At 66.4% G+C, this 50,040-nt stretch carries 39 protein-coding genes; 22 read left to right on the forward strand and 17 right to left on the reverse strand.

Annotated features, from left to right (window positions below; all coding sequences use genetic code 11):
• Window positions 1-438: 438 nt before the first annotated feature.
• On the reverse strand, window positions 439-843 hold the full coding sequence (locus ACVKN3_RS18980; protein ID WP_285403494.1) for a DUF721 domain-containing protein: 405 nt from the start codon (window positions 841-843) through the stop codon (window positions 439-441).
• 84 nt (window positions 844-927) lie between these two features.
• On the opposite strand from ACVKN3_RS18980, the gene ACVKN3_RS18985 reads away from it, so the two are divergent.
• Entirely contained in the window at window positions 928-1,860 is a 933-nt protein-coding gene (locus ACVKN3_RS18985) for a M23 family metallopeptidase (RefSeq protein WP_354515578.1), read from the forward strand.
• A 133-nt stretch (window positions 1,861-1,993) separates the two neighbouring features.
• Window positions 1,994-4,717 carry a preprotein translocase subunit SecA gene (gene secA, locus ACVKN3_RS18990; RefSeq protein WP_354515576.1) on the forward strand — a complete coding sequence of 908 codons (2,724 nt, stop codon included), beginning with the start codon at window positions 1,994-1,996 and terminating at the stop codon, window positions 4,715-4,717.
• 73 nt (window positions 4,718-4,790) lie between these two features.
• Here the strand turns inward: secA and ACVKN3_RS18995 are convergent, their stop codons facing one another.
• The 7 genes from ACVKN3_RS18995 to ACVKN3_RS19025 all read right to left on the reverse strand — a co-directional run bounded on the left by ACVKN3_RS18995 (window position 4,791) and on the right by ACVKN3_RS19025 (window position 12,608).
• A complete protein-coding gene (locus ACVKN3_RS18995; RefSeq protein WP_285403500.1) occupies window positions 4,791-5,642 on the reverse strand; it encodes a symmetrical bis(5'-nucleosyl)-tetraphosphatase in 852 nt (283 codons plus the stop codon).
• Between the two features lie 63 nt (window positions 5,643-5,705).
• The gene (gene apaG, locus ACVKN3_RS19000; protein ID WP_036137640.1) at window positions 5,706-6,089 is read right to left on the reverse strand and encodes a Co2+/Mg2+ efflux protein ApaG; all 384 of its coding nucleotides are present in this window, start codon (window positions 6,087-6,089) and stop codon (window positions 5,706-5,708) included.
• A gap of 52 nt (window positions 6,090-6,141) precedes the next feature.
• A complete protein-coding gene (gene rsmA / locus ACVKN3_RS19005) occupies window positions 6,142-6,921 on the reverse strand; it encodes a 16S rRNA (adenine(1518)-N(6)/adenine(1519)-N(6))-dimethyltransferase RsmA (protein WP_285403504.1) in 780 nt (259 codons plus the stop codon).
• Window positions 6,918-7,913, reverse strand: a complete 996-nt coding sequence (pdxA, locus tag ACVKN3_RS19010) for a 4-hydroxythreonine-4-phosphate dehydrogenase PdxA (protein WP_354515573.1) — start codon at window positions 7,911-7,913, stop codon at window positions 6,918-6,920. The genes rsmA and pdxA overlap by 4 nt, the downstream gene beginning before the upstream one ends.
• A gap of 7 nt (window positions 7,914-7,920) precedes the next feature.
• Window positions 7,921-9,297 (reverse strand): peptidylprolyl isomerase, encoded by a 1,377-nt coding sequence (locus ACVKN3_RS19015; protein ID WP_354515571.1) that lies wholly within the window; start codon window positions 9,295-9,297, stop codon window positions 7,921-7,923.
• A 30-nt stretch (window positions 9,298-9,327) separates the two neighbouring features.
• Entirely contained in the window at window positions 9,328-11,898 is a 2,571-nt protein-coding gene (locus tag ACVKN3_RS19020; protein WP_354515569.1) for an LPS-assembly protein LptD, read from the reverse strand.
• Between the two features lie 149 nt (window positions 11,899-12,047).
• Window positions 12,048-12,608 (reverse strand): cob(I)yrinic acid a,c-diamide adenosyltransferase, encoded by a 561-nt coding sequence (locus ACVKN3_RS19025; RefSeq protein WP_354515567.1) that lies wholly within the window; start codon window positions 12,606-12,608, stop codon window positions 12,048-12,050.
• Window positions 12,609-12,692: 84 nt separating this feature from the next.
• Here ACVKN3_RS19025 and ubiH point away from each other — a divergent pair, with 84 nt between their 5' ends.
• The 3 genes from ubiH (at window position 12,693) to ACVKN3_RS19040 (ending at window position 15,974) form a co-directional block, all read left to right on the forward strand.
• Window positions 12,693-13,904, forward strand: coding sequence for a 2-octaprenyl-6-methoxyphenyl hydroxylase (gene ubiH, locus ACVKN3_RS19030; protein WP_354515566.1), 1,212 nt, complete (start codon window positions 12,693-12,695; stop codon window positions 13,902-13,904).
• On the forward strand, window positions 13,901-15,112 hold the full coding sequence (locus tag ACVKN3_RS19035; RefSeq protein ID WP_354515564.1) for a UbiH/UbiF/VisC/COQ6 family ubiquinone biosynthesis hydroxylase: 1,212 nt from the start codon (window positions 13,901-13,903) through the stop codon (window positions 15,110-15,112). The genes ubiH and ACVKN3_RS19035 overlap by 4 nt, the downstream gene beginning before the upstream one ends.
• 64 nt (window positions 15,113-15,176) lie before the next feature.
• Window positions 15,177-15,974, forward strand: coding sequence for a dienelactone hydrolase family protein (locus ACVKN3_RS19040; protein ID WP_354515562.1), 798 nt, complete (start codon window positions 15,177-15,179; stop codon window positions 15,972-15,974).
• Between the two features lie 18 nt (window positions 15,975-15,992).
• Here ACVKN3_RS19040 and ACVKN3_RS19045 read toward each other — a convergent pair whose 3' ends face one another.
• Window positions 15,993-16,991, reverse strand: coding sequence for a polyprenyl synthetase family protein (locus tag ACVKN3_RS19045; protein WP_285403526.1), 999 nt, complete (start codon window positions 16,989-16,991; stop codon window positions 15,993-15,995).
• A gap of 130 nt (window positions 16,992-17,121) precedes the next feature.
• On the opposite strand from ACVKN3_RS19045, the gene ACVKN3_RS19050 reads away from it, so the two are divergent.
• The 6 genes from ACVKN3_RS19050 to ssb all read left to right on the forward strand — a co-directional run bounded on the left by ACVKN3_RS19050 (window position 17,122) and on the right by ssb (window position 23,484).
• On the forward strand, window positions 17,122-18,324 hold the full coding sequence (locus tag ACVKN3_RS19050; RefSeq protein WP_354515560.1) for an MFS transporter: 1,203 nt from the start codon (window positions 17,122-17,124) through the stop codon (window positions 18,322-18,324).
• A gap of 141 nt (window positions 18,325-18,465) precedes the next feature.
• Window positions 18,466-19,020 carry a fimbrial protein gene (locus ACVKN3_RS19055; RefSeq protein ID WP_354515558.1) on the forward strand — a complete coding sequence of 185 codons (555 nt, stop codon included), beginning with the start codon at window positions 18,466-18,468 and terminating at the stop codon, window positions 19,018-19,020.
• Window positions 19,021-19,049: 29 nt separating this feature from the next.
• Window positions 19,050-19,778, forward strand: a complete 729-nt coding sequence (locus tag ACVKN3_RS19060) for a fimbrial biogenesis chaperone (protein WP_354515556.1) — start codon at window positions 19,050-19,052, stop codon at window positions 19,776-19,778.
• A 16-nt stretch (window positions 19,779-19,794) separates the two neighbouring features.
• Window positions 19,795-22,236 carry a fimbria/pilus outer membrane usher protein gene (locus ACVKN3_RS19065; RefSeq protein ID WP_354515554.1) on the forward strand — a complete coding sequence of 814 codons (2,442 nt, stop codon included), beginning with the start codon at window positions 19,795-19,797 and terminating at the stop codon, window positions 22,234-22,236.
• Window positions 22,233-22,760 (forward strand): fimbrial protein, encoded by a 528-nt coding sequence (locus ACVKN3_RS19070; RefSeq protein WP_354515552.1) that lies wholly within the window; start codon window positions 22,233-22,235, stop codon window positions 22,758-22,760. Before ACVKN3_RS19065 ends, ACVKN3_RS19070 begins: the two co-directional genes overlap by 4 nt.
• Window positions 22,761-22,872: 112 nt before the next feature.
• Window positions 22,873-23,484 (forward strand): single-stranded DNA-binding protein, encoded by a 612-nt coding sequence (gene ssb / locus ACVKN3_RS19075; RefSeq protein ID WP_285403532.1) that lies wholly within the window; start codon window positions 22,873-22,875, stop codon window positions 23,482-23,484.
• Between the two features lie 114 nt (window positions 23,485-23,598).
• Here ssb and ACVKN3_RS19080 read toward each other — a convergent pair whose 3' ends face one another.
• On the reverse strand, window positions 23,599-24,729 hold the full coding sequence (locus tag ACVKN3_RS19080; protein WP_354515550.1) for an aminotransferase class I/II-fold pyridoxal phosphate-dependent enzyme: 1,131 nt from the start codon (window positions 24,727-24,729) through the stop codon (window positions 23,599-23,601).
• A 120-nt stretch (window positions 24,730-24,849) separates the two neighbouring features.
• On the opposite strand from ACVKN3_RS19080, the gene ACVKN3_RS19085 reads away from it, so the two are divergent.
• A complete protein-coding gene (locus ACVKN3_RS19085) occupies window positions 24,850-25,728 on the forward strand; it encodes an EamA family transporter (RefSeq protein WP_354515548.1) in 879 nt (292 codons plus the stop codon).
• A gap of 86 nt (window positions 25,729-25,814) precedes the next feature.
• Here the strand turns inward: ACVKN3_RS19085 and ACVKN3_RS19090 are convergent, their stop codons facing one another.
• Window positions 25,815-28,805, reverse strand: a complete 2,991-nt coding sequence (locus ACVKN3_RS19090; RefSeq protein WP_354515546.1) for an autotransporter family protein — start codon at window positions 28,803-28,805, stop codon at window positions 25,815-25,817.
• Window positions 28,806-29,116: 311 nt separating this feature from the next.
• Here ACVKN3_RS19090 and ACVKN3_RS19095 point away from each other — a divergent pair, with 311 nt between their 5' ends.
• From ACVKN3_RS19095 to ku, 3 genes are all read left to right on the forward strand, one after another.
• Window positions 29,117-29,335, forward strand: a complete 219-nt coding sequence (locus tag ACVKN3_RS19095) for a hypothetical protein (protein ID WP_354515544.1) — start codon at window positions 29,117-29,119, stop codon at window positions 29,333-29,335.
• A gap of 164 nt (window positions 29,336-29,499) precedes the next feature.
• On the forward strand, window positions 29,500-31,410 hold the full coding sequence (locus tag ACVKN3_RS19100; protein WP_285403537.1) for a CocE/NonD family hydrolase: 1,911 nt from the start codon (window positions 29,500-29,502) through the stop codon (window positions 31,408-31,410).
• A gap of 68 nt (window positions 31,411-31,478) precedes the next feature.
• On the forward strand, window positions 31,479-32,501 hold the full coding sequence (gene ku, locus ACVKN3_RS19105; protein ID WP_354515542.1) for a non-homologous end joining protein Ku: 1,023 nt from the start codon (window positions 31,479-31,481) through the stop codon (window positions 32,499-32,501).
• Between the two features lie 189 nt (window positions 32,502-32,690).
• Here the strand turns inward: ku and ACVKN3_RS19110 are convergent, their stop codons facing one another.
• The 4 genes from ACVKN3_RS19110 to ACVKN3_RS19125 all read right to left on the reverse strand — a co-directional run bounded on the left by ACVKN3_RS19110 (window position 32,691) and on the right by ACVKN3_RS19125 (window position 37,359).
• Window positions 32,691-33,914 carry an AGE family epimerase/isomerase gene (locus tag ACVKN3_RS19110; RefSeq protein ID WP_354515539.1) on the reverse strand — a complete coding sequence of 408 codons (1,224 nt, stop codon included), beginning with the start codon at window positions 33,912-33,914 and terminating at the stop codon, window positions 32,691-32,693.
• Complete coding sequence (locus tag ACVKN3_RS19115; RefSeq protein ID WP_036137583.1) at window positions 33,911-34,891, reverse strand: carbohydrate kinase family protein; 981 nt, start codon at window positions 34,889-34,891, stop codon at window positions 33,911-33,913. Before ACVKN3_RS19115 ends, ACVKN3_RS19110 begins: the two co-directional genes overlap by 4 nt.
• 72 nt (window positions 34,892-34,963) lie before the next feature.
• Window positions 34,964-36,199: an L-fucose:H+ symporter permease gene (fucP, locus tag ACVKN3_RS19120; RefSeq protein ID WP_354515752.1), complete on the reverse strand. Its 1,236-nt coding sequence runs from the start codon at window positions 36,197-36,199 to the stop codon at window positions 34,964-34,966.
• A gap of 110 nt (window positions 36,200-36,309) precedes the next feature.
• A complete protein-coding gene (locus ACVKN3_RS19125; protein ID WP_354515537.1) occupies window positions 36,310-37,359 on the reverse strand; it encodes a LacI family DNA-binding transcriptional regulator in 1,050 nt (349 codons plus the stop codon).
• A gap of 170 nt (window positions 37,360-37,529) precedes the next feature.
• Here ACVKN3_RS19125 and ACVKN3_RS19130 point away from each other — a divergent pair, with 170 nt between their 5' ends.
• From ACVKN3_RS19130 to ACVKN3_RS19150, 5 genes are all read left to right on the forward strand, one after another.
• Window positions 37,530-39,878: a GH92 family glycosyl hydrolase gene (locus ACVKN3_RS19130; RefSeq protein WP_354515536.1), complete on the forward strand. Its 2,349-nt coding sequence runs from the start codon at window positions 37,530-37,532 to the stop codon at window positions 39,876-39,878.
• Between the two features lie 234 nt (window positions 39,879-40,112).
• Entirely contained in the window at window positions 40,113-41,909 is a 1,797-nt protein-coding gene (locus ACVKN3_RS19135; RefSeq protein ID WP_354515534.1) for a sensor histidine kinase, read from the forward strand.
• Window positions 41,906-42,358 (forward strand): response regulator, encoded by a 453-nt coding sequence (locus ACVKN3_RS19140; RefSeq protein ID WP_354515532.1) that lies wholly within the window; start codon window positions 41,906-41,908, stop codon window positions 42,356-42,358. The genes ACVKN3_RS19135 and ACVKN3_RS19140 overlap by 4 nt, the downstream gene beginning before the upstream one ends.
• A 21-nt stretch (window positions 42,359-42,379) precedes the next feature.
• On the forward strand, window positions 42,380-43,942 hold the full coding sequence (locus ACVKN3_RS19145) for an ATP-binding response regulator (RefSeq protein ID WP_354515530.1): 1,563 nt from the start codon (window positions 42,380-42,382) through the stop codon (window positions 43,940-43,942).
• Window positions 43,943-44,032: 90 nt separating this feature from the next.
• On the forward strand, window positions 44,033-44,482 hold the full coding sequence (locus tag ACVKN3_RS19150) for a hypothetical protein (protein WP_354515528.1): 450 nt from the start codon (window positions 44,033-44,035) through the stop codon (window positions 44,480-44,482).
• On the opposite strand, the gene ACVKN3_RS19155 is transcribed toward ACVKN3_RS19150, so the two are convergent.
• Both ACVKN3_RS19155 and ACVKN3_RS19160 read right to left on the reverse strand, forming a co-directional pair.
• Complete coding sequence (locus ACVKN3_RS19155; RefSeq protein ID WP_285403546.1) at window positions 44,433-45,836, reverse strand: sigma-54-dependent transcriptional regulator; 1,404 nt, start codon at window positions 45,834-45,836, stop codon at window positions 44,433-44,435. The genes ACVKN3_RS19150 and ACVKN3_RS19155 overlap by 50 nt on opposite strands.
• A gap of 67 nt (window positions 45,837-45,903) precedes the next feature.
• Entirely contained in the window at window positions 45,904-47,547 is a 1,644-nt protein-coding gene (locus ACVKN3_RS19160; RefSeq protein WP_285403547.1) for a sensor histidine kinase, read from the reverse strand.
• Between the two features lie 272 nt (window positions 47,548-47,819).
• Here ACVKN3_RS19160 and sucC point away from each other — a divergent pair, with 272 nt between their 5' ends.
• Window positions 47,820-48,980 (forward strand): ADP-forming succinate--CoA ligase subunit beta, encoded by a 1,161-nt coding sequence (gene sucC, locus ACVKN3_RS19165; RefSeq protein WP_354515525.1) that lies wholly within the window; start codon window positions 47,820-47,822, stop codon window positions 48,978-48,980.
• Window positions 48,981-48,993: 13 nt separating this feature from the next.
• On the forward strand, window positions 48,994-49,866 hold the full coding sequence (sucD, locus tag ACVKN3_RS19170; protein ID WP_285403549.1) for a succinate--CoA ligase subunit alpha: 873 nt from the start codon (window positions 48,994-48,996) through the stop codon (window positions 49,864-49,866).
• Window positions 49,867-50,040: the final 174 nt, after the last annotated feature.

Below are 50,040 nucleotides of genomic sequence, written 5' to 3' on the forward strand. Positions count from 1 at the left end.
ACGGAAAAGGCCCGAAGGGGGCCGGCCAGGACGGCCGGCCGTTTCCGCTGAGCCATGGATGGCGAATCGGAAACCCCCGTTCGGAGCCCGACCCGGGCCCGAAGGGCAATAGATATACGGCCGCGCCAGCGGCCCTTCCCTAGCGGGTCGCCGCAGGCGTGGCCCCGAGGGTGGCACCCGCCGGCTCTCATTCCCAGGCCCCACAGCCCCAGGCCCAGCACGATGCCAGAGGCGCGCCAGTTTTGTACCTACAAGAACCGACCGCTATCTACAATAAGTCACCACCGCGACTTGGCCCTATGGTTCCGATAGCCTTAGGAGGATGTGAATCAGGCGTGCACCTCAGGTGCTCCGTTTGTGAATGCATGCTATAAAGTTCGCCACTTCCCGGGTGCGGTACGACTTACGCATTCGCAATGGTGAACGGTAAGTGCTTGATTAATCTTCGTTGTCTGCCTGGAGAGCCAGGTAGAGGAAGAGATCACGCAGGGTGGGATCGGACAACGAGGCCGCGGCGGACCGGAGATGGCGGGCCGCACCGGCGGAAAGCGGCCTGTGCCGGTCGGGAATGACCTCAACAGGCGGCAGGGGTGCCACTTTCACGGCGACCGAGTAGGCCTTCGCGCCCATGGCGCGGGCGGCTTCGAGGATCTGCGTCTGGTAAAGACGTACCCGCGATGCCCAGGCCGACGACGGCGCGAGGAAGACGAGTCGGCCATCGCGCAGGTCCGCGAAGCGGATGTGGTCGCGCATGGGCGAGGGCAGGGTCGCGCGGAGCTGGCGGTCCAGTTGGTCGAGTTCGCGCGCCTTGGCGGCGAGCGACGCGACGGGTCCCACGTCCACGATGGATTTCAGTCCACGAGTGGCATGGCGGGACGGCTTGGACGGCGGTGGCATGGGCCGGATGGACTTTTCGATGTGGAACGTATGCAGATCATACTCGTGTCACGCGGTCAGAAAGGACCGAAAACGCTGGACCTCTCTTGCCGGCGCTTGCGCTGCAAGATGGCCGCTTTCGCCCTGGCCGGTGTGCTGGGCATTGCCTGCGTCGGTGCGGTCGTTGCCCTTGCCGTGGCCAGCCCCCGCGGCCGTGCCCTCGGTCATATCCAGGGTCTTCAGCAGCAGGTGGGCGACCAGGATGCCCAGGTGGCACAGATCCGGCGGGACGCCCAGCGAGACCTCGACGCCCTGGCCGTGAAGCTGGGCCAGTTGCAGGCCCAATCCATTCGCCTGAACGCGCTGGGCGAGCGCCTGACTCAGGTGGGCAAGCTCGACGCCGGCGAGTTCGACTTCGACGAGGTGCCGGGGCAGGGCGGCCCGGAACCGACCGCCGGTGGCGACGCCTACACCTTGCCGGGTTCACTGGATCGCGGCATCGACCGATTATCGGGCCAGTTCGATACCCAGCAGGTCCAGCTCGAGGCCCTGAGTGACATGCTCATGGATCGCCGGATCGAGTCCAGCCTGCGGCCGACGGGCATGCCGGTGAACGGCTACATCTCCTCCTACTTTGGCGGTCGTCCCGATCCTTTCAGCGGGCACAGTGCCCGGCACACGGGCATCGACATCGCCGCCCCGACGGGTACGCCGGTGACGGCGGTTGCCGAAGGCATGGTCACCTTTGCCGGTCAGCGCAGCGGCTATGGCGATGTCGTCGAAATCGACCACGGCAATGGGTACATGACCCGCTACGCCCACAACAGCGCCATCGTCGCCACCCCCGGCGAGCGGGTCAGGGTGGGCGACGTGATCGCCAAGGCCGGTTCCACGGGCCGTTCCACCGGGTCCCACGTCCATTTCGAGGTCTGGTACCACGATCAGGTGGTCAATCCGCTGGCCTTCGTCCGCAGCCACCGCTGACCCGGCCTTGAATCCGTGGCGGCATGCCGCCACCCCGAGGAAAGCCAGGGGCGGGCGTAGTATGATCGTCCCTTCGTGCCGCTCGGCTTCAGGCCTTCCGGCGCCCTTTTTTCGTTTCAGATCCGGATGATCGATGTTCAATCGTGCACTGACGAGTATTTTCGGCAGCCGTAACGAGCGTGTGCTGCGCGACCTCTCCAAGACGGTCAAGCGCATCAACGCCCTGGAGCCCGAATTCGAAACGCTTTCCGACGATGCGCTGCGCGGGAAGACCGAGGAGTTCCGCGGCAGGCTGGCAGCGGGCGAGGCGCTCGACAAGCTGCTGCCCGAAGCCTTCGCGGTCACCCGCGAGGCGGCCAAGCGCGTGCTCGGCATGCGCCACTACGACGTCCAGATGATCGGCGGCATGGTGCTGCACTCGGGCCGCATCGCCGAGATGCGCACGGGCGAGGGCAAGACCCTGGTCGGTACGCTGCCGGTGTACCTGAATGCGCTGGAAGGCAAGGGCGTTCACGTGGTCACGGTGAACGACTACCTGGCGCGTCGCGACTCAGCCCAGATGGGCCGGCTGTACAACTTCCTCGGCCTCACGGTCGGCGTCGTGTATCCGGGCATGGACCACGCGGACAAGCGCGAGGCCTATCAGTCGGACATCACCTACGGCACCAACAACGAGTTCGGCTTCGACTACCTGCGCGACAACATGGCGCTCAGCAAGGAGCAGCGCAACCAGCGCGGCCTGCATTACGCCATCGTCGACGAAGTGGACTCGATCCTCATCGACGAAGCCCGCACCCCGCTGATCATCTCGGGCCCGGCCGAAGATTCCCCGCAGCTGTACATCGCGGTGAACAAGATCGTCCCCCGCCTCATCCGGCAGGAGAAGGAAGACGCCCCGGGCGACTACCTGGTCGACGAGAAGCAGAAGCAGGTGCACATGTCCGAAGAGGGCATGGAGCACGCCGAGCAGCTGTTGCGCGAGGCCGGCGTCATCGAGCCCGACAGCGGTCTCTACGATTCGAAGAACCTGGCGGTGGTCCACCACCTCAATGCCGCGCTGCGCGCCAACGGCATCTACCAGCGTGACGTGGACTACATCGTGCGCGACGGCGAGGTCATCATCGTCGATGAGTTCACCGGTCGTACCCTGGCGGGTCGCCGCTGGTCCGACGGCCTGCACCAGGCGGTCGAGGCCAAGGAAGGCGTGCCCATCCAGCGCGAGAACCAGACCCTGGCGACGGTGACGTTCCAGAACCTGTTCCGCATGTACAAGAAGCTGGCCGGCATGACCGGCACGGCCGACACGGAAGCCTACGAATTCCAGACCGTCTACGGCCTGGAAGTCGTGGTCATCCCGACGCACAAGCCGATGGTGCGTGTCGACAACCCGGATTCCGTGTTCCTGGGGCCGGATGCCAAATACAAATCGGTGATCGCCGACATCAAGGCCTGCCACGAACGCGGCCAGCCCGTGCTGGTCGGTACCGCCTCGATCGACGTGTCCGAGCTGGTTTCCGGCCTGCTTCGGCAGGAAGGCATCGCGCACGAGGTGCTCAACGCCAAGCAGCACGAGCGCGAGGCGCACATCGTCGCGCAGGCCGGTGCGCCGGGCGCGGTCACCATCGCCACCAACATGGCCGGTCGCGGTACCGACATCGTGCTGGGCGGCAGCCTCGACGCGGCGCTGGCCACCTTGCCCGAAGACGCCTCCGACGCCGAGCGCAAGCAGGTGCGCGAGGACTGGAAAAAGCGCCACGACCAGGTGCTGGCTTCCGGTGGTCTGCACATCATCGGTACCGAGCGCCACGAATCCCGTCGTATCGACAACCAGCTGCGTGGCCGTTCGGGCCGCCAGGGCGATCCGGGCTCGTCCCGCTTCTACCTGTCGCTGCAGGACAACCTGATGCGCATCTTCGGCGGCGAGCGCATCGGCCGCTGGATGCAGATGTTCGGCATGAAGGAAGACGAGGCACTGGAGGATCGACTGATCTCCCGCCAGATCGAGAAAGTGCAGCGCAAGGTCGAGCAGCACAACTTCGATATCCGCAAGAATCTGCTGGACTTCGACGATGTCGCCAACGACCAGCGCAAGGTGATCTACGCGCAGCGTGACGAACTGCTCGAAACCGACGACATCTCCGACATGATCGGCGACATCCGCCAGGATGTCGTGGTCGCCCTGGTGCGTCGCTTCGTGCCGGCGGACAGCATCGACGACCAGTGGGACCTCGCTGGCCTCGATCGCGAGCTGGCGAGCGAACTCAACCTGCGCATCGACCTTCCGCAGTGGGTCGAGGCACAGAAGGAAGTGGACGCGGAAGGCATCCTCGAGCACGTGCGCGAAGCGGTGGACGCCCTGTTCGCCGAGAAGGAAGCCCAGATCGGCGCGGAGACCATGCGCTCGCTCGAGAAGCACGTCATGCTCTCGGTGGTCGACAACGCCTGGAAGGAGCACCTCGCCAGCATGGACTACCTGCGCCAGGGCATCTATCTGCGCGGGTATGCGCAGAAGCAGCCGAAGCAGGAGTTCAAGCGCGAGTCGTTCGAGCTCTTCTCCGAAATGCTCGACCGCATCAAGGGCGAAGTGGTGCAGATGCTCGCGCGTATCCGCGTCCGCAGCGAAGACGAAGTGCTGGCGATGGAAGCGGAGCAGCAGCGTGCGGCCGACGGCCAGTCGCTGCAGTTCCAGCATGCGGACGCGCAGGCCGCGGGTTTGCCCCAGGGCAATGCGCCGGCGGAGGCCGCCGCGCCGATCATGCCTTCCGTCGTCAACGACGGCCCGAAGGTCGGCCGTAACGATCCCTGTCCTTGTGGCTCGGGTAAGAAGTACAAGCACTGCCACGGCCAGCTCACCTGACGCACGGTGAGCCTGCCCGTAAAAACAAACCCGCCGACAGGCGGGTTTGTTTTTTGCAGTCAGTCGATATCGGTCAGTCGCCGCCGCCCTTGGGCTTCTGCCGATGCGGCTCGGCATTCACGGTGATGTATTCCGGTTCCTCGGTGTCCAGGCGCAGGGCGGTGAGCTGTCCACCCCAGACGCAGCCGGTGTCGATCGCATAGACGCCCAGGCCGGCGAACCGTCCCAGCGCGGACCAGTGACCGCAGACGATGCGGGTTTCGCGGCGACGCATGCCCGGCACTTCGAACCAGGGATACATGCCCGGCTTCTGTGTGCCCGGGGTGCCCTTGCCTTCGAAGTCGATCCGACCGGTGACGTCGCAATAGCGCATGCGGGTCAGCGTATTGATGGTGGCGCGGTGGCGCTCCACACCCTGCAGGCGGTTGTTCCAGCCGGGCGGACGATTGCCGAACAGGTTTTTCAGCAGCCGCTGGTGACGCGGGCCGCCAAGCTCGCGCTCGACGTCCAGGGCAGCGCGCTGGGCCTGGCGCAGCGTCCACATGGGCGCCATGCCCGCGTGGATCATGGTCCAGCCCAGGGTCTCGTCGTGGTGCAGCAGCTTCTGCATGCGCAGCCACTCGAGCAGCACCGGGGCATCGTCGGCGAACAGCACTTCGCGCAGCTCGGGGTTGACCCGTTGCTGTGCATCCTCGCGACGCTGGCCGATGGCGAGCAGTGAGAGATCGTGGTTGCCCAGCGTGATAATGGTGCTGTCGCGCAGCGAGTGGATCAGCCGCAGCGTGGCCAGCGACTCACCGCCGCGGTTGACCAGGTCCCCGCAGAACCAGAGTTTGTCGTTCGACGGGTCGAAACGAAGCTTCTCCAGCAGGCGCTGGAGTTCGGGGTAGCAACCCTGGACATCGCCGATCGCGTAGACGGCCATCAGTCCTGTCGCTCCGTCGCGCCGTTGTCGGCGCGGGCATGCACACTATCCATGGCTTCGATCCTAGTGGAGCGTGCGTGGGATCGAAAGCACGAAGGGCGCGATCGGGGCATCGAAGTGCGTGCCGTCGTCCGCCACCATGCGGTAGCTGCCTTCCATTGTGCCGACCGAGGTCTCCAAGACGGCGCCGGAGGTGTATTCGAAGGATTCGCCGGGGCGCATCCACGGCTGCTCGCCGACCACGCCGTCGCCGCGCACTTCCTCGACCTTGCCGTTCGCATCGGTGATCACCCAGTGCCGTGTCAGCAGCTGTGCACCGGACTCGCCCGCGTTACGCAGCGTGATCGTGTAGGCGAACACGTAGCGGTTGTCCTTGGGCTGCGACTGGTCGGGAACGAAGCGGGTTTCGACCTCCACGTCGATCGTGTAGGGCTGTTTAGAGTTCATGGAGGGATTGTCGGGGACGGGAAGGGGGTGGGCAAGTATGCCCTGAACGCGCTCAGCTCGCGTTTGCGAGCTTCACGAAGTCCATCGGCGCCAGCGTTTCGGCGCGTGCACGCGGATCGATGCCGAGTTCACGGATCGTCGACTCGTCCACGATGCCCTTTAGCGTGTTGGAAAGCGTCTTGCGTCGCATCGCGAATGCGGCCTTCACGACCGCGTGAATGCGTGCCGGATCGCCCGTGGGCAACGCCTCGGGAGGGAGCGGTACCAGCCGGACCACGGCGGAGTCGACCTTCGGCGGCGGCCGGAATGCGCCCGGCGGCACCGTGAAGAGCGGCGTCACCTTGCAGGCCAACTGCAGCATGACACTGAGGCGCCCGTAGACCTTGCTGCCCGGCTCGGCGGCCATGCGGTCGACGACCTCCTTCTGCAGCATGAAGTGCATATCCTGGATGGCGGAGGCGTGGGCCACGCAGTGGAACAGGATCGGGCTGGAGATGTAGTACGGCAAGTTGCCGGCAATGCGCAGGCGCTCCGCGCCAAGTTCATGGGCCAGCGCCGTGAAATCGACCTTGAGCACGTCCGAGTGCACGATGCGTAGTTCGCCTATGGCGGCCGCGCGCGCCTGCAGGCCGGGAATGAGGTCGGTATCCAGCTCGATCGCCGTCATGCGCTTTGCCACGGCCAGCAGGGGCATCGTCATGGCGCCTTCGCCCGGTCCGATTTCGACCACGGTGTCGCCGTCCTTGGGTGCGACGGACGAGACGATGCGATCGATATAGCGCTTATCGTGCAGGAAGTGCTGGCCGAAACTCTTCTTGGGGCGTGCGTTCATGGCGTGGCCCGGTGGCGGGCGAGGTCGATGGCGAGGCGGGTGGCGGCGAACAGGCTGGCCGGATCCGCGCGGCCGGTGCCCGCGAGGTCCAGCGCCGTGCCGTGGTCTACCGAGGTACGGATGTAAGGCAGCCCCAGCGTCACGTTGACGGTGCGGTCGAAGGCTTCACTCTTGAGCACGGGCAGGGCCTGGTCGTGATACATCGCCAGCACGGCGTCGTAGTGCTGGCGCATGGCGGGAACGAAGGCCGTGTCGGCCGGCAGCGGGCCGAGCAGGATCATGCCTTCGCCGCGCAGTCGATCCAGCAACGGGATGATGGTGTCCAACTCTTCCCGGCCCATATGGCCGCCCTCGCCCGCGTGCGGATTGAGGCCGAGCACAGCGATGCGCGGATGGGTCAGGCGGAAATCCTGCACCAGTGCACGCGCCACGATGCGCAGCGTGCGTTCAATACGCGTCGCGGTGACCGCCGCGGGCACGGCGGACAGGGGCAGGTGAGTCGTGACCAGGGTGACGCGCAGTTCGGGGCTGGCCAGCATCATCACCACGTCGACGCCCGCGCGTTCGGCGAAGAACTCCGTATGGCCGCTGAAGGCGATGCCGCTCTCGTTGATGCTGGATTTCTGCACGGGGCCGGTGACCACGGCATCGAACTCTCCCATGGCACACCCGTCGGCGGCGGCGGCCAACATGTCCAGCACGTGACGCGCGTTGCGTGGGTCGGGATGGCCCCAGGTCTCCACGGTGCCTAACGGCACGTGTTGCACGCGGATGTGCCCGGCCGCCCGGCTGCCGATGCGCTGGCCGGTATCGTCGTCGATATGGAGGGTGACGCCAGCGGCGGCGGCCGCGCGGCCCAGTAACTGCCGGTCGGTGATAGCGACCAGGTCGGCCTGGAGATCGCTGGCAGCCAGGCGGGCAACCAGCTCCGGTCCCACCCCGGCAGGCTCGCCGGCGGTGACGGCGAGCCGTGGCAGGGTGGTCGCGGTCATGTCGGTGTTACGGCGTGGAGGCCGTGCTTGCCGGCTTGTCGTTCGGATCTTTCAGCTCAGGCACGCGGATATCCACAAAGGACGTGGAACGCAGCTCACGGAGGTAGTTCTCGTAGGCTTCGTCGGCCTTGCGGTTGCCGATGGCCTGGCGGGCCTGGTCGCGCTGCAGCTGGTCGGTCAGGTCGCTCTGGCGCGAGCCCAGACGCTGCAGGACGATCCAGCCGGCATCCGTCTGGATGGGGTGCGAGACCTCGTTGTCCTTCAGCTGCTCGACCTGGGTGGCGATGGCCTGGCCCCAGGCATCCTTGGCGAACCAGCCCATGTCGCCGCCGTTGTTCGCCGTGGTGTTGTCTTTGGACTCATCCTTGGCGAGCTTGGCGAAATCTTCTTTCTTGTCGACGATGCGCGTGTACAGGTCCTGCGCCTTCTTCTCGGCCTGCTCCGGCGTGACCAGCTCGGACGGCTTGATGAGGATCTGACGGGCGTGATACTCGGTGACGATCTGACGGCCCGGCGCGCGCGTGTCGACCAGCTTCAGGATGTGGAAGCCGGTGGGACCGCGCAGGGCGGCGGTGGTCTCGCCCGGCTTGAGGGTGGCGACAGCGTCCGCGAAGGCGGGCGGCACTTCGTCCAGGCGGCGCCAGCCCAGGTCGCCGCCGTCCAGCGCGTCGGGCGCGTCGGAGAAGCGGATGGCCGCGGCGTTGAAGTCCATGCCGCCCTTGATCGCCTTGATCGCCTCGGCGGCCTTGACTTCCGCCTGCGCGATGTCGGCGGCACCGCCATTGGCGGGGGTGCTGATGGCGATGTGCGCGAGGTGGACCTCGCCGGCCTTGTAGCTCGGGCTGGCCAGCAGGTTGTTGACCTCGGCGTCGGTGACGGTGACCTGGTCGCGCACCACGCTCTCGTGCAGCTTCTGGGCGATGATCTGGTCGGACAGCTGCTGGCGGAACGCCGCGTAGCTGTAGCCGTCCTGCTCCACCGCCGCACGCAGCTGATCGAGGCTCATCTTGTTCTGCTGGGCCACATTGGTGGCCGCCTGGTCGATGTCCTGGTCGGACACATGGATGTTCTGGTCGTTGGCGCGCTGGACCTGCAGCTTCATCAGGATGAGGCGGTCGAGCACCTGGCGGGCCAGGACGTCCTTCGGCGGCAGCTGGCCCGGATTCGAGGCGTACTGGCGGACGATGGCGTTGATGGCCTCGTCCAGCTCGCTCTGCAGGATGACGTCTTCCTCGACCACCGCGACGATGCGGTCGATCGAACCGTTGCCGGCGGTCGCGCCCGACGCCGTCGGCTGGGCCGAAGGCATCAACTGGGCATGGGCCGGGGGCATCGCCACCAGGAGGGAGGCGGCGAGCAGGGAGTACGAGAGGATCTGCTTCATCGAATAGGGAGCCCGGGGCACCTGCCCCACTTATTGATAGCCAAGGATAGCACGGCGCAGGTAGGCGCCCGATTGCGGGTTGAGCGAGCCCAAGCCCTTGAATTCCACCTCGAACATCACCGCGTTGTCCGTCTCGCGCAGGTAGTCGTGTACGTAGTGGCGACCGAGCACGCGGAAGGCGACGCAGCAGCTGTCGTACTCGATACCCACCGCGGCTTCCAGGGTCCGGTGCGAGTAGTCGAAGGTGGTAAACGGGAGGCCGCCGTTGAAGGTGACCGGCACGATGTCCCGGCGGGCATAGACCCAGCGGGCCAGCGCGCGCCAGCGCTCCGACACAGGAAAGACCACGGATGTGTCGAATTGTTCCATGACGCCGCGGCGGTACCGGTAGGAGAAGTTGACGATGCCGTCGCCCTTGATACGGCGCTGGACCATGACCGTCGCCAGGTCGGTGTTGCGCCCGGAGTTGTAGATCATGTTCTGGTCGTTGACGTAGGTACTGGGCTGCTTGTTCGGGTTCCACTGGTAGGAGCTGTTCAGGCGCCACTTGTCGTTGAACTGAACGCCCAGCTGGGCGACGTAGTCGGACCGGCTGAAGTCGGTCGGCGCGACGCCCGGCATCTGCACCTTCTGGTCGCTGAAATACTTGATCTGGCCGATGCTGGCCGACAGGCGCTCGACGCCGGTGTCGTCGAGCAGGCGTGTGGTCAGCGCGGCGGTCAGGTTGTTCGCATCCATCTGGCGATCGGCGCCAGAGAAGCGATTGGTGGTGAACAGCTGCCAGAAATCGAACGACATCGAGTTGGTGTCGAACGTGGGCAGGTTCGATTGGTTGCGGTATGGCACGTAGAGGTAATACAGGCGCGGCTCGAGCGTCTGCGTGTAGCTGGTGCCGAACAGGCTCGTCTGCCGGTCGAAGATCAGGCCGGCGTCGAGGCTGCTGATCGGCACCGAGCGCGACGGGCTCTGTTGCGCGAAATGGTAGTACTGGTAGTCCGAATCCAGACGGTAATCGGTGTAGCGATACTCGACGCGCGGCCGGATGAACCAGGAGGCACCCGAGAAATCGGCGGCCAGATAAGGAGCAAGGTCGAGCCGGTTGCCGTCCACCTGGCCCAGGGCACTCGCGTTCGACGGATCGAACGACGCCTTGTCGATCTTGCGGAACGCGACCGCTTCCGAATCGATGCCAACATCCAGCCAGTTGGTGAGCGGCGCCTGCACGCCGAACGTCGCACGCGGCCAGCGGCGATACGGCACTACCGAGTTCGGCAGCCCGGCGTCCACGTTCTGGTAATCGTCCGCACCCAGCGAAGCGCTCCAGTACTTGCCGCCCTTGTAGACATAGACGCTCGAGCTCAGGATGCCGACGGCCGACTGATAGAGGTCGTTGCTGAAGTCGCGGAAGTACTGGTTGTCGGACGCATGGTTGATGTTGGCGAGAAGACTGAAGCCGGCGCCGAGGTTGGTCGAGTTGGTGATCTGGACCAGGTAGCGCTGCTTGGAGCCGTCACGATCGCTGGTGCCGCTCTCGTCCTGGTCCGGGCCCTTGTCGTGCGCCATGTATTGCAGGTCGAACGTGCCGTTGGAGCGCGGCAGCAGGTAGCGGAACTCCGTGCCCAGGAGAAAGCCACGGTCGCTGTAGTAGCCCGGCGTGATCGTCGCATCGTAGTTGGGTGCGATGTTCCAGTAGTACGGCAGGTTGAGGTACATGCCCGAACGGCTGGACGAGCCGAAGGTCGGGTACAGGAACCCGCTCTTGCGGCGGTCGTCCAGCGGGAAGGTGAAGTACGGCAGATAGGCGACGGGCACGTTCATGACGCGCATCGTGGCGCTGCGTGCCTCGCCGACGCCGGTTTCCTTGTTCAGGTTGATCGTCTTGGCGCGGAACTCCCACTTGCGGGAGCCGATATCGCAGGTGGAGTAGGACGCCATCTGGAAGCGACCGTGCTGCGGATCGATGATCTTCGCGTGGTCGGCCACGCCGTTGCCACGCGACTGCAGCAACTGGTAACGCACGTTGTAGGCGTCGCCGTCGTTGGGTGTGGTGGTACCCGTCATGCGGTCGGCGGAGACCAGCATGCCGGCCTCCTGGTACTTCACGTTGCCCTTGGCGTCGTAGGCCGTGGAATCCGAGTTATAGGTGACGTCGTTGGCGCGCAGCACCTGGTCGGCGCGCTCCAGGCGAACGCCGCCGGTCATGTGATAGAGGTTGGGCTCGGGGCTTTCGACCTTGACCCCGCTGGCGTTGCCGTCGTCGATGCCCGAATGGACGTCGGTCACGGCCGTGTCGCGCAGCGTGCTGTCCTTGGTGACGCCAGGCTCGTAGAAGTCGAGCATGGCATTCGGGCGGCACAGCGCGTAGCTGATCGGTCGCGGTGGGCAGATGAACGAGCCCAGCGGGCAGGTCTCCGCGGGTGCCATGGCGGCGGTCGGCGTGGCCGACACCGACGCGACAGGTACGGTGGACGCTACGGCACGCGTCTCACCCTGGGTCGGGGCGCTCTGGGCCTGCGCCTGCCAGGCAGGAGCCGAGACGATGAGGGCGACGGCGGTCGCCAGCAGGCGGCGTTTAGGCAGGATGCTGATGCGTGACGTCACGGGCGGGGTCTTATCCGGGTTACGAAAGGCGGCCAACTTAGCAGAATCCCCTATGCGGCGGCACGATGGCACGTCACCCATGAGCATGAACCCCATCCTGAGGCGCGGCGTCGATCGCCGCTCCGGCCTCGCGAGCTTACACCGCCGGCTCAGCCACGCGGGCGGCGCACGTGTTGCCAGAGCACCTCGCCATGCCCGCTGCGCCGTGCCAGTACCCGGGCCAGGACGAAAAGAAGGTCGGAGAGCCGGTTCAGGTAGCGCTGGGCCTCGGGCCGGATGGCCTCTTCCCGGGACAGGGCCACGACGTCGCGTTCGGCCCGCCGGCAGACGGTCCGGGCGACGTGGCAGGTGGCCGCCGCCATGCCGCCACCGGGCAGGATGAAATCCTTCAGTGCCGGCAGGTCGGCGTTGAAGCCGTCGAGGACGGTTTCCAGGCGGTCGATGTCCGCGGCCTGGATCATCGCCATGCCGGGGATGCACAGCTCGCCGCCCAGATCGAACAGCTCGTGCTGGATCTGGACCAGCGCCTCGCGGACATCGTCGTCCACGCCATCGGCCGCCAGCGTCAGGCCGATCGTGCTGTTGAGCTCGTCCACGGTGCCGTAGGCGGTTACCCGCAGGGAATCCTTGCCGGTACGGCTGCCGTCGCCAAGGCCGGTGCTGCCGTCGTCGCCGGTGCGGGTGTAGATCTTGGAGAGTCGATTGGCCATAGGCGCATTCTAGCCAGCGTGGCGACGCCTGCGGCAGGGGGCCGCAACCCCGGCGTATTCACGCGGCGGCGGTATGATTCCGTCATGAGCCCAACACCCGAACCCATCCTCATCGTCGGCGGCGGCCTGGTCGGTGCCAGCCTCGCCATCGCGCTGGACGCGGCCGGCGTGCCCGCCGTGCTGGTCGAGGCGGCCGCCCCCACCGTCGGGCAGCAGCCCAGCTACGACGAGCGCAACCTCGCCCTGGCGCGCGCCACGGTGAACGGCCTGCGTGCCATTGGCGTATGGGCGTTCGCGGAGCATCGCGCCACGCCGATCACGCATATCCATACCAGCCGGTCCGGGGACTTCGGCAGTGTCCGCATGACCGCCGCCGACGAAGGCGTCGACGCGCTCGGCTGGACCCTGCCCGCGCGGGAACTGGGTGCGGCCCTCCTGGCCCGCCTCGACCAGTGTCGGCATCTGACCCGGATGGCCCCTGGACGGGTGGAGCGGATTCGTTACGAAGGTCACGGCTGGGCGGTGGACGTGGCGACGGAGGGCGGCGTCCGCACCCTGCAAACCTCGTTGCTGGTCGGCGCGGACGGCACGCAGTCCGGGGTGCGTTCACAGCTGGGTATCGCCACCCACGCGTACGACTACGACCAGGCGCTCTTCGTCAGTACCTTTACGCCAGAGCGCGACCCGGCTGGGCGGGCCTTCGAGCGGTTCACCGATGCCGGACCGGTGGCGGTGTTGCCACTGGCGGATCGACGCATCGGGGTGGTCCTGACCGTCACCGCGGACCAGGCCGACGCGGTGGCCGCCATGGACGATGCCGCCTTCTGCGCGCTGGCGCAGGAGCGGTTCGGTTGGCGACTGGGGCGATTGACGCGTCCCGGCAAACGGTCGCCGTATCCCATCCGTCGCGTGGCCGCCGCCGCAGTCACTTCCGACCGTGCGGTGCTGGTCGGTAATGCCGCGCAGACGGTGCATCCCATCGGCGCACAGGGGTTCAACCTGGGCCTGCGCGATGCGCTGACCCTCGCCGAACTCGTGGCCGTGGCCGACGACCCGGGCGCGCCGTCGCTCCTTGCCGAGTACGCAAACCGTCGGGCGCCGGACCGGGACGGCACGATGGCGATGAGCCACGGCCTGGTCCGCCTGGCCTGCCTCGACCAGCCCCTGCTGGGTCCGTTGCGTTCGCTGGCCATGCTGGCGCTGGATCGCGTGCCGCCGTTGCGCCATGCGCTCGGCCGTCGCGGCATGGGCTTTCGGGCGAACGCCCCGTTCGCCGTGCGCGAGCCGACACCATGAGCGACCTCGGCCTGACCCCTTCGTCGCGTCGCCGCGCCGGTCCGCTCGACGTGGCGGTCGTCGGCGGTGGCATGGTCGGTGCCGCCGCGGCGCTGGCCCTGGCCCGGGCGGGCTTCGCGGTCGCGCTCGTCGACGCGCGCGAACCGGCGGCCTGGCGTGTGGAGGACGAGCTCGACCTGCGCGTGGTGGGTCTCGCCCCGTCGTCGGTGCGGCTGCTGGACGCGTTGGGCGCCTGGGCGGCCATTCGCGACGCGCGTGCCTCCGGCTACGAACATATGGCGGTCTGGGACGCCGAGACCGGCGCCTCGCTGCGGTTCGACGCCGCGGACGAGGGGCGCGACGTGCTCGGCTACATCGTCGAGAACACCCTGGTGCAATGGGTTCTGTGGCGTGCCCTGGCGGACGCCGGGGTCCAGTGCATGGTGCCTGCGACTGTGGTCGGTTACGCCGAGCGCGAGGATCGCGCTCAACTCGAGCTGGACGATGGCCGGCTCATCGCGGCACGAATGATCGTGGCCGCCGACGGCGCCGACTCGCCGCTGCGCGCCATGGCGGGTATCGACACCCACGGGCACGATTACGCACAGCGTGGCGTGGTGGCGCACGTCGCCACGGCGCATCCCCACGAGCGCACGGCCTGGCAACGTTTCCTTCCCTCCGGCCCCCTCGCCCTGCTGCCGCTGGGTGACGGTCGCAGTTCCCTTGTCTGGACACTGCCCGATGCCGAGGCCGATCGGGTCATGGGCCTGGACGACGATGCTTTCCGCGACGCGCTCGGCGTGGCCAGCGACTTCCGTCTCGGTCCGATCATGTGGGTTGGCCGTCGCGCTGCGTTTCCGCTGCGCCTGCGCCTGGCCGACCGCTACCAGTCCGGCCGGATGGTGCTGCTCGGCGACGCGGCGCACGCGGTGCACCCGCTGGCCGGGCAGGGGGTGAATCTGGGCCTGCGCGATGTCGAGGCCTTGCGCGACACGCTGGTGTCCGCGCGCGACGCCGGGCGCGACATCGGCGCGCCGCACGTGTTGCGGCGCTACGCACGCCGTCGTAGCAGTGCCAACGGCATCGACGCCTGGTCGTTCGATGCCCTCGGACGGGTTTACGGCTGGACATCGCCCCCGCTGGTCGCGGCTCGTGGCCTTGGCATGCGCCTGGTGAACGCACTGGCGCCGCTCAAGCGTCCGCTGGCCAGGCACGCGGCGGGTCGCTGACCGGACGACTGGCCGTGACGCCCCCGGGGCGCCTATGCTGGGTGCTTTCCGGGGAGTCACGCCGATGCGCCGCACGCTGCTAGCCTTGTCCTTGCTGGTTCTGGGTTCCATGGTTGCCGCATCCGCGGCGATGGTCGCGCGGCCGGTCCAGTGGACCGACCACGGCGTGACCTTCAAGAGTGTCCTCGTCTACGACGACGCGGTGACCGGCAAGCGTCCCGGCCTGGTCATGGTGCCGAACTGGTTCGGTGTCAACGACCGGGCCGTGGCCAAGGCCAAGGACATCGCGGGCAAGGATTACGTCATCCTCCTGACCGACATGTACGGCGGCGATGTCCGCCCCACGTCGGAGGCGGAGGCCGGTGCCGCGGTGAAGCCGTTGTACGCCGACCGCGCGATCATGCGACAACGTGTGACGCGCGCCTTGGATGAACTCAAGGCCCAGGAAAAGAACGCCCCAATCGACCCGATGCGCCTGGCCGCCATCGGCTTCTGCTTCGGTGGCTCAGCCGTCCTCGATCTTTCGCGTACGGGTGCCGACCTGGCCGCGGTAGTGAGCTTCCACGGCCTGCTCTCCACCGACGATCCGAAGCTCGCCTCGCAGATTCATGCGCGCGTGCTGGCGCTCAACGGCGCGGACGATTCCAATGTGCCGCCGGAGCAGCGCGCTGCGTTCGAGGCGGAGATGCGCGGGGGCAAGGTGGACTGGGCATCGACGGATTTTGGTGGCGCCGTGCACTGCTTTACGGAGAAAGAGGCTACCTCGCAGACCGGCAATTGCCGTTACGACGACAAGGTGGCCAAGCGTGCTTACGCCGCCATGCGGGCGTGGCTGAGCGAGTCGTTCGCCACACGGAAATAAGCCGTCGCAAGCGGCCCGTCAGAAGCGGCGTTCGACCGAGTAATCGGCGAGCGCCGCCAGCGCATCGCGGTAAGGTGACGCCGGCAGTGCAGAAAGCGCTTCGCGCGCCGCCGTGGCATGGGTCACCGCCTTCTCGTGTGTGCGCTCGATCGCGCCCGAGTCCCGGATGGCCGACACGATGCGGTCGAGCGAATCCAGGCCGCCGTGCTCGATGACGTGACGGAACGACTTAAGCTGGTCGTCATCGGCCACCTGCATGGCATAGATCAGGGGCAGGGTGGGCTTGCCCTCGGCGAGATCGTCGCCGATGTTCTTGCCCAGCGTTTCCGTGTCGGAGACATAGTCGAGCAGGTCGTCTGCGATCTGGAAGGCATAGCCCAACTCCAGCCCATAGCGCCGCAGCGCCGCCACCTGCGCCTCGGGCAAGCCGCCCAGCACGCCGCCGAGTTCGGTTGCGGCCGCGAACAGCACGGCGGTCTTCCGCTCGATGACGGCGAGGTAGGCGCTCTCGTCCACGTCCGCGTTGCCGATGTTAAGAAGCTGCAGCACCTCGCCCTCGGCGATGGTGTTGGTGGTGTCGGCCAGGATGCGCATGATCCGCATGTCGTCCAGCTCGACCATCAGCTGGAACGAGCGCGAATAGAGGAAATCGCCCACCAGGACACTGGCCGCGTTGCCCCACAGCGCGTTTGCCGTCTTGCGTCCGCGCCGCATGTCCGACTCGTCGACGACGTCGTCGTGCAGGAGCGTGGAGGTGTGGATGAATTCGACGATGGCCGCCAGCTTGGCGTGTTGCTCGCCCGTATAACCCGCCGCACGGGCCGCAAGAACGTGGAGCATCGGCCGAAGGCGCTTGCCGCCACCCGCGATGATGTGGTCAGCGATCGCGTTGATCAGGACCACATCCGACGATAGCCGCTGGCGGATCAGCGCATCGACGTCCTTCATGTCGTCGGCAGCCAGCGCACGTACGCCGGCGAAGTCGAGGGAGGTCGAGCGGGATGCTATGGAGTCCATCTATACGGGTCGCGTGCGGCAAATCAGCCCACAGTATAGGGTCTGATACGTGCTTTCGCCGTGGATTCGGACAGGGCCCGTATAATCGTCGGTCGACGCCCCCCGTGGGCGATTCGCCCGGACCCTGTCGGTGAGCAAACTCAGTTCCCTGGAGCGGCGTAGCGCACTGACGCTGGCAGGCGTGATCAGTCTGCGCCTGTTCGGGCTTTTCCTCATCCTGCCGGTGTTTTCCGTGTATGCGCGGACCCTCCCGGGTGCCACGCCGTGGCTGATCGGGCTCGCCCTGGGCGTCTATGGCATAGGACAGATGTGCCTGCAGATCCCCCTGGGGCTGCTGTCGGACCGGATCGGCCGTAAACCGGCCATTACGCTGGGCCTGATCGTCTTCGCGCTCGGCGGCGCCGTCGCCGCGCTCTCGCATACCTTGACCGGTATCGTGCTCGGGCGAGCCCTGCAGGGTATGGGGGCGGTTGCCGGTGCCGGAACGGCGCTGGCGGCCGACCTCACCTGTGAGGCGAACCGCGGCAAGGTGATGGGCATCATCGGCGTGAGCATCGGCATGTCCTTCCTGCTGGCGCTCGTGCTGGGTCCGCCGCTCGAGGCGATCGCCGGTCTTCCGGGGCTGTTCGGCCTGACGTCGCTGCTGGCGGTCGCCGCCATCGTCATGCTCTGGTGGCAGGTGCCCACACCGACGTGTCAGGCCATGCCGATGAAGGTGACCTGCCGCACGCTGACCGCGATGTTTGTGGACACACGCATGCTCGTACTGAACGGCTCGGTCTTCTTCCTGCATGCCTTGCTGACCGCGTCCTTCGTCGGTCTGCCACTGCTCCTCACCGACGTGCTGCACCTGCCCGTGGCGCATCACTGGATGCTCTACCTGCCCGTGCTGACCCTGGCCGCGGTGGCCATGGGAGCGCTGCTGCCGCGGATGCGTGACATCGAGCGTGCGACGCGTGTGATCGTCGGCTGCGTCTTCGTACTCGGCCTGTCGCTGGCCGGCATGGCTTGGGGCGGCAACCACCTAGTCGTCCTTGGGGTGGCAGCCACGTTCTTCTTCGCCGCCTTCAACCTGCTGGAAGCCGCCATGCCCAGCCTGGTGTCCCGCCTCGCACCGGCCGCATTGCGCGGCGCGGCCATGGGTGCGTACTCCACCTCGCAGTTCTTCGGTGCGTTCGTCGGCGGCGCGCTGGGTGGGCTGGCACTCGGCAGGCTCGGTCTTTACGGTGTGTTCGGTGGCGCAGCGGCGTTGACCCTACTCTGGTTGCCGCTCGTGGTGTACGGGACGCGGCGTATCGCGGGCATACCTGGCATGGCGGACGAGCCCGCCTGACACCTGGCCGCATTCGGCTGTCATCCCTTTTTCAGAAAAGCCATATCGATTGACGCAGGAACGTGCGGTCAGACTTGGCCTGCGCGTCATTTTCCTTTCGCCATGCCGCGCATCCTTCTCTCATTTAAGAGGTTGCCGTCCATGTACAGGAAAACCGCTTGTTCGACGTTCGTCGCATCGCTGGCGCTCGTCGCGTCCCTGCCCGCGCTGGCGCAAAACGACGGCACCCTTCAGATCACCGGACGCATCGAAGCCACCACCTGCAAGGTGGAAAACATCACGCCCGGCACGGGAGCGGCCAGGAAGGTCGTGGCCCTCGACCGCATCAGTGCGGCAAGCCTTGCCACAGTCAACCAGACCGCGGGCGATCGCGGCTTCGTCATTCTGGTGGGCGGCAACGACGAATGCGTGGATGGCCTGAAGGCCAAGGTGCGGTTCGATCCGGCCAGCCCCTTGCTCGATCCCGTCAGCGGCCATCTCAAGGTGGAGCCGGCGGCGGATGCGGCATCCAACGTGCAAGTCGACATCGCCGACAGCACGGGCAAGTCGATCAACCTCTACACACAGGATTCCCCGAGCGTGGAGATCAAGGAGCACAAGGCGTCCATTCCTCTGATCGCGCGTTACATCAGTCTCGGCGGTGCCACGGCGGGCTCGGCCAACTCGAGTGTCGGCTTCCAGATCGTTTACGACTGATGTCGCCGACCCTGCGTACAGGAGTTCCCATGCGTCTTATTCCATTGATTGTCGCCGCCAGCCTGTTCTCGCCCGGTCTGGATGCTGCCGTGGTCATCAGCGGCACGCGCATCGTCTTCCCCGCTCAACAGCACGATGTGGCCGTCCGTATCCAGAACAAGGGTGAAGAAGCGGCGCTCGTGCAGGCGTGGATCGACGACGGCGACGAAGCGTCGACGCCGCAGAGTGCAAGGAGCCCATTCGTCATGACGCCGCCCGTGTTTCGTATCGATCCGGGCCAGGGCCATACGCTGCGTATCGTGCACGCCGGCGATACGCTCCCTACGGACCACGAGAAGCTTTACTGGCTCAATGTCCTGGAAATCCCACCGAGAGCCGAGGGCGCTACCGACCAGAACCTCCTGCAGTTCGCTTTCCGCCACCGGCTGAAACTCTTCCACCGGCCGGACGTCCTCGCCCTGCCTGTCGTGCGTGCGACGGAAAAACTGCAATGGTCGCTGGTGCGCGAGGCAGGTCGCCCTGCGGTGCAGGTGCACAACGCCTCGCCCTATGTCGTTTCATTTAACGACGTGTCGCTGCTCGCCGACGACGCGAAGGTCGGGTCCTGGTCGCTGGGCGGTGGCATGGTCGAACCCGGTGCGACAACGCGGTTTGCTTTGCCGGACACCGCGACGGCCGGGCACCACGCACGTGTGTCCTATGCGTCGATCAACGACTTCGGTGCCCTCGTCCCCGGGCAGGCCGACGTGACGCCATGAACAGGAACGGCATCCCATGGCGCGACGACGGCAACCGTGGCATGTCATCCGCCTGGTGGCGGGCATGCTTGCCATGCTGGCGCGATGGGCCCACGCCCAGGATGGTAAGGCGGTCGACTTCGATGCCAGCTTTCTGCCGGGCGGTTCGGCGATGACGGTCGATCTTTCGCGATTTCGGCATGGTAACGCCGTGCTTCCCGGCGTCTACGACGTCGATCTATGGTTGAACGACGAGTGGCAGGCACGTCGCTCCATGCGTTTCGTCGAGCGTGAACCAGGAAGCGATGCCGTTCCCTGTCTGGCGCGTGCCGAACTGGAGCGTGCCGGTCTGGCGGCAACGAGTATTCCGGGTGACGACGATCCCTGCGCGCCGCTGGGCCATCGCATCCCGGGCGCGCGTACCCATCTGGACGTTGCCGAGCAGCGCCTCGACGTCGAGATTCCGCAGGCCCTGCTGGTGCGTCGGCGGCGTGGCGTCCCACCGCGCCATCAGTGGGGTCAGGGTATCGCTGCCGGGTTACTGGGCTGGCGTCTCAACATGCAGGACGCATCCTCCCGGGGAAGGCACCGGCGCTCGCTGTTCATGGCTGACGATGCCGGGGTCAACATGGGGTCATGGCGGTTACGGCACTCGGGCGCGGTGACAGGTCGACGCTATCGATCGTCGCAGACGTTCCTCCAGCATCCCCTCGAGGCGATGGAAGCATCGTGGCGCGTGGGCGATCTCTCGCTTGCCGGCGATCTGTTCGAGCCACTCCGGGGCAAGGGGATCCAGCTGGCCAGCGATGCCCGGATGAGCCCACGCGGCAGCATCGGCTACACGCCCGTGGTACGTGGCGTCGCCTCCAGTCGCGCGCGCATACGCATTTCCCAGGGAGGGGCCCTCCTGAGGGAGTTATCCGTGCCCGCGGGCCCCTTCGTACTCGACGATCTTCCCGCGTCCGCGCAGGGTGGCGACCTGGTCGTCGACATCGAGGAGGAGCGGGGTGGCCGCCGCCAGATGCGTGTGCCCTATTCGCCCATGCCGGAACTGCTGTCCGAAAGCGAGCATCGTTTCGCGGTAGCCGTCGGCCGTTCGCCATTGGCAGGTCGACGTGACGCGCCATTGGTCCAGGCGCTCTGGCGGCAGGGCCTTTCGCACGGTGTAACGCTGTACGCGGGTCATCGCCGCGTGCGCGACAGCCGCTGGCTGGCTGCAGGTGCGGCCATCGATACACGCCATGGTGGTTTCTCTCTGGACGGCACGCACGCCAGCCGCCGCCGAGGCCGCCCCGGCGAATCCCGCTGGCGCGGTCGCTACGGCGTACGCTGGCGTGACGACAGCCTGCTCTCTGTCGGCGTCACGCATGGCAGCACGCATGGCGGTTCGCATCGTGGCGTGCCTATACGGCCCATAGCGCGGATGTCCCGTTTGCGACGGGCGAGGGAGCAGCGCGTCGACACGCTTTATCAACGGTCGCTCGGGGCAAACGGCGGTGCTCTAGGTGTCGGCCTGTCACACCTCTCACGATCGGGCGACGCTTCCGTCTCGGACCTCACGCTGACATGGAGTCGCCTGTGGGCCTCCGCCGCCCTCGACCTGTCGTTCCGCCGGCGTTATCGCCGGGGCGCCTTGGGCGGCGGACCCTCGGGTGCCACGGAAGGTCAGGTCTCCGTATCGGTGCCATTGGGAGGGCGCGCTGGCGTTACCCAGGCAAGATTCGCCTGGCGTCCCGACGAACGGGGCGGTGAGTGGCAGGCCGGCGTAACGGGAGCTACCCAGGAACATCGTGGATGGGCCTACGCCGCGTCGATGGCTACCGGTCGTGCTCCGGGCGGGCGCTTCGATGCCTCGGCATCACGCGCGTCGGGCGGCGGGGACATCGGCTTCGCCATCAGCCGGTCGACCGGTGCATCGTCCACGTCGCTGTCCGCCTCGGGCGCAGCCATCGTCCATGCGGGAGGCATGACGCTCGCTCCTCACCTGGGCGAGGCGATGGGGCTGGTCCGTGCGCGGCATGCCACGGGGGCACGGCTGACCACATCGTCGCTCGGCCAAATCGATCGCCGTGGCTATGCCGTGCTTCCCGACCTGGCCCCCTACCGCTGGAATCACGTCGACATCGACCCGACAGGTCTGCCTCTGGGCATCACATTCGCCGCCACGCAGGCGCGGGTCGTGCCCACGGCCGGGGCGGTCGTCCTGTTGCCGTTCGACACGGAAGCCCATGCCACGGTCCTGATCGCCGGGCGCATGCGCGATGGCATGCCGCTGCCTTTCGGCGCCGAGGTGATCGATGGCCAGGGCCGCTCGATGGGCTTCGTCGGGCAGGGTGGCAGGGCGCTGGTCCGCTGGGATGAAAGCCCCTCGCCCATCACCGTCCGCTGGTCTGGTGCTGGCGCCGGTGGCTGCGTCCTGAGGATGAAGTCTGTCCGGCAGCAGGGCACGCTCGAACAGCACGAAGGAGATTGCCAATGATGACGGGGAACATCGACGCGACGCCCGGCCATCGTCGCCGTCTGACGCTTGCCTTGGCGGCGGCGCTGGTCTCGCCGACCGTGTGCGCTGACGACACGCTGGATTTCGAGGTCACGGGTGCCGTGACCCCGTCCTGTGTCCTCTCGAACGCCCGGCTCCGGATCGACCTGGGCAGTGTGACGATGGCCGACCTGGCCCAACCCGGGGCGACAAGTGCCTGGCGAGGCGGCTCTTTCATCGCGGTGGACTGCATCGGGGCCTCTCGGGCCACGGTCACCGTACGGGCGCCGCCCTATGCGCCCGACGCACGATTCCTCGCCGTCGTCGGCGGGGCGGGCGGCGTCGCCATCGAGCTGCGCACCGGCACGGGCGAGGCCGTCCTGCCCGATGGCACGACGGCGGTGGGGTTCGACTGGGGCCAGGGAGAGGCCAGGCTGGACTTCGAGGCCCGTTATGTGCGGGTTGGCCCACTGCAGGCGGGTGATGCCGGCGCCTCGGCCGTGGTCCAGATCAGATGGGAATGAGACTGGGACCACACAACGGCCCGGGGGAGGCCCGCCATCCAGCGTTTGCGGTCATGGCGGCCATCGCCCAAACTACCCGGTCGTCCTACGATACGAATTACGAGGGAAATCCATGGCACGCGGCATAAACAAGGTCATTATCGTCGGCAACCTCGGCGCGGACCCCGAGACCCGTTACACCGGCAGCGGCACGGCGATCACCAGCCTGCGCCTGGCCACCTCGGAGGCCTGGACCGACAAGCAGAGCGGTGAGAAGCAGGAGCGGACCGAGTGGCACCGCGTGAAGCTGTTCGGCAAGCTCGCCGAGATCGCCGGCGAATACCTCAAGAAGGGCCGTCAGGTCTACATCGAGGGCTCGCTGCGCACCGACAAGTACACCGACAAGGACGGTATCGAGCGGTACTCGACCGACATCATCGCCAACGAGATGCAGATGCTCGGTGGTCAGGGCGGTGGCGAAGGTGGCGGTGGCGGTAACTTCGCCGGTGGTCAGGGCGGCGGCGCACGCCAGCCGTCGCGCGGCAACTTCGGTGGTGGCGGTGCCGCTGCAGGCGGTGGCGGCGGCGGCCAGCAGCGTGGCGGCGGCAATTACGGCGGCGGCAGCGGTGGTCAGCAACGCGGCGGTGGTGACGACTACGGTCAGCCGCGCGGGGGCAATGCTCCTCCGCAACGCTCGGCACCCCCGGTCAACGAAGGCTTCGACGACGACGATATCCCGTTCTAAGCCTCACTGTCCCGTTCCGAGTGTGTCACGGGCGCCCTTGTGCAGGGGCGCCCGTTTTATTTGGGGTGCCTGCTTCGTCACGTGTCCCGCGTGAGCCCGGGACACGCACACGGGCTACATGCGGCCCACGTAACCAGATAGTACGTCAAGGCCCTCCGCGAGATCGGCGCGACCGAACCCGATGCGGAAGCGATCCGTCGGTGTGGGCGTCAAGGTCGACCGGTAGTGGGTTGCCGGCAGCAGCAGGACGCCGGCTTCTTCGACCAGCGATGCCGCAAATGCATCCACCCCCTCCGAGCCGAGATAGCGTGGATAGGCGATGCAGCCTCCGTCCGGTCGATACCACGCGAAGCGATCGCGCCATGTGGCGAAGAACGTGTCGAGCAAGGCCAGGTTCGCGTCCAGGAGACGACGCTGGCGTTCGAGGATGATGTTGCCGGCCTTGAGGGCGATGAGTGCGAGGTGTTCCGACGGGCGCGCATTGCAGATCGACGTGTAGTGCTTGTAACGCTCCATGCGCTGTAGCAGGGAACGGTCGGCACAGGCGATCCAGCCGATGCGAAGTCCTGGCAGGCCATAGGCTTTCGACATCACGCCGAGCGAGACGCCACGTTCGTACACGTCGGCGGCATGGGGCAGGTGCATGCTGCCACTGGCGCCCAGCCCCCGGTAGACCTCGTCGCTGAACAGCCAGATGCCATGTTGCCGGCAGAGCGCGACCAGGGCGTCGAAGCGTTCGCGCTCGAGGATCTTGCCGGTCGGGTTGTGGGGAAAGTTGATCGACACGAGCCGCGTGTTCGGCTGGATCGCTGCTGCAACGGCGTCGATGTCCAGCGACCAGTCGTCGTCGGGATCGAGGGCGATACCGGTAACCGCGCAAATCGCGGCAGGTACGGTTTCCGCGGACTGATAGTTGGGTGTGACGACGATGACATGGTCGCCAGGCTCCAGCAGCACGCGCATGGCGACATAGAGCCCTTCCTCGGCACCCGCGAAACAGAGCACATCGGCCGCCTGACGCTGCTCGTAGGTGGCGGCGATGGCATCGCGTAGCGCCGGTTCGCCGTAGGTCTGGGTGTAGCCAAGCGAAAGCGATTCGAAAGCGATGCGATCCGCTGGCTCGGCAAGTTCCAGCAAGGCCGACAACGTCATGCTCTGTGCGTCCGAAGCGGCCAGGTTATAGCGCGCACGGAATTCCCAGCGAGAAAAATAGGTTTCCAGGCGGAAGTCGGGGAGGGCGGTCATGTGAAATCTCCGTGCGGCGACGAACTATAGGGCCTGCGGGGCGAGTGCCTCCAGCTTACCCGCCGATGGACGGCCAAACGATCGATGGCACCCGTGCGCCCACCTCGCTAAAGTGGCCGTATGAATCCCCGCCCTGTCTCCCTCTGGCTGCCGGCACTCGCCGTGCTCGGTTCGGTTACGTCGTTGTGCGTCGGCACGTCGTTTGCGAAGAAGCTGTTTCCACTCATCGGCGCGGAAGGCACATCGGCCCTGCGGGTGGGTTTTTCCGCACTGGTACTCCTGGTGGTGTGGCGACCCTGGCGGTGGCCGCTGAACCGGCGCGATGCGGGCTTCGTGGTCCGTTACGGCCTGACGCTCGGTGTCATGAACCTGTTGTTCTACATGGCCCTGAAGACCATTCCCTTTGGTGTGGCCGTCGCCATCGAATTCAGCGGGCCGCTGGCGGTCGCCATGATCGGCTCGCGCCGTGCGGTGGATTTTGTCTGGCTTGCCTGCGCCGTGATCGGACTCGCCATGCTGTTGCCGCTGGGTGGGCGGGGTACCGTCGATACGACGGGCGTGATGTTCGCCCTGGGCGCGGCAGTGTGCTGGGGGCTGTATATCGTCTTCGGTAAACAGGCCGGGCACCTCCACGCCGGCCACTCTGTGTCGCTGGGATTGGTGGCGGCGAGTCTCGTTGTCGTGCCCTTTGGCGTGGTGCACGCCGGTGCGGCGTTGTTCGAGCCACGTGTGCTGCTCGCCGGTCTGGGCGTGGCAGTGGTGTCGAGCGCCATTCCCATGTCATTGGAGATGATGGCGTTGAAACGATTACCGAGTGAGACCTTCGGCATCATGGTCAGCCTGGAGCCTGCCGTGGCCTCCTTGCTGGCGATGCTGCTGCTCGGGGAGATACTCGCCCTGTCGCAATGGCTGGCCATCGGATGCATCGTGCTGGCGTCCATCGGCAGCACCATCACCGCGAGGCGCCCCGTGGCGGTGTCGCCTGAAGTCGTTGGCTGATGGCATCGGCTGATGACATGGGTTAATGATGTGGTGGCCGGGGCAGCGATGCTCCGGATCGCCTTGCGGCGATCCGGAGCTATGACTCACCAGATGCGGCGGATGCCCAGGCTGCCCGTCACCCGACGGTAGCCGTTGGCACCGAAGCGCGTTTCGACATCGGTCCACATCCGCCAACGTGTGGCACGCAGGAAGGTGAGCCCCAGCTTCACGGCGTAGGCATTGCGCGGTACGCCTGCGGAAAACGCGTCGTCGTCGAGGCGGGTGGCATCGAGATGACCCAGACGGCGTAGCCAACTCGCCGTGAAGTAAGGCGACGCCGTGTGTCCGGACGGCGTGTGCCAGCGCGCCGCGCCGCGCAGGCCTAGGCGGGCAGTGGCGCCGCTACCGTGCAGCGGGGCGACCTGCGTACCGTTGACCTCGCGATGCGCGCCGCCGCTGAGGCGCATGGCCGTAAGTTGCGCCTGCGGCTCCAGGTAGACATCGGTGTCGGGATTGAGTGCGCGGCGCCAGCGTCGTCCTGCCTCGATGCTGGCGCTGAGGTTGCCGCTGCCGTAACGCTCCATGGGTAAGGTGACGCCCTCTACGCGCTGGCTGAGGTGAGCGTACTGGGTCCAGCCGCGGACGTAGGTCCCGTTGTCGGTGCGGATGCCCGCATAGAGACCCCCCGCCGAACCGCGCGCGCGGCCCTTGGCGGTGTAGCCCGTGACGCGCGATCGGGCGCTGGTGTCGGCGCGGCCCGTGGATGCCATGACACCGGCATAGCCCTCGGCATCGGAGGCGCCGCGGATCAGGTCGGCACCGAGGGTGAGTTCGCTCGACCCGCTGGTCGTGACGAGCTGATCGCCGATATCGAACGCCGTGTGTCGCCGATCGAAGCGTGCCCAGACACTCTGTCGGGCATCGTCGCGTTCGTCGTCCTGGCCACCGCCGATCCCGCCCTGGAACATATCCAGTGCCGCAGTCTGGTTGGCGCGATAGGTGCCGACCTCCGGACGCAGGATGCGGGATGTCTCCGGCGGCGGTGGCGGTGGCGGTGGAAGCACGTCCGCGGGCGGGTCGATGTCAGGGTTTTCCGGCGTCGGCGTGACGGGGGGCTCGATCGCGGGATCGACGATGGGGTCGGGCTCGCGCGACGAGCGCAGGTACCAGTTACCGTCGTTGGGGGCGTGCACCGAACCCTTGCGCAGGAAATATTCGTAGATCTTGGTGGCCACGCGGCCCTGTAGCCGAAACACCGCATCGGAGCGACCGTCGATGCGGATGAGCGGAATGCCGTCGACGGTATCGGCACCGTTGCCATCGACGTATGTCACCGCAATGCGGCCAGAACCGGAGGCGTTGCCCTGCACATGGATGAGATCGGCCGGTGAGTTGTCGTCACCTATGTGCGCATTCATGACGAAGAGGCCGTCCTGCCCGTCGTAGTCGCCGCGAATCGTCAGATGTTGGAATGTGCCCGCGGCAGCGTGTGCGAAGGCAAGCGTGCCGCCGTGGTGGCGCAGGCTGGCGATCTCGCTGTCGGCCGTGACGTTCCATGTGCCACCGCTATCGAGCGTGACGTCGCGGACGATGGTGCTTGCACCGGTCCACGAAGCCCCACGGCTGATGGCGAGGGAGGGGCCGTGGGTTCCAGCGGCAGGTGGGACGAAGGGCCCTGCGGTGCGAATGTCGCCAAAGGCATGCGCGTTTTCGTCGAGGACTACGGTGAACGGAAGCGAGGACGCCGCATCGACATCGATCAGGCCATGTTCGGCACCGTCGAGGCGTGCTCCATGGGCGAAGCGTACGGTGCCGGGATCGCGAAGGCGGAGCACCGCCGTGTGCTCGCTGCCGATGCTGCCCCCGTCGACATACAGGTTGCCGCCGCCCAGCACGACGGCGCCATACGCGCCGGCCCCGTGCGTCATGACCTGCGTATCGTCCGCGCGGACGGTGCCCTGACTGGTCGCAATGCCGTGTGCGGTTGCGCCGGTGGTGGTCACCGTGGCTTCGATCAGGCGGACTTCGCCTCCGCCCAGGGCCTGCACGGCGTGCGCGGAAATGCCGGCCGTCTTGAGCGCCGTGCCGGTGAGCGAGACGAGGGGGTTGCGGCCGGCGTATTCGCCGCCCCGGGCGTTGACTGCGTACGCCCGGTCGCCGCGCGTGGACACCTCGCCGTCGATCAGCACGACCGACGAGGCGCGATCGTCCACGCCGGTTGCGCCCGCACCCGCGGTGTCGATCCGTGTGCTTTCCAGGCGCATGTTGGCGCCGTCGGCCGTCGTGACGCCACGCGCGTTGTCGCCGGTCGTAGTGAGTGATGTGTTGAGCACGGTGACCGTGCCGCTCTGCTCCTGCCCGGCCAGTGCCGGCGCATAGGCTCCGTGGGTAAGGATGGTGCTGTCAGCGATCGTTGCCACTGCCTGGGCGCCGATGTTGACGCCTGCCGCGCCCTCGCCCTGGGTCGTGATGGTGGCACCCTTGCTGGCGCGCAGCGACGAGTCGGTACCCGTGGCTTCGGCCCCGTGCGAGGTTTTCCCCGTCGTGAGAACCTGCGTGCCCGCCAGCGAGAAACTGCCGCCGTTTTCCGCGAGCACACCGATGGACGTATTGCCGGTGGTCGTGACGCTGCCACGGATGAACTGCCCGTCGGCGCCGTCCTGGTTGAAGTAGGCGCCGCGCGCGACGCCGGCCTCTGTCACGAGGGCGACATCGCGCAGTGCGACATTCGCGCGTCGGGTGCCCTGGACCCAGAGAGCTGCGGAGCCGCCGCCGTGGGTTTCCAGGGTGCCGCCGGTCATCTCGAACGTGCTGCCCGCGCCGCGTACCTCGACGGCGCTGGCGGAGTCGCCGTAGGTTTCGAGGATTGCCCTGCGCGCCGTGGCGCCACCACCGCCTCTGATCAGGAGCACGGATTCCGACTCGCCGCGGGTTTCGAAGGCTTCGCCGGGGATGTCGAGGATGCCACCGTCGACGATCCAGGGTGGCGGTGCCGCACCGGCGACCGGCGCCAGGACGGCACCGACCATGGCGGCGAGGTAACGCCGGCGTTGCGGCGTGCGCCGCGAGATGCGGGAGGGTTGGGGGGTGCTCACGAGGCCTTTCTCCTTGTCTGGTCATCGGCAGGGCGCCGATGGCAACTTCCAGCTGACAGAATAGGGACTGGCTTCCGAGGGGGGAACGCGATTATTCTGAAAATGTCTGCGAGCACGTCTAGCGCTGCGCCGCCGGACATCCACGCTTCATTATTGTCGTTGCATCCTAGGAGAGCCTATCTTCGGACGGTTTCGTCGAGGATGCGAGTTCCAACCGCCTGCCGACGCGGCTACTCTGGGAGATGCTGCCTTACCGGCAGGATGTCCAAGACGTACCCGTTTATGTATTACACATTGAGGAGCAAAGAATCATGAAGGTCATTTCTATCGCCGCCCTGGCTTTTGTCGCCGTCGCCGCCCTGTCGGGTTGCAACAAGTCGGAAGACAACGCCGCCCCCGCCGACGCCCCGGCTGCTGCCGCCACCGCACCGGCCGCCACCGCACCGGCCGACGCTCCGGCTGCCGCCACCACCGCACCGGCTGCCACTGCGACTGCCCCGGCTCCGGCTTCGACCGCTCCGGCTCAGTAAGTTCGTCCATCGTCGGTGTCCTTCGGGGCGTGACGAGGAAAACGCCGCTCTTCGGAGCGGCTTTTTTTTGCACGATCGTCGGGGTCGCACGCATGGGACGTGGCCGTCATCGCCAGGATGCGGCACGCTAGGGCGGTTGCCTGCTGCCCTAGGACGCCGTTGCCATGACATCCCTCCCGCTCCTGCCGCGCCTGCTGGCGCTCTCGTTCGCCGTGACCGCCGGCCTGGCCCACGCCCAGACGGCGCCGATGACGCCGGACATCCCGGCGAGCTTCGCCAGTCCCACCGCCGCCGACGACTTCATCAAGCGCGTGGTCGAGATCCCCATGCGCGACGGGGTCAAGCTGCATACGGTGATCGTGATTCCCCGAAACGCCCACCATGCCCCCATCCTGCTGACACGCACGCCTTACGACGCCGATGGCCGGACCAGCCGGGCCGATGCCACGACGATGCGCGACGTGCTGCCGCAGGGTGACGAGGTATTCGTCGATGCTGGCTACATCCGCGTCTTCCAGGATATCCGCGGCAAGTACGGGTCCGAGGGCGACTACGTGATGACGCGCCCGCTGCACGGTCCGCTCAACGCCTCCGCCGTGGATCACTCGACCGACGCCTACGACACCATCGACTGGCTGACGAAGAACCTGCCCGAGTCGAACGGCAAGGTCGGCATGATCGGCTCGTCCTACGAGGGTTTCACGGTGGTCATGGCGTTGGTCAACCCGCATCCCGCCCTGAAGGTGGCCGCACCCGAAAGCCCCATGGTGGATGGCTGGATGGGCGACGACTGGTTCCATTACGGCGCGTTCCGGCAGACCAACTTCGATTACATCGCCGGCCAGAACGCCAGGCGTGGCAAGGGCGAGGCCATCAGCCGGGCCGGTTACGACGACTACACCAACTTCCTGCGGGCAGGCTCCGCAGGCGATTACGCTCGTGCCGCGGGCCTCGACGCGCTGCCCTACTGGCGCAAGCTGAGCGAGCATCCGGCCTACGACGCGTACTGGCAGGGCCAGGCACTCGACAAGGAAATGGCAAGGCAGCCGCTGAAAGTCCCGGTGATGTGGATACAGGGCCTGTGGGACCAGGAGGACATGTGGGGGGCGATCCATAGCTATGAGGCGGTCGAACCAAAGGACCGCGCCAACACCATGAATTACCTGGTCATGGGTCCGTGGCGCCACAGCCAGGTCAACTACAGCGGTGCGTCGCTGGGCGCGCTGGCGTGGGACGGCGACACCGCGTTGCAGTTCCGGCGCGATGTCCTGTTGCCGTTCTTCAACCAATACCTGCTGGACGGCGCGCCGAAGGCGAAGACGCCGCCTGTGCTGATCTACAACACCGGCGAGAACCACTGGGATCGCTTTTCGTCCTGGCCGCAGGGGAAAAAGACCCGGCCGTTGTACCTCAATGCCAATGGAAAGTTGTCATTCGCGGCGCCGGCGGCCGCTGCGCCGGGTTATGACACGTATGTGTCCGATCCGGCCAAGCCGGTGCCCTACGTACCGCGCCCGGTCCATTTTGCCGATCGTCAGTCGTGGACGACATGGCTGGTCCAGGACCAGCGTTTCGTCGACGGTCGCCCGGATGTCCTGACCTACATGACCGAGCCGCTCACCGCACCCTTGCGGGTGGCGGGCGCACCCCAGGTCGACCTTTACGCCTCCACCAGCGGCACTGACAGCGACTGGGTGGTGAAGCTGATCGATGTCTATCCGGAGACCAACGCCTCCAACCCCACGATGGGCGGGTACGAACTGGCAGTGTCGATGGACATCCTGCGTGGCCGCTACCGCGAGGGATTCACCGAGGCGAAACCGCTCACGCCCGACACGCCGCTGCCCTACCGCTTCGGCCTGCCTACCGTGGATCACACCTTCCTGCCCGGGCATCGGGTCATGGTCCAGGTGCAATCGTCATGGTTCCCTCTCTACGATCGCAACCCGCAGACCTTCGTGCCGAATATCTTCTTCGCCAGGCCTGCCGATTACCGCAAGGCCACGCAGCAGGTATGGCATGCGCCGGGCAAGGCCAGCGCGATCGAGCTGCCCGTGATCGACGACGCGAACTAGGCGTTGGCGTTACCTGCACGCCATCGGGGCGATCCTCGGCGCTCATCCGCCGCCCGAGGATCGCCCGTATGGCACGCCCCATCTGGACCGGTACGTTATCGTTCGGCCTGCTCAACGTGCCGATCCGACTCATGTCGGGCGAACGTCGCAACGACCTGCATTTCCGCATGCTCGACCAGCGCAGCAATACGCCGGTGCGCTACGAGCGGGTCAATGCCGAGACCGGCGAGGAAGTCCCCTGGAAGGACATCGTCAAGGCGTTCGAGTACCAGAAAGGCAGCTACGTGGTCCTCGAGGAAGAGGACATCAAGAACGCCGCCAGCGATGCCCACGAAACGGTGGAGATCGATGCCTTCGTAGACGCCGGTTCCATCGCCCCGTCGTATTTCGAGAAGCCGTACATCCTGTTGCCGGCGAAGAAGGCCGAGAAGGGTTACGTACTGCTGCGCGAAACCCTGAAGAAGACCGGCAAGATCGGGATCGCGCGTGTGGTCATCCGTACCAAGGAATACCTGGCCGCGGTGATGCCGCAGGGCGACGGGTTGGTGCTGAACATCCTGCGCTACCAGTCGGAGATCGTGGACCTGAGCGATTACGACCTGCCCGACAAGGCCGCGACGGCCTACCGCATTTCGCCCCGTGAAATCGAGATGGCGGCCGACCTCATCCAGTCGATGGCCGCGGACTGGTCGCCCGGCGATTACCGTGACGAGTTCCGCGACAAACTGCGTGGCGTCATCGAGAAGCGGCTCAAGAGCAAGGGCGTCACGACCACCGTGGACGACGATGACGACCATACGCCGGAGAACGCCACCACCAATGTGGTGGACTTCATGGCGCTGCTTAAGAAGAGCCTGGGCGCGAAGACGCGCACACCGGCGAAGACGACGCCGACCGAGAAGATGCCGGTGAAGAAAGCTGCCACGGGTAAGGCTGTTGCGAAGAAAGCGGCGTCGAAGGGCGGGGCGAAGAAAGCGGCTCCCGCCAAAGCAGCGCCCGCCAAGGCAGCGCCCGCGAAGACGGTCGCGAAGAAGAATCCGGCACGGAAGGGGGCTTCACGTAAGGCGCCGACCAGGCGTCGGGCGGGGTGATACGGTGCGGCGATTATCGTCGCGGGTCTGGCGGGTATGGGTTGTCTTGGACGGGTGGCTTTGGGATGGGGTGTCTAGAGCCCAGAGCCTAGAGCCGTTCTGGCGGGCGGTACGGAACCGCCCGCCAGAACATGATTTGCGGCTTCCCTCGCGGTAGGGCCATTGAGGGATCGCGCACGTCGTGCGCTCCTACGCGGTTTTTTGCATGCGGCGGAGGGAGGCCATGATTTCGTAGCAGGCGCCCATGGTGTGGTAGTCCGTCTTGCCGGCGGGGCTCTTTTCGTCGTCGTATTTTTCGTTGTTGCGCTTGAGGATGCGATACCAGGCGCCGTACGTGTGATCGACGAAGTGCTGCCAGCTGTAGGCCCAGATCTTCTCGTAGGCCTCGTCGTACTTTTTCTCGCCCGTGGTTTCGAACAGCAGCTGCGCAGCGCCCAGCGATTCCGCCTGTACCCAGAAATACTTGTCGTCGTCGCAGACATCGCCCTCGGGCGAGAAACCGTAGGCGATGCCGCCGTGCTCGTTGTCCCAGGCCTTGGCCAGGGCCTCGTCGAACAGGTGCTTCGCGGTGGGCACCAGCCAGTCCTTATGCTTCGGCGTGCCCTTGGTGTAGCGATCGAGCATCATCAACAGCTTCGCCCACTCGGTCTGGTGGCCGGGCTGGAAACCCCAGGGGCGGAACAGGTGCTTGGGGTTGTCGAGGTTGTATTTCCAGTCGATCGTCCAGTCGCTGTGGTAGTGCTCCCACACCAGCTTCTGCGGGGTGAGCCCGGCCTGGCGCTGGGTCATGTTCTCGGCCAGCAGCAGCGCGCGATCGAGGTAACGATCCTCCTTGGTGGCTTCCCATGCGGCGATCATGGCCTCGGTCATGTGCATGTTGGCGTTCTGACCGCGATAGCCGGTGAAGTTCCAGTCCTTGTCCGCCTCGTCGCGGTACAGCCCGTACTGCGGCTCGAAGTAGCGCTGCTCGAGCAGGTCCCAGATCTCGCCCTGCCACGCGCGTGCCTCGTCGAAGCCGACCTTCACGCCACAGGAATAGGCCAGCAGCATGAAGGCCAGGCCATAGCAGTGGTTCATCTGGTCGTCGCGCTTGCGGTCGGCAATCGTCCAGGCGTAACCGCCGGTCTCCGGGTTGAGGTGAACCTCGCGCAGGTAGGTCAGGCCGTGCATGACCAGGTCCTTGTCCTCGGGCTTGTTGAACTCGAGGTAGGCCATGGCATGGTTGAAGACGAAGCGCGTGCTCGACACCAGGTGGCGATGGCCGCGGTCGTAGACCGAGCCGTCGTCCTTGAAGTACTGGAAGAAGCCGCCGGCCGGATCGACCTCGTTCGGCTTGTAGAAGGCCATGGTCTTCGCGACATGGTCGCGGAGGACGTCGACGGAATGGAAATCGGGGCGGGGGACAGTCGTCATGCGTGCTTCTCCATGAAGGCCTTCACTTCGGCCTGGTCGGGAATGGCGGTGAACGAGCCCTTGCGGGTCGCGGTGATCGCACCGCAGGCGGCGGCAAAACGGATCAGCTCGACCAGGCGGGCTTCATCGGCGATCAACGCGTCGAAGCTGGCCGGGGTGACGCCCTCGTGGTCCAGGCGCGACAGCAGGCCACCGACGAACGCATCGCCCGCAGCCGTGGTGTCCACGGCCTCGACGGCATAGCCGGACAGCTCGCCGCTTGCGGCGCGGGTAAACCAGCGCATCGGTTCACCACCGTCGGTTACCAGCAGCAGGCGGGCCTTGCCCTCCCACAGCCGGGCAAGCACGGCATCATCGGTGTCGGCGTCGGTGTGGATGAACGCGAACTCTTCGGCACTGAGCTTGATCACGTCCGCTTCGTGCAGGGTCTCCCACAGACGGGGCAACGGTGCCTCGTCCTTCGGCCACAGGGCCGGACGCAGGTTCATGTCGAAGCTGACCAGCGCACCGGCCGTGCGGGCGCGGCGCATGCCCTCGACCGTAGTCGCGGCGATCGCGGCCTCGGTGAGCGAGTTGGAGCAGACGTGGAAGATCGACAGGTCGTCGAACGCCTGGGCGCGAAAGTGCTCAGGACGGAACAGCAGGTCGGCCGCGGGCGGACGATAGAAGCTGAAGCTGCGGTCGCCCTTGTCGTCGTGCGCGACGAAGGCCAGCGCGGTGCGCGCCTCGTCGGTACGCGCGACATCGTCGGTGCCGACGCCGAGGTCGGTCAGGCTCTTGAGCAGGAAGTCGCCGAACATGTCACGGGCGAGCATGCCGGCGAAACGGGCTTTGGCGCCCAGCAGGGCGGAGGCGACCGCGACGTTGGCGGGAGCGCCACCGGCAAACGGAACGAAGGCGGGAGGCTGACCGGCGCCGCCCTGGGGCTGTGCGTGGAAATCGATCAGCGCCTCGCCGAAGCAGAGGATGGAAGACATGCGTACGCGTGTCCTTGGGGACAGGGAAGGGGAAGCACGACGGCCGGCGGGCGCCGGCCGTCGTGACGAGCGTCAACCGGCCTTGGCGGCGACCGGGACGTTGCGGATCTTCGAGCCGCTCAGGCCGTAGAACACGATGTACGCGTAGCAGATGAGCGGGATGAAGAAGGCGTGCTGCAGGCCGATGTGGTCGGCGACCGCGCCCTGGATGACCGGGATCAGCGCGCCGCCGACGATGGCCATGATCAGCAGGCTCGACGCGTTGCTGGTGAGCGGACCCATGCGCTCGATACCGAGCGAGAAGATCGTCGGGAACATGATCGAGTTGAACAGGCCGATGGCCACGATGCTGTAAACGGCCACGGTGCCGGTGGTCATCATGGTGGTGATGACGAGCAGCACGTTGATGGCGGCGAACACGGCCAGCAGGACGCGCGGCGAGAACTTGGCCAGCAGGGCCGAACCGATGAAGCGGCCGACCATCGCGCCACCCCAGTAGAAGGCGACGTGCGACGCGGCGACTTCGCCCGTCATGTTGCCGATCTCAGGCAGCTGCAGGTAGTTGATCATGAAGCTGCCGATCGAGACTTCACCACCGACGTAGAAGAAGATACCGAGCACACCGAAAAACACGTGCGGGGTCTTCAGCGCGTCCATCAGCGAGTGGTGGCCTTCGTCGGCCTTCTCGGTGGTTTCTTCCAGCTTGGGCAGGTTGAACAGATACACGCCGATCGCGATCAGCACCAGCACCACGGCCAGGCCGATGTACGGCACCTGCACGGCGCTGGCTTCGGTCGCGCGGTAGGTGACCTGCTCGGCGGCGCTGAGCTTGGCGATGTCGTCGCTGCTCTTCACGGCGTTGGACAGGATCAGCACGCCACCGAAGAACGGAGCGAGGAAGGTGCCGAACGAGTTGAGGGCCTGGGCGAGGGTGAGGCGACTGGAAGCCGTCTTCTCGGGACCCAGCAGCGCGACGTACGGGTTCGCCGCCACCTGCAGCACCGTGATGCCGGTGGCCAGGATGAACAGCGCGCCGAGGAAGATGGGATAGACGCGCATACCGGCGGCGGGCCAGAACAGCGCCGCGCCGATGCCCGCGATGATCAGGCCGGCAACGATGCCCTTCTTGTAGCCGAGCGCAGCCACCAGCTTGCCCGCAGGCAGGCCCATGATGAAATACGCGCCAAAGAAGGTGAACTGGATGAGCATCGCCTGGAAGTAGTTCAGCTCGAACACACCCTTGAGGTGCGGGATCAGGATGTCGTTCAGGCAGGTCAGGAAGCCCCACATGAAGAAGATCGTGGTCATCACGCCGAGGGCGAGCGGGAAGTAGGTGTAACGGGTGTCGCCCGTGCTCGTCGAAGACGAGGTGGGCAATGGCGTGGATCCGGTGGCCATGGGGCGCTCCAGGTAGTGGGTCAGGGTGAAGAGGGCGGACAACTGCTTTCGCGTACGACCAGCCGTACCGGCGCGATCGTATAAGCGGTGTCCGTCTCGGGGTTGCGAAGTCGTTCGAGGATGAGTTCGGCGCTGCGTCGGCCCAGGCCGCGCGGATCGACCGCGACGGTGGTGAGGGGCGGTACGCACACCGAGGCCTCCGCCACATCGTCGAAGCCGGTCAGGGCGAAATCGTCGCCGGGGCGCCGGCCGCGCTTGGTCAGGCCGAGGATCAGGCCCAGCGCCACGGCGTCGTTGTAGCAGACGGCTGCGGTAGGTGCCGGGTCGCGGGCGAACAGTGCGCCGGTCTGCCGGGCGGCTTCCAGGCGTGTGGGCGCGCTTTCTACCAGCCAGGCGGGATCGACCGGCAGGCCGGCGTCCTGCATGGCGCCGGCATAGCCCTTGCGACGCTGGGCCACCGAGCTGGAATCGCGGTGGCCGCCGAAGAAGGCGATGCGCCGGTGGCCGAGGCCGATGAGGTGTTCCGTGGCGAGCCGGGCGCCGTGCTCGTTGTCCATCTCCAGGGTGTCCCAGCGATGGGCGCCTTCGTCGTCCGGCAGCTCGCGGTTGAACACCAGCAGCGGCGTGTGCATGCCGACCGCCGCCAGGACCTGCTCGCCCTCGCTGCCTTCGGCCGGCGAGAGGATGATGCCGGCGGGGCCGTGTTCGATCAGGGAGTTGAGCACCGCCTGCTGGCGGTCCGGCGATTCGCCGGTATTGCCCAGCAGGGTGACGTAGCCGGCGCTGGCCAGCGCCTCGTCGGCACCGGCCGCGAACTCGGCGAAGAACGGGTTACCCAGGTCGTTGATGACCAGGCCGATGCTGGAGGAGGTGCGTCGGCGCAGGTTGGCCGCCGCGCGGTTATAGACGTAGCCTTGCCGTTTGAGTTCCGCCTCGACGCGCGCGCGTGTCGCGGAGTTGACCAGGGGGCTGCCGCGCAGCACCAGCGATACCGTGGCCCGCGACACATCGCATCCCAGCGCGATGTCGGCGAGGGTCACCTTGCGGCGTTGCGGGGCGATCCTCGGCATTCAGGGCTCCTTCAAACGATCTAAACCGGGCGATCATCGCGCGGTGTGGTCTGGGATGCATCACGCACTGCAACATGCATGGGCCGGCTATCTTTGCTACGTTCGATCCGTTTGTCACGATCCAAACGATCGCGACCGCTCGTCAAGCGTTTATCCGAGGGGAACCATCCATGCCGAACTCCGCCCGCCTGCGTCGCGGCCTGCTCGCCGCCGCCCTGGGCCTTGCCCTGCCGATTCTGACATCCGCCGCCGCCGCCGACCGACCGACCAGCGCCTTTGCGGCGGTCGATCCGATGATCGGCACCGGCGGCGACGGTCATACCTTTCCGGGCGCTACGGTGCCCTTCGGCATGATCCAGCTGTCCCCCGACACGGCGATGCCGGACGTCAAGCACGCCTACAAATGGGCCGCCGGTTACCAGTACGGCGACACGAGCATCCTCGGTTTCTCCCATACGCATTTCTCCGGCAGCGGCCATTCCGACCTGGGCGATGTCCTCGTCATGCCCGTTGCCGGTGACGTGAAGCTGGACCCGGGCTCCCCCGACAAGCCCGGCAGCGGCTATCGCTCGCGTTTCGACCATACGACCGAACGCGCCGAGGCAGGGTACTACGCCGTTACGCTGGCCGACTACGGCGTACGTGCGGAACTGACGGCCGGTGCGCGGGTCGGCTGGCACCGCTACACCTTTCCGGCGGGCAAGCCGGCGCACCTGCTGCTGGACCTGCGGCCCAGCATCTACGATTACGACGGCAAGGTGCTCTGGTCGTCGCTGCGCGTGCGTGCGGACGGTACGGTCACCGGCGGGCGCACCACGCGGGGCTGGGCGCCCGGTCGCCAGCTGTATTTCGCCATGCGTTTCAACCAGCCGATGACCTCCCGTGCGCTGAAGAACCGTGAGGAGGCGATCGCTTACCGCGGCTTCAGTGGGCCGGGCAACCGTGCCGTCGACACCGACGGCATCAGCGGTCGTGCGCTGGAGGGCGTGTTCGATTTCGGCAGCCTGGGTAAGCCGCTGGTGGTGAAGGTCGCCGTGTCCTCGGTCAGCGAGGACAACGCGGTGGCCAACCTGGACGCCGATGGCCAGGGCTTCGACTTCGACGCGCGCCGCGCCGAGGCTCGCGGGGCCTGGGAAAAGGTGTTGTCGACGGTGGACGTGCAGGCGCCGGCGGACACCCGACGGATGTTCTACACCGCGCTGTACCACGCGATGATCTCCCCCAGCCTGTCGATGGACGTCAACGGGCAGTACCGCGGTCCCGACAACCAGGTGCACACCGCCAAGGGTTTCGACTTCTATTCCACGTGGTCGCTGTGGGACGTGTACCGCGCACAGCAGCCGCTGGTGACGCTGCTGCGCCCCGACATGAGCAGCCAGTTCGTCAACTCGCTGATCGCGGCGCGCGAAGCCAGCCCCTTCGGCATCCTGCCGATCTGGGCCTACCAGGGCATGGAAACCTGGTGCATGGTCGGCTACCACGCCGTGCCGGTCATCGCCGATGCCTATATGAAGGGTATACGCGGGTTCGATGCCGACAAGGCGCTGGCGGCGATGGTCGCCAGTGCCACGTACGGCCCCTACGGCGGCCTGGACGATTACATGAAGCTCGGCTACGTGCCGATCGACCGGCAGCCCGAAGCCGCGTCCAAGACCGTCGAGTACGCGTTCGACGACTGGTCGCTGGCGCGCATGGCCAAGGCGATGGGCAAGGACGATGTCGCCGCGACCTTCATGAAGCGTGCCGGCAACTGGAAGAACAGCTTCGACACGCGTACCGGCTTCCTTCGCGCGCGCAAGAGCGACGGCGCCTTCCGCGAACCGTTCGATCCGTCGTCGGCCGCCTATGGCAGCGATTACACCGAGGGCAACGCGTGGCAGTACTCCTGGTACGTGCCGCAGGACGTTGCCGGACTGATCGCGGCCCTGGGCGGAACGGATGCCTTCGTCAAGAAGCTGGATTCGGTATTCGATGCCAAGGTGGACCCCAAGTCGTTCGCCCACGTCGAGGACATCACCGGCCTGATCGGCTGGTATGCGCACGGCAACGAGCCCAGCCACCAGGTGGCCTACCTGTACGACTACGCCGGCCAACCCTGGAAGACGCAGGAGCGGCTGGTCCAGATCATGAAGACGCAGTACTCCCCCACGCCCACCGGCCTGGTCGGCAACGACGACCTGGGCCAGATGTCTGCCTGGTACATCTTCAGCTCGCTGGGCTTCTATCCGGTGGCCCCGGGCAGCAACGAGTACGTGATCGGGCGGCCGTTCGTGGAGAAGGCCGTGCTGAACCTGCCTGGCGGCAAGCGGTTCACGGTGTCGGCCGACCGGCTCGACGCCGGGCATCCCTATATCGGCCGGGTGACGCTCAACGGCAAGCCGCTGGACCGCACCTTCATCCGTCACGAGGACATCGTGGCGGGTGGCGAGCTGCACTTCATCATGCAGGCGGAGCCGGCAAAAGACTGGGGCCAGCAACCGGGCTCGGCGCCTTACTCGATGACCGGGGCGGCTCCCTGAGCGCGCCCTCGGCAGGACTCACGGGACCTTCACGTCTTTTTGGGCATTAAGCACGCCTTCCATCCAACGGGTGCGTCACTTGTCCCGCCGCTGCCGGACCGGCACGTGGCGGGAAGGGGCGTACCCGTTATCGCATCCCCAGGGTGTGTCCTTGCGTCACCAGCGAATCGAAGTACCCAGCGTCTATAATCCATGTCCTTCAGGGGCAGGATTCGTCGCGGGGAACACGACAGCATGATCGTAAGGATGGGGGCGCGCTGGCGTATCGCGAGTCTGCTCACGGCGGTGCTCGTCATCGTGGCCTTGCCGTACGTGGTCAATCGGTCCAGTTCGGATGCCGCCCTGTCCACCCGCGACTGGGTTACCCATACGGCCGAGATCAAGGCGGGCGTCTATCGCGTCGACGCCATCCTGCGCGGCAGCGAGGCGGCGGCGTACAGCCTCCTGGCGGGCGCGCCGGCCGACCCCCAGCTGGAAGAGCGGCTGGCCGCGAACCGCAAGCTGGTTCCCGGTCTCATGAGCGACCTGCGCCGGATGATGTCCGACAATCCGCAGCAGCTCACGCGGCTGGGCGGCCTGGAAGCGATGGCGAACAGCCGGGCTACCCTTTGCGAGCGGGCGATGGACCGGCTCAGGGCGGGCGATCGCGAAGGCGCATTCAAGGCCATGGAGGACATACGCGTCCTCTTTCCCATTCGCCAGACGGTGATCGACCTGCTGGCGGAGGAATCCACGCTGCTGGAACAGCGTCGCGCGCAGGCCCTGGATTCGGCGTCGGACAACCGAACGGTGCTGCTGATCGCCTCGCTGGCCCAGATCGCGCTGCTGGCGATCGTGGTGGTGGTGTCCGAACGACAGATCGCGATCCGCCTGAAGGCGGAGTCGCAGGCGTCCGATGCCGTGAATCGCTCGCAACTGATCGTGCAGGCCGTGCGCGAGCCCATCGCCATGCTGGATGCGTCGCTGCGTACGTTGCTGGTCAACACGGCATTCGCCGAGCTGTACGGTTTCGACCGTGAGCGTGACAGCAAGCTGCCGATCAACGAGATCGGCGAAGGCGCATGGAGCGACACGTCGCTGTTGCAGCGCCTCAGCGACGTGGTGGCCCGTGACCGCGAACTGTGGGATTACGAACTCACCCAGCGCACCGTGGACGGCATCGACCGCTTCGTGGTGATCAATGCACGCCGTATCGAAGAGTCGGACAACGATGCGCCGGCGGTCTTGCTGACCGTCAGCGACATCACGGCGCGAGCGCTGGTCGAGCAGAAGGTCAGCGAGCTCAATCGCCAGCTCGAGGGCAAGGTGGAGCAGATCTCCGACGTCAACCGCGAGCTGGAGGCCTTCAGCTATTCCGTCTCGCACGACCTGCGTGCGCCGCTGCGGCACATCGCCGGGTTCGCCGGCAAGCTGGAAGCGCACCTGGCCGACCGTTCGGACGACCGGGTCAGGCACTACATCGACGTCATCACCCATTCCTCGCGCCGCATGGCGCAGCTGATCGACGACCTGCTCGTGTTCTCCCGCCTGGGCCGCGGCGCGCTGCGCCTGCAGGCGGTAGACATGCAATCACTGGTGGACGAGGCCCGAGCCCTGGTTGAAACCGAGGCGCGTGATCGCCATATTGAGTGGCAGATCGCGCCCCTGCCCATCGTGATCGGCGACGAAAACATGCTGCGCACCGTCTGGCAGAACCTGCTGGGCAACGCGGTCAAGTACACCGCCAACCGCGAGAAGGCGATCATCGAGGTCTCCCTCGAGCGTAACGCGGCGGGTGACTATGAGTTTTCCGTGCGCGACAACGGCGCCGGTTTCGACATGCAGTACGCAAGCAAGCTGTTCGGTGTCTTCCAGCGTCTGCACCGTGCCTCGGAGTTCCCGGGCAACGGTATCGGCCTGGCCAATGTGCGCCGCATCGTTGCGCGACATGGCGGGCGGACCTGGGCCGAGGGCGAGACGGACCGCGGCGCGACGTTCCACTTCTCATTGCCGGCATCCGATGGTGCGGCCGCCCACACAGGTGACACATGATCGACGCCAAGGCCAAGCTGCATACGATCCTCATCGTCGAAGATTCCATGGCCGATGCGGAAATGGCGATGGACGCCCTGAAGGAGGCGAAGCTGGTCAATCCCGTGGTGCACGTGGAGGACGGCGTCGACTGCCTCGACTGGCTGCATCGCCGTGGCCCGTATGCCACGCGTGACCCGGGCGACCCGGCGGTGATCCTGCTCGACATCAAGATGCCGCGCAAGGATGGCCTGGAAGTCCTCAAGGAGCTGCGTACGGAAGAGCGGTGGCGCCGCCTGCCGGTGGTGATCCTTTCATCGTCGCGCGAAGAGAGCGACCTGGCGCGCAGCTGGGACCTCGGCGTGAACGCCTACGTGCTCAAGCCGGTCGACGTGCAGCAGTTCTTCACCGCCGTGCAGACGCTCGGCCACTTCTGGGCGGTGCTGAACCAGCGCCCGGAAGGCGATTGAGCCAGGAGCCGGGCGACTGATATGGGTGGGCAGGACCAGAACCGGAAAGTGCGCATCCTCCAGGTGGAGGACAACGAGCTCGATGCGGAGCTCATCCAGGCCGAGCTGGAGCAGGACGGGCTCGACTACGAGGTGCTGCTCGTCGACGACGAGACGGCCTTCCTCGACGGCCTCGACGGATTCGACCCGCATATCGTGCTGTCCGACCTCAGCCTGCCGACCTTCAGCGGTGAGCGGGCCTTGCAACTGCTGCGCGAACGCAATACCGCCATTCCCTTCATCTTCATTTCGGCCACCCTGGGCGAGGAAGCGGCGATCGAGGCGCTACGCAACGGTGCCACCGATTACATCCTCAAGCACAACACGGCGCGACTGGCCTCCGCCGTGCGGCGCGCGTTGCGCGAAGCGGAAGAGCAGCGCGGTCGCGCCCGTGCGGAGCAGGAACTGATCCGCGCACAGCGATTCGAAAGCCTGGCCCTGCTTGCCGGCGGCCTCAGCCACGACCTGCGCAACCTGCTGCAGCCGCTGCTGCTGGCCGGCGACACGCTGGAAGACTATGCCGACGATCCGCGCCTCGCCCGCCTGGGCACGCTGGTGCGCGACTGTGGGCGCCGCGGCCTGGAGATGGTCTCGTCGATGCTGTCGTTCGCGCGTGGCGCGCGGCGCGCGGAACAGGTGCGCCTGGGCGCCCTGCTGGATGCCTTGAAATTGCTGCTACAGGGTAGCGTGCCGCGAACCGTCAACATGACGATCGAGGTCTACGACGCGGATGTCACCTTCGAGGGCAATCACACCGAGTTACAGCAGTGCCTGCTCAACCTCAGCCTGAATGCCTTCCAGGCCATGCCCGCCGGCGGCACGCTGCGCATCGAGACCGCGCAGGCGAGCCTGGCGGACGACTTCTTCCTGGAAGGCGAGCAGCCGCACCCGGGCCGCTACCTGCGCCTGTCCGTGATCGATACCGGACTGGGCATGCCGCCGGACGTCCTGTCACGTCTGTTCGAGCCGTTCTTCACCACCAAGGAGACCGGCACGGGCCTCGGCCTGCTCTCGTGCAAGCGCATCGTCGCCAGCCATGGCGGCCTCATGCGCGTGCGCAGCGTGGTGGGCGAAGGTACGCAGTTCCACCTCTACCTGCCGCTCAACAGTGAAGACGAGGACGCCGCCCCGGCGTCCATCATGGATGCGTCGCTCCAGGGCGAAGCCGAGCGCGTGCTCGTGGTGGTCGAGGAAGCCGTGCAGCTGTCGTTGCTGGTCGACACGCTGGATGCGTATGGCTACCAGGCCGGCGCCAGCCAGAGTGGCACGGCCGCGCTGCAATGGATCGAGGCCCACGGCGTGCCCGACCTCGTGGTGATGGACGCCGACATGAACCTGTTCACCGGCGTGCGTACGCTGGCTGCGTTGCTCGAACATGGCTACAGCCGTGCGGTGCTGTTGCTGGCCCGGCCGGACGCCCCGCCCAACCTCGACGAACTGCCGCAACTGGATCACCTCTACGTGCTGCACAAGCCGATCCAGTCGCGCGCGCTGCTGCGCAAGGTGCGCGAGGCGCTGGAGGCGAGCGAGGGCAAGGCCGGCTGATCCCTTTCGGGTCGCCTGGCAGAATGCCTGCATTTTTCAGAATCCTTCCATATCGATGGAAGGGGTATCCGACTAACGTCTTCCCGACACGTGTCTGCGCTGCCGCAGGCCGCCACGGCTTCGGGGAGTGCGATGTTCTGGGATATGCAAAAGGAAGCCGACGCCATCGTGCGTCGCATGACGATCGCCACATACCTCGTCGGCTTCATCGTCGCGAGCCTGGTGCACCTCATGGCGTCGCTGTCGATCCTGCTCTGGCAGACCTCCTGCCTCTATCCGCGATGCGTGGAGGGCCCGGCGTTCGACCTCGTGCGCGGGGTCATGCAGGTGCCCCTGTTCGCTACCCCCTGGCTGCAGCTACCGTCACCGGATGAGGATTTCCAGCGTGGCTGGGGGCTGTTCGGCGGCCTTGTCCTCAACGCCATGCTTGCGGTGCTCGTCTACGCCGGCCTGGTCATGACGGTGCGGCGCTGTCACGCGCGGTGGCGCATCAATCGATCCCGAGCTTCTTCAGCTTGTACCGCAAGGCGCGGAACGTGATGCCCAGCTTCTTGGCGGTCGCAGTCTTGTTGTACCGCGATTCTTCCAGCGCCTTGATGATCGTGTCGCGCTCGATGTTGGAAATGAAATCTTCCAGCGAACCGTCGGCACCGCCGGCCGAGAGTCCGCTGGCAGGCGCTTGGGCCACGCTGCCCGTGGCGGCATCCGCACCGGAAGGGGCAGGCGCCGCCGTACGTTGCGGCAACATCAGGTCCTCCGCCTCGATGGCATCGCCTTCGCACATGGCCATGGCGCGCTCGAGGATGTTCTCCAGTTCGCGCACGTTGCCCGGGAACTGGTAGGCCTCCAGCGCGGCCAGCGCTTCGGGTTGCAGCCGGCCGGGTGCGCCGCCACCGGATTCCACGGCGAGCTGGCGCAGGACAAACTCGGCCAGCTTGGGCACGTCGCCGCGGCGCTCGCGCAACGGTGGTACGCGCAGCTCGATCACGTTGATGCGATAGAACAGGTCCTGGCGAAACAGGCCTTGCTCGACCAGCAGGGCCAGGTTCTTGTGCGTGGCCGAAAGGATGCGCACGTCCACGGGGATCTCGTCACGGCCGCCGATGGGGCGCACGGCTTTTTCCTGGATCGCCCGCAGCAGCTTCACCTGCATGTGCAGGGGCAGCTCGGCCACCTCGTCGAGGAACAGCGTGCCGCCCTGGGCCGCCTGGAACAGGCCCTCCTTGTCGGCATGGGCACCCGTGAAGCTGCCCTTGCGGTGGCCGAAGAACTCGCTTTCCATCAGTTCCGACGGAATGGCGCCGCAGTTCACGGGCACGAAAGCGCCCGCCGCGCGGGGGCCCAGCTCGTGGATCAGCCGGGCGACCAGTTCCTTGCCCACCCCCGATTCGCCGCCGATATACACCGGCGCCTGGTTGCGCGCCAGCTTGACGATCTTCCCGCGTACTTCGGTCATGACGGGCGAGTCGCCGATCAGGCGATCGGCGCCCGGTGCACCCTTGGCGCCGGTTTCCGTCTTGCGTTCTTCGGAGAGGCGCAAGGCCGTGCGGACGAGGCGGCGCAGGAGGTGGATATCCACCGGCTTGGACACGAAGTCGAATGCGCCCGCTTTCAGGGCGGTCACCGCTGCATCGACGTTGCCATACGCGGTGATCATCGCCACGGGCATGTCCGGATGGTTGGCGGCGATCAGCTCGATGATCTCCTGGCCGCTGCCGTCGGGCAGACGCATGTCGGTAAAGCACAGGTCGTAGCGACGGGACGCCAGGGCGTTGCGTGCTTCGGTGACGCTCCCTACGGCGTCGACGTCGAGCTCCATGCGCCCAAGGGTGATGGTCAGCAACTCACGGATGTCGCGTTCGTCGTCGATGACCAGTATGGACTGCTTGCTCATGGGTTCCGAAAGGTTCGGTGATGACAGCCAATGTAACCGTCCCGGCGTCCCGCGCAAAGGGCGCCGTTCACGCCCTGGCGGCCAGGGGCACCGACGCCGCCGTGCGGGCGGGCGGCGTGAGGCTGATCCGGAAGCAGCTGCCGCCGCCTGCCACGCGCACGTATTCCAGGGCGGCCTGATTGGCCTCGGTCATCTGCCGGGCGAGGTAGAGACCCAGGCCCGTGCCGTATTCGTGTGTAGTGAAGAACGGCTCGAAGATCTGCGCGGCCACCTTCGGCGGAATGCCCGGACCCCGGTCGATCACCTCGAGGATGGGAATGCCGGCCTCCGAGTGACGGGCCACCAGCATGACGCGGGCGGGCTCACCCGGCATGCGCCCGTAGCGCAGGGCATTCTGGACCAGGTTCCAGATCACCTGTTGCAGGTGCTGGGGGTCCGCGACGGCGGCCACGGGCTCGCTGCCCGAGACGGCGCGCAGGATGTCCGCGCCCAGATCGTTGCCCAGGCGGTATTCGGTGACGAAGTGGTGCACCCACTGGCTCAGGTCCAGGGTTTCCGGACGCGAGCGCTCGCGTCGGGACAGCTGCAGGATGTTCTCGATGATTTCGTTGAGCCGCGAGCAATGGTTGTTGATGATCTCGACCATCCGCAGGTCGGTATCGTTCATGTCGGTGGATTCGGCCAGCAACTGGGCCGAGTAGTGGATCGCCGCCAGCGGGTTGCGGATCTCGTGGGCGATCGACGCGGACAGGCGCCCCAGCGAGCTGAGGGTCAGCTCCTCGGCACGCCGTGACACCAGCGAGGTGTCGTCCAGGAAGATCAGGACGTGCGAATCGTCGTTGGGGGCCAGCCGGGAGAACCGGGGGATGACCTCGGGGGTGCCGTCGGCCAGCATGGTCGCGCTCTCGTCCAGCTTGCCGGACGTGCGCCAGTGGTAAAGCCGCCGCGACAGCTCCGGTGCCAGGCTGCCCAGGTCGCGCTGTTCGGCCGAAGGATTGCCCATCAGCATCCACGCGGACTCGTTGAGCTGGTGGATACGGTTGCCTTCGTCGACCAGCAGCACGCCGGTCTTCATGCGCCGGATGATCAGCTCGTTCACCTGGGACAGGTTGGCCAGGTCGATGCCGCGCTGCTCGGCCAGGGCCTCCGACGCGCGGATATTGCGGCCCAGCATGTAGCACAGCGAGGCGCAGGCGAAGTAGGCCGCGCCGAACAGCCCATATTCCACCAGTTCGCGGTCGCCGGCGGTGGGTTCGTCCAGGTCGAACAGGCAGTGGCCCAGCATGGCCAGGGTGGCCAGCGCCGCGAAGAACATCGACAGCCGGAAGGGCAGCAGCAAGGCGCCGGTGGCCATGTTGACCGCCAGCATCATGGCCACGCCCATGCGCACGTCGTGCATGAGGACCAGGGCGAAAAGAGCGGCGGCGATGTCCAGCGTCAGGCCGATGGAGACGATGAGGACGGGCCGGTGCAGGGAAACCCGCGTGCGCGAGACCATGACCAGGGCGGCCAGCAGGTAGGCCAGGGCGAGCAGCCGGGCGGCCAGGGGCTCCGGCAGGGCCGGCCAGTTCATGTGCTCGGGGCGGAACGCCAGCGCGGTGTAGACCGCGGCCTGACCCAGCCGGAAGTAGTTGAAAAAGAACAGTTCGTGGCGGGCCGTGTTCTGTACGGCGCGCGAGCTGGAGGCGCTGGTCGGCGCGGGCGTGGACACGTGGATGGTTCTCCGCCGGTGGCCCCCCGGGGCCTCGATGAGGGCCAGTATAGGCGGGGCCGGGGCACGGCAACACACCGTTCCTGCAGCCCGGACCGGCCGTCCCGGGGCCAATGTCGCGGCGCCCCTTTCCATCCGGGGCGCCTTCCGGGAAAATACGCGGCCGTATTGCGTCATTCTGGCGTGATCGATCGAAGCATCCCCCACTCCCGTGCAGGCCGCTCCTGGCCCGCATGCATTCACACGCTTCTCCCGTTCGCTCGAGGTATCGAATGAATTTCCACGAGTACCAGGCTAAAGAACTGTTCGCCAAGTACGGCATCGCCGTGCCGCCGGGCAAGGTTGCCAACTCTCCCGACGCCGCTGTCGACGCCGCCAAGCACCTTGGTGGCTCGCAGTGGATGGTCAAGGCCCAGATCCATGCCGGTGGCCGCGGCAAGGCCGGTGGCGTCAAGTTCTGCCGCAGCCTCGATGCCGTCCGCGATGCCGCCAAGGGCATGCTCGGTACCAATATGGAAACCTACCAGTCCGCCGGCCGCGCGCTTCCGGTGAACCTGGTGCTGGTGACCGATGCGACCGACATCGCGAAGGAACTCTACCTCTCGATCCTCACCGATCGTGACACCAAGTCGATCTCGTTCATCGCCTCCAAGCATGGCGGCGTCGACATCGAGCAGGTGGCCGCCGAGACCCCGGAAGACATCCACACCTTCCAGGTGGATTTCGTCGAAGGCCTGCAGCCGTACCAGTGCCGCGACCTCGGGTTCAAGATGGACCTGAACCCGAAGCAGGTCGGCCAGCTGGTCAAGACCATGCTGGGCCTCTACAAGCTGTTCAATGAGAAAGATCTGGCCCTGGTCGAGCTCAACCCGCTCGCCATCCTCGAGGACGGCAACCTCGCCGCGCTCGACGGCAAGGTCAACTCGGACGACAACGCCGAGTTCCGTCACGCCGACCTGGCCGCCATGCGCGACCTCACGCAGGAAGACGCCGCCGAAGCGGCCGCCGTCCAGCACAACCTCAACTACGTCACGATGGACGGCACGATCGGCTGCATGGTCAACGGCGCCGGCCTGGCGATGGCCACGATGGACGTGATCAAGCTGGCGGGCGGTGAGCCGGCCAACTTCCTCGACGTCGGCGGCGGCGCCACCAAGGAGCGCGTCTCCGAGGCGTTCAAGCTCATCCTCTCGTCCGACAAGGTCAAGGCCATCCTGGTTAACATCTTCGGCGGCATCGTGCGTTGCGACCTGATCGCCGAAGGCATCATCGCGGCCGTGAAGGAAGTGGGTCTGCAGATCCCCGTCATCGTTCGCCTGCAGGGCACCAACGTCGAGAAGGGCCGCGAACTGCTGGCCAACTCGGGTCTGGCGATCACGCCGGCCGACGATCTCAACGACGCGGCCCGCAAGGCCGTGGCCGCAGCGGCCTGAGGAGCGAATCTAAATGAGCGTCCTGATCAACAAGAACACCAAGGTCCTCGTCCAGGGTTTCACCGGACAGCAGGGTACCTTCCACGCCGAGCAGGCCATCGATTACGGCACCAAGGTCGTCGGTGGCGTGACCCCGGGCAAGGGCGGTTCCGAGCACATCGGCCTGCCCGTCTTCAACACGGTGCGTGACGCGGTCGACCAGACCGGCGCCGACGCGTCGGTCATCTTCGTGCCGCCGCCGTTCGCGGCCGACTCGATCCTCGAAGCCATCGCCGGTGGCATCAAGATCATCGTCACGATCACCGAAGGCATCCCGGTGCTCGACATGATGCGCGTGAAGAATGTGCTGAAGTCGCACCCGGACGTCGTGCTGGTCGGTCCGAACTGCCCCGGCGTCATCACCCCGGGTGAGTGCAAGATCGGCATCATGCCGGGCCACATCCACAAGCCGGGCAAGGTCGGTATCGTCTCGCGCTCGGGCACCCTCACGTACGAAGCGGTGTTCCAGACCACGAACGAAGGCCTGGGCCAGTCCACCTGCATCGGCATCGGCGGCGACCCGATCAATGGCCTCAACTTCATCGACTGCCTGAAGCTGTTCCAGGACGACCCGCAGACCGAAGGCATCATCATGGTCGGCGAAATCGGTGGCAGCGCGGAAGAAGATGCGGCCGAGTTCATCAGCCAGTACGTCAAGAAGCCGGTGGTGTCCTTCATCGCCGGTGCCTCGGCACCTCCGGGCAAGCGCATGGGCCATGCCGGTGCGATCATCTCCGGCGGCAAGGGCACGGCGGAAGCCAAGTTCGCCGCGCTCGAGAAGGCAGGCGTGACCACGGTCAAGTCGCCGGCCGACCTCGGCAAGACCCTCGCGGGTCTGATGAAGTAAGACACGTCGCTCGCCTCGGCGAGTGTCGGAAAAACCGCGGCCTCCGGGTCGCGGTTTTTTTTTGAGAAATCGTCGCCCCGTAGGAGCAACTGTCTTTTTCAGGCCCCTACCGTGCCGTGCCATGGAGTCTGATCGCGGACCATGGCGTTGAGGGTGATGAGCAGTTTGCGCATG

It is taken from the genome of Luteibacter sp. PvP120 (genome assembly GCF_054055715.1).

Bases quoted from the DNA above. Each gene is read 5' to 3' on its own strand.
- ACVKN3_RS19045 (WP_285403526.1), bottom strand. From the start codon at position 16,991: ATGGACTCCATAGCATCCCGCTCGACCTCCCTCGACTTCGCCGGCGTA.
- ACVKN3_RS19135 (WP_354515534.1), top strand. From the start codon at position 40,113: ATGATCGTAAGGATGGGGGCGCGCTGGCGTATCGCGAGTCTGCTCACG.
- ACVKN3_RS19025 (WP_354515567.1), bottom strand. From the start codon at position 12,608: ATGGCCAATCGACTCTCCAAGATCTACACCCGCACCGGCGACGACGGC.
- sucD (WP_285403549.1), top strand. From the start codon at position 48,994: ATGAGCGTCCTGATCAACAAGAACACCAAGGTCCTCGTCCAGGGTTTC.
- ACVKN3_RS19110 (WP_354515539.1), bottom strand. From the start codon at position 33,914: ATGACGACTGTCCCCCGCCCCGATTTCCATTCCGTCGACGTCCTCCGC.
- apaG (WP_036137640.1), bottom strand. From the start codon at position 6,089: ATGAACTCTAAACAGCCCTACACGATCGACGTGGAGGTCGAAACCCGC.
- ACVKN3_RS19145 (WP_354515530.1), top strand. From the start codon at position 42,380: ATGGGTGGGCAGGACCAGAACCGGAAAGTGCGCATCCTCCAGGTGGAG.
- ACVKN3_RS19155 (WP_285403546.1), bottom strand. From the start codon at position 45,836: ATGAGCAAGCAGTCCATACTGGTCATCGACGACGAACGCGACATCCGT.
- ACVKN3_RS19140 (WP_354515532.1), top strand. From the start codon at position 41,906: ATGATCGACGCCAAGGCCAAGCTGCATACGATCCTCATCGTCGAAGAT.
- ACVKN3_RS19125 (WP_354515537.1), bottom strand. From the start codon at position 37,359: ATGCCGAGGATCGCCCCGCAACGCCGCAAGGTGACCCTCGCCGACATC.
- ACVKN3_RS19115 (WP_036137583.1), bottom strand. From the start codon at position 34,891: ATGTCTTCCATCCTCTGCTTCGGCGAGGCGCTGATCGATTTCCACGCA.
- ACVKN3_RS19080 (WP_354515550.1), bottom strand. From the start codon at position 24,729: ATGACCGCCCTCCCCGACTTCCGCCTGGAAACCTATTTTTCTCGCTGG.
- fucP (WP_354515752.1), bottom strand. From the start codon at position 36,199: ATGACCACGATCTTCTTCATGTGGGGCTTCCTGACCTGCCTGAACGAC.
- sucC (WP_354515525.1), top strand. From the start codon at position 47,820: ATGAATTTCCACGAGTACCAGGCTAAAGAACTGTTCGCCAAGTACGGC.
- ACVKN3_RS19130 (WP_354515536.1), top strand. From the start codon at position 37,530: ATGCCGAACTCCGCCCGCCTGCGTCGCGGCCTGCTCGCCGCCGCCCTG.
- rsmA (WP_285403504.1), bottom strand. From the start codon at position 6,921: ATGAACGCACGCCCCAAGAAGAGTTTCGGCCAGCACTTCCTGCACGAT.
- ACVKN3_RS19095 (WP_354515544.1), top strand. From the start codon at position 29,117: ATGAAGGTCATTTCTATCGCCGCCCTGGCTTTTGTCGCCGTCGCCGCC.
- ACVKN3_RS19100 (WP_285403537.1), top strand. From the start codon at position 29,500: ATGACATCCCTCCCGCTCCTGCCGCGCCTGCTGGCGCTCTCGTTCGCC.
- ACVKN3_RS19065 (WP_354515554.1), top strand. From the start codon at position 19,795: ATGGCGCGACGACGGCAACCGTGGCATGTCATCCGCCTGGTGGCGGGC.
- ACVKN3_RS19055 (WP_354515558.1), top strand. From the start codon at position 18,466: ATGTACAGGAAAACCGCTTGTTCGACGTTCGTCGCATCGCTGGCGCTC.
- ACVKN3_RS19085 (WP_354515548.1), top strand. From the start codon at position 24,850: ATGAATCCCCGCCCTGTCTCCCTCTGGCTGCCGGCACTCGCCGTGCTC.
- ACVKN3_RS19040 (WP_354515562.1), top strand. From the start codon at position 15,177: ATGCGCCGCACGCTGCTAGCCTTGTCCTTGCTGGTTCTGGGTTCCATG.
- ACVKN3_RS19070 (WP_354515552.1), top strand. From the start codon at position 22,233: ATGATGACGGGGAACATCGACGCGACGCCCGGCCATCGTCGCCGTCTG.
- ubiH (WP_354515566.1), top strand. From the start codon at position 12,693: ATGAGCCCAACACCCGAACCCATCCTCATCGTCGGCGGCGGCCTGGTC.
- ACVKN3_RS18985 (WP_354515578.1), top strand. From the start codon at position 928: ATGCAGATCATACTCGTGTCACGCGGTCAGAAAGGACCGAAAACGCTG.
- ACVKN3_RS19035 (WP_354515564.1), top strand. From the start codon at position 13,901: ATGAGCGACCTCGGCCTGACCCCTTCGTCGCGTCGCCGCGCCGGTCCG.
- ssb (WP_285403532.1), top strand. From the start codon at position 22,873: ATGGCACGCGGCATAAACAAGGTCATTATCGTCGGCAACCTCGGCGCG.
- secA (WP_354515576.1), top strand. From the start codon at position 1,994: ATGTTCAATCGTGCACTGACGAGTATTTTCGGCAGCCGTAACGAGCGT.
- ACVKN3_RS18995 (WP_285403500.1), bottom strand. From the start codon at position 5,642: ATGGCCGTCTACGCGATCGGCGATGTCCAGGGTTGCTACCCCGAACTC.
- ACVKN3_RS19015 (WP_354515571.1), bottom strand. From the start codon at position 9,297: ATGAAGCAGATCCTCTCGTACTCCCTGCTCGCCGCCTCCCTCCTGGTG.
- pdxA (WP_354515573.1), bottom strand. From the start codon at position 7,913: ATGACCGCGACCACCCTGCCACGGCTCGCCGTCACCGCCGGCGAGCCT.
- ACVKN3_RS19060 (WP_354515556.1), top strand. From the start codon at position 19,050: ATGCGTCTTATTCCATTGATTGTCGCCGCCAGCCTGTTCTCGCCCGGT.
- ku (WP_354515542.1), top strand. From the start codon at position 31,479: ATGGCACGCCCCATCTGGACCGGTACGTTATCGTTCGGCCTGCTCAAC.